At 61.2% G+C, this 54,830-nt stretch carries 59 protein-coding genes and 2 pseudogenes (2 of these 61 only partly in view); 20 read left to right on the forward strand and 41 right to left on the reverse strand.

The genetic code is table 11. The features are described 5' to 3' along the window. From K3555_RS06925 to K3555_RS06935, 3 genes and pseudogenes are all read left to right on the forward strand, one after another. Window positions 1-462, forward strand: the 3' portion of a protein-coding gene (locus K3555_RS06925) for a thymidylate synthase (protein ID WP_259991383.1). The gene continues 435 nt to the left of window position 1, outside the view; the window shows 462 of its 897 coding nt (coding positions 436-897); the start codon falls outside the window, past its left edge; it ends in the stop codon at window positions 460-462. A 198-nt stretch (window positions 463-660) separates the two neighbouring features. Then, window positions 661-1,074, forward strand: a pseudogene (locus K3555_RS06930) (hypothetical protein); the annotation flags it as partial. 90 nt (window positions 1,075-1,164) lie between these two features. After that, a pseudogene (locus K3555_RS06935) lies at window positions 1,165-1,845 on the forward strand (transposase). A gap of 338 nt (window positions 1,846-2,183) precedes the next feature. Here K3555_RS06935 and K3555_RS06940 read toward each other — a convergent pair. The 3 genes from K3555_RS06940 to K3555_RS06950 are packed head-to-tail and all read right to left on the reverse strand — an operon-like array spanning window position 2,184 to window position 4,336. Beyond that, entirely contained in the window at window positions 2,184-2,624 is a 441-nt protein-coding gene (locus K3555_RS06940) for an ATP-binding cassette domain-containing protein (RefSeq protein WP_260007906.1), read from the reverse strand. A gap of 3 nt (window positions 2,625-2,627) precedes the next feature. After that, window positions 2,628-3,503, reverse strand: coding sequence for an ABC transporter permease (locus tag K3555_RS06945; RefSeq protein ID WP_260007907.1), 876 nt, complete (start codon window positions 3,501-3,503; stop codon window positions 2,628-2,630). Next, on the reverse strand, window positions 3,500-4,336 hold the full coding sequence (locus tag K3555_RS06950; RefSeq protein WP_259991386.1) for an ABC transporter permease: 837 nt from the start codon (window positions 4,334-4,336) through the stop codon (window positions 3,500-3,502). Before K3555_RS06950 ends, K3555_RS06945 begins: the two co-directional genes overlap by 4 nt. Window positions 4,337-4,486: 150 nt before the next feature. Here K3555_RS06950 and K3555_RS06955 point away from each other — a divergent pair, with 150 nt between their 5' ends. Together K3555_RS06955 and K3555_RS06960 are read left to right on the forward strand one after the other, a co-directional pair. Next, window positions 4,487-4,699 carry a hypothetical protein gene (locus K3555_RS06955; RefSeq protein ID WP_259991388.1) on the forward strand — a complete coding sequence of 71 codons (213 nt, stop codon included), beginning with the start codon at window positions 4,487-4,489 and terminating at the stop codon, window positions 4,697-4,699. A 693-nt stretch (window positions 4,700-5,392) separates the two neighbouring features. After that, a complete protein-coding gene (locus K3555_RS06960) occupies window positions 5,393-5,872 on the forward strand; it encodes a dihydrofolate reductase (protein WP_260007908.1) in 480 nt (159 codons plus the stop codon). A gap of 55 nt (window positions 5,873-5,927) precedes the next feature. Here the strand turns inward: K3555_RS06960 and K3555_RS06965 are convergent, their stop codons facing one another. After that, the gene (locus K3555_RS06965) at window positions 5,928-6,134 is read right to left on the reverse strand and encodes a cold-shock protein (protein WP_027259410.1); all 207 of its coding nucleotides are present in this window, start codon (window positions 6,132-6,134) and stop codon (window positions 5,928-5,930) included. A gap of 188 nt (window positions 6,135-6,322) precedes the next feature. On the opposite strand from K3555_RS06965, the gene K3555_RS06970 reads away from it, so the two are divergent. Continuing rightward, window positions 6,323-6,640, forward strand: coding sequence for an ArsC/Spx/MgsR family protein (locus K3555_RS06970; protein ID WP_260007909.1), 318 nt, complete (start codon window positions 6,323-6,325; stop codon window positions 6,638-6,640). 42 nt (window positions 6,641-6,682) lie between these two features. After that, window positions 6,683-7,042 (forward strand): hypothetical protein, encoded by a 360-nt coding sequence (locus tag K3555_RS06975; protein WP_260007910.1) that lies wholly within the window; start codon window positions 6,683-6,685, stop codon window positions 7,040-7,042. Window positions 7,043-7,116: 74 nt separating this feature from the next. Here K3555_RS06975 and K3555_RS06980 read toward each other — a convergent pair whose 3' ends face one another. The 5 genes from K3555_RS06980 to thrS form a co-directional block, all read right to left on the reverse strand. Continuing rightward, window positions 7,117-7,680: a DoxX family protein gene (locus K3555_RS06980; RefSeq protein ID WP_260007912.1), complete on the reverse strand. Its 564-nt coding sequence runs from the start codon at window positions 7,678-7,680 to the stop codon at window positions 7,117-7,119. Between the two features lie 4 nt (window positions 7,681-7,684). Beyond that, on the reverse strand, window positions 7,685-8,440 hold the full coding sequence (locus tag K3555_RS06985) for a DUF2063 domain-containing protein (RefSeq protein ID WP_260007913.1): 756 nt from the start codon (window positions 8,438-8,440) through the stop codon (window positions 7,685-7,687). Then, a complete protein-coding gene (locus tag K3555_RS06990; protein ID WP_260007914.1) occupies window positions 8,437-9,291 on the reverse strand; it encodes a DUF692 family multinuclear iron-containing protein in 855 nt (284 codons plus the stop codon). Before K3555_RS06990 ends, K3555_RS06985 begins: the two co-directional genes overlap by 4 nt. Window positions 9,292-9,360: 69 nt before the next feature. After that, window positions 9,361-9,666 carry a DUF2282 domain-containing protein gene (locus tag K3555_RS06995; protein ID WP_259991403.1) on the reverse strand — a complete coding sequence of 102 codons (306 nt, stop codon included), beginning with the start codon at window positions 9,664-9,666 and terminating at the stop codon, window positions 9,361-9,363. A 221-nt stretch (window positions 9,667-9,887) separates the two neighbouring features. Next, complete coding sequence (gene thrS / locus K3555_RS07000) at window positions 9,888-11,834, reverse strand: threonine--tRNA ligase (protein WP_260007915.1); 1,947 nt, start codon at window positions 11,832-11,834, stop codon at window positions 9,888-9,890. Window positions 11,835-12,114: 280 nt separating this feature from the next. Here thrS and K3555_RS07005 point away from each other — a divergent pair, with 280 nt between their 5' ends. Continuing rightward, window positions 12,115-12,363, forward strand: coding sequence for a hypothetical protein (locus K3555_RS07005; protein ID WP_260007917.1), 249 nt, complete (start codon window positions 12,115-12,117; stop codon window positions 12,361-12,363). Between the two features lie 100 nt (window positions 12,364-12,463). Here the strand turns inward: K3555_RS07005 and K3555_RS07010 are convergent, their stop codons facing one another. Next, a complete protein-coding gene (locus K3555_RS07010) occupies window positions 12,464-13,471 on the reverse strand; it encodes a DUF4105 domain-containing protein (RefSeq protein WP_260007918.1) in 1,008 nt (335 codons plus the stop codon). 132 nt (window positions 13,472-13,603) lie between these two features. Between K3555_RS07010 and K3555_RS07015 the strand changes: the two genes are divergently transcribed. The 3 genes from K3555_RS07015 to K3555_RS07025 all read left to right on the forward strand — a co-directional run bounded on the left by K3555_RS07015 (window position 13,604) and on the right by K3555_RS07025 (window position 15,712). Then, a complete protein-coding gene (locus K3555_RS07015; RefSeq protein ID WP_260007919.1) occupies window positions 13,604-14,353 on the forward strand; it encodes a carboxylesterase in 750 nt (249 codons plus the stop codon). A gap of 85 nt (window positions 14,354-14,438) precedes the next feature. Beyond that, window positions 14,439-14,864 carry a VOC family protein gene (locus tag K3555_RS07020; protein WP_260007920.1) on the forward strand — a complete coding sequence of 142 codons (426 nt, stop codon included), beginning with the start codon at window positions 14,439-14,441 and terminating at the stop codon, window positions 14,862-14,864. Between the two features lie 122 nt (window positions 14,865-14,986). After that, window positions 14,987-15,712, forward strand: a complete 726-nt coding sequence (locus K3555_RS07025) for an alpha/beta fold hydrolase (RefSeq protein WP_259998369.1) — start codon at window positions 14,987-14,989, stop codon at window positions 15,710-15,712. On the opposite strand, the gene K3555_RS07030 is transcribed toward K3555_RS07025, so the two are convergent. Beyond that, the gene (locus K3555_RS07030) at window positions 15,709-16,281 is read right to left on the reverse strand and encodes a DUF6151 family protein (RefSeq protein ID WP_259998370.1); all 573 of its coding nucleotides are present in this window, start codon (window positions 16,279-16,281) and stop codon (window positions 15,709-15,711) included. The two genes, K3555_RS07025 and K3555_RS07030, sit on opposite strands and share 4 nt — an antisense overlap. Before the next feature lie 4 nt (window positions 16,282-16,285). After that, a complete protein-coding gene (phaZ, locus tag K3555_RS07035) occupies window positions 16,286-17,560 on the reverse strand; it encodes a polyhydroxyalkanoate depolymerase (protein WP_260007921.1) in 1,275 nt (424 codons plus the stop codon). Window positions 17,561-17,693: 133 nt separating this feature from the next. On the opposite strand from phaZ, the gene K3555_RS07040 reads away from it, so the two are divergent. Together K3555_RS07040 and K3555_RS07045 are read left to right on the forward strand one after the other, a co-directional pair. Next, window positions 17,694-19,496, forward strand: a complete 1,803-nt coding sequence (locus tag K3555_RS07040; RefSeq protein WP_260007926.1) for an alpha/beta hydrolase — start codon at window positions 17,694-17,696, stop codon at window positions 19,494-19,496. Between the two features lie 132 nt (window positions 19,497-19,628). After that, on the forward strand, window positions 19,629-20,078 hold the full coding sequence (locus tag K3555_RS07045) for a phasin family protein (RefSeq protein WP_129371274.1): 450 nt from the start codon (window positions 19,629-19,631) through the stop codon (window positions 20,076-20,078). 94 nt (window positions 20,079-20,172) lie between these two features. Here the strand turns inward: K3555_RS07045 and K3555_RS07050 are convergent, their stop codons facing one another. Both K3555_RS07050 and K3555_RS07055 read right to left on the reverse strand, forming a co-directional pair. Beyond that, window positions 20,173-21,924, reverse strand: a complete 1,752-nt coding sequence (locus tag K3555_RS07050) for an adenylate/guanylate cyclase domain-containing protein (protein WP_260007927.1) — start codon at window positions 21,922-21,924, stop codon at window positions 20,173-20,175. Window positions 21,925-22,038: 114 nt separating this feature from the next. Further along, window positions 22,039-22,908, reverse strand: a complete 870-nt coding sequence (locus K3555_RS07055; protein WP_260007928.1) for an NAD-dependent epimerase/dehydratase family protein — start codon at window positions 22,906-22,908, stop codon at window positions 22,039-22,041. Window positions 22,909-23,104: 196 nt separating this feature from the next. Here K3555_RS07055 and phaR point away from each other — a divergent pair, with 196 nt between their 5' ends. Continuing rightward, window positions 23,105-23,659, forward strand: a complete 555-nt coding sequence (phaR, locus tag K3555_RS07060) for a polyhydroxyalkanoate synthesis repressor PhaR (RefSeq protein WP_129371271.1) — start codon at window positions 23,105-23,107, stop codon at window positions 23,657-23,659. Between the two features lie 183 nt (window positions 23,660-23,842). Here the strand turns inward: phaR and K3555_RS07065 are convergent, their stop codons facing one another. The 19 genes from K3555_RS07065 to K3555_RS07155 all read right to left on the reverse strand — a co-directional run bounded on the left by K3555_RS07065 (window position 23,843) and on the right by K3555_RS07155 (window position 41,840). Then, window positions 23,843-24,037 (reverse strand): hypothetical protein, encoded by a 195-nt coding sequence (locus K3555_RS07065; protein ID WP_260007929.1) that lies wholly within the window; start codon window positions 24,035-24,037, stop codon window positions 23,843-23,845. 53 nt (window positions 24,038-24,090) lie between these two features. Further along, a complete protein-coding gene (locus K3555_RS07070) occupies window positions 24,091-24,612 on the reverse strand; it encodes a hypothetical protein (protein WP_260007930.1) in 522 nt (173 codons plus the stop codon). Window positions 24,613-24,704: 92 nt separating this feature from the next. Continuing rightward, window positions 24,705-25,910 (reverse strand): DegT/DnrJ/EryC1/StrS aminotransferase family protein, encoded by a 1,206-nt coding sequence (locus K3555_RS07075; RefSeq protein WP_260007931.1) that lies wholly within the window; start codon window positions 25,908-25,910, stop codon window positions 24,705-24,707. A 138-nt stretch (window positions 25,911-26,048) separates the two neighbouring features. Next, window positions 26,049-27,359, reverse strand: a complete 1,311-nt coding sequence (locus tag K3555_RS07080) for an FAD-binding oxidoreductase (RefSeq protein ID WP_260007932.1) — start codon at window positions 27,357-27,359, stop codon at window positions 26,049-26,051. 105 nt (window positions 27,360-27,464) lie between these two features. After that, entirely contained in the window at window positions 27,465-28,823 is a 1,359-nt protein-coding gene (locus tag K3555_RS07085; RefSeq protein WP_259998376.1) for a glutamine synthetase family protein, read from the reverse strand. Continuing rightward, window positions 28,823-29,503 (reverse strand): type 1 glutamine amidotransferase, encoded by a 681-nt coding sequence (locus tag K3555_RS07090; RefSeq protein WP_260007933.1) that lies wholly within the window; start codon window positions 29,501-29,503, stop codon window positions 28,823-28,825. The genes K3555_RS07085 and K3555_RS07090 overlap by 1 nt, the downstream gene beginning before the upstream one ends. A gap of 86 nt (window positions 29,504-29,589) precedes the next feature. Further along, window positions 29,590-30,909 (reverse strand): glutamine synthetase family protein, encoded by a 1,320-nt coding sequence (locus tag K3555_RS07095; protein ID WP_260007935.1) that lies wholly within the window; start codon window positions 30,907-30,909, stop codon window positions 29,590-29,592. Window positions 30,910-31,105: 196 nt separating this feature from the next. Beyond that, window positions 31,106-31,912, reverse strand: coding sequence for an ABC transporter permease (locus tag K3555_RS07100; protein WP_259991443.1), 807 nt, complete (start codon window positions 31,910-31,912; stop codon window positions 31,106-31,108). Next, complete coding sequence (locus tag K3555_RS07105; protein WP_259998378.1) at window positions 31,909-32,793, reverse strand: ABC transporter permease; 885 nt, start codon at window positions 32,791-32,793, stop codon at window positions 31,909-31,911. Before K3555_RS07105 ends, K3555_RS07100 begins: the two co-directional genes overlap by 4 nt. A 108-nt stretch (window positions 32,794-32,901) precedes the next feature. Continuing rightward, a complete protein-coding gene (locus K3555_RS07110) occupies window positions 32,902-33,609 on the reverse strand; it encodes a transporter substrate-binding domain-containing protein (protein WP_260007936.1) in 708 nt (235 codons plus the stop codon). A gap of 45 nt (window positions 33,610-33,654) precedes the next feature. Further along, a complete protein-coding gene (locus tag K3555_RS07115; protein WP_259998380.1) occupies window positions 33,655-34,434 on the reverse strand; it encodes an ABC transporter ATP-binding protein in 780 nt (259 codons plus the stop codon). Between the two features lie 143 nt (window positions 34,435-34,577). Further along, a complete protein-coding gene (locus tag K3555_RS07120) occupies window positions 34,578-35,342 on the reverse strand; it encodes a phosphate/phosphite/phosphonate ABC transporter substrate-binding protein (RefSeq protein WP_260007937.1) in 765 nt (254 codons plus the stop codon). Then, entirely contained in the window at window positions 35,339-35,779 is a 441-nt protein-coding gene (locus K3555_RS07125; protein WP_259991453.1) for a TerB family tellurite resistance protein, read from the reverse strand. Before K3555_RS07125 ends, K3555_RS07120 begins: the two co-directional genes overlap by 4 nt. Continuing rightward, window positions 35,779-36,240 carry a TerB family tellurite resistance protein gene (locus K3555_RS07130; RefSeq protein WP_134831307.1) on the reverse strand — a complete coding sequence of 154 codons (462 nt, stop codon included), beginning with the start codon at window positions 36,238-36,240 and terminating at the stop codon, window positions 35,779-35,781. The genes K3555_RS07125 and K3555_RS07130 overlap by 1 nt, the downstream gene beginning before the upstream one ends. Window positions 36,241-36,281: 41 nt before the next feature. After that, window positions 36,282-36,575: a DUF1330 domain-containing protein gene (locus K3555_RS07135; RefSeq protein ID WP_260007938.1), complete on the reverse strand. Its 294-nt coding sequence runs from the start codon at window positions 36,573-36,575 to the stop codon at window positions 36,282-36,284. A gap of 185 nt (window positions 36,576-36,760) precedes the next feature. Further along, complete coding sequence (locus K3555_RS07140) at window positions 36,761-39,817, reverse strand: valine--tRNA ligase (protein WP_260007939.1); 3,057 nt, start codon at window positions 39,815-39,817, stop codon at window positions 36,761-36,763. Between the two features lie 435 nt (window positions 39,818-40,252). Next, on the reverse strand, window positions 40,253-40,420 hold the full coding sequence (locus K3555_RS07145) for a hypothetical protein (protein ID WP_260007940.1): 168 nt from the start codon (window positions 40,418-40,420) through the stop codon (window positions 40,253-40,255). A gap of 5 nt (window positions 40,421-40,425) precedes the next feature. Further along, a complete protein-coding gene (locus K3555_RS07150; RefSeq protein WP_260007941.1) occupies window positions 40,426-40,686 on the reverse strand; it encodes a hypothetical protein in 261 nt (86 codons plus the stop codon). A gap of 152 nt (window positions 40,687-40,838) precedes the next feature. Continuing rightward, window positions 40,839-41,840, reverse strand: coding sequence for a sterol desaturase family protein (locus tag K3555_RS07155; protein ID WP_260007942.1), 1,002 nt, complete (start codon window positions 41,838-41,840; stop codon window positions 40,839-40,841). Window positions 41,841-41,976: 136 nt separating this feature from the next. On the opposite strand from K3555_RS07155, the gene K3555_RS07160 reads away from it, so the two are divergent. After that, window positions 41,977-42,858, forward strand: coding sequence for a LysR family transcriptional regulator (locus tag K3555_RS07160; protein WP_260007944.1), 882 nt, complete (start codon window positions 41,977-41,979; stop codon window positions 42,856-42,858). Window positions 42,859-42,861: 3 nt separating this feature from the next. Here K3555_RS07160 and K3555_RS07165 read toward each other — a convergent pair whose 3' ends face one another. Then, window positions 42,862-43,299 (reverse strand): Lrp/AsnC family transcriptional regulator, encoded by a 438-nt coding sequence (locus K3555_RS07165; protein WP_027259373.1) that lies wholly within the window; start codon window positions 43,297-43,299, stop codon window positions 42,862-42,864. Window positions 43,300-43,405: 106 nt separating this feature from the next. On the opposite strand from K3555_RS07165, the gene K3555_RS07170 reads away from it, so the two are divergent. Genes K3555_RS07170 through K3555_RS07180 form a run of 3 tightly spaced genes read left to right on the forward strand, consistent with a single transcriptional unit; the run spans window position 43,406 to window position 47,958 of the window. Beyond that, the gene (locus K3555_RS07170) at window positions 43,406-44,557 is read left to right on the forward strand and encodes a type III PLP-dependent enzyme (protein ID WP_260007945.1); all 1,152 of its coding nucleotides are present in this window, start codon (window positions 43,406-43,408) and stop codon (window positions 44,555-44,557) included. Window positions 44,558-44,606: 49 nt separating this feature from the next. Next, window positions 44,607-46,904 carry a xanthine dehydrogenase family protein molybdopterin-binding subunit gene (locus K3555_RS07175; RefSeq protein WP_260007946.1) on the forward strand — a complete coding sequence of 766 codons (2,298 nt, stop codon included), beginning with the start codon at window positions 44,607-44,609 and terminating at the stop codon, window positions 46,902-46,904. Further along, window positions 46,882-47,958 (forward strand): DUF2235 domain-containing protein, encoded by a 1,077-nt coding sequence (locus K3555_RS07180; protein ID WP_260007948.1) that lies wholly within the window; start codon window positions 46,882-46,884, stop codon window positions 47,956-47,958. The genes K3555_RS07175 and K3555_RS07180 overlap by 23 nt, the downstream gene beginning before the upstream one ends. 95 nt (window positions 47,959-48,053) lie before the next feature. Here the strand turns inward: K3555_RS07180 and K3555_RS07185 are convergent, their stop codons facing one another. The 3 genes from K3555_RS07185 to metF all read right to left on the reverse strand — a co-directional run bounded on the left by K3555_RS07185 (window position 48,054) and on the right by metF (window position 50,081). Next, entirely contained in the window at window positions 48,054-48,569 is a 516-nt protein-coding gene (locus K3555_RS07185; RefSeq protein WP_259991471.1) for a DUF2867 domain-containing protein, read from the reverse strand. Window positions 48,570-48,661: 92 nt separating this feature from the next. Continuing rightward, window positions 48,662-49,147 carry a PaaI family thioesterase gene (locus K3555_RS07190; protein ID WP_259998398.1) on the reverse strand — a complete coding sequence of 162 codons (486 nt, stop codon included), beginning with the start codon at window positions 49,145-49,147 and terminating at the stop codon, window positions 48,662-48,664. 64 nt (window positions 49,148-49,211) lie between these two features. Then, window positions 49,212-50,081 (reverse strand): methylenetetrahydrofolate reductase [NAD(P)H], encoded by an 870-nt coding sequence (metF, locus tag K3555_RS07195; protein ID WP_259998400.1) that lies wholly within the window; start codon window positions 50,079-50,081, stop codon window positions 49,212-49,214. Window positions 50,082-50,179: 98 nt separating this feature from the next. Here metF and K3555_RS07200 point away from each other — a divergent pair, with 98 nt between their 5' ends. Beyond that, complete coding sequence (locus tag K3555_RS07200) at window positions 50,180-51,085, forward strand: LysR family transcriptional regulator (RefSeq protein ID WP_259991475.1); 906 nt, start codon at window positions 50,180-50,182, stop codon at window positions 51,083-51,085. A gap of 84 nt (window positions 51,086-51,169) precedes the next feature. Here K3555_RS07200 and K3555_RS07205 read toward each other — a convergent pair whose 3' ends face one another. Continuing rightward, the gene (locus K3555_RS07205; protein WP_260007950.1) at window positions 51,170-52,189 is read right to left on the reverse strand and encodes an NADP-dependent oxidoreductase; all 1,020 of its coding nucleotides are present in this window, start codon (window positions 52,187-52,189) and stop codon (window positions 51,170-51,172) included. Window positions 52,190-52,379: 190 nt separating this feature from the next. Between K3555_RS07205 and K3555_RS07210 the strand changes: the two genes are divergently transcribed. After that, window positions 52,380-53,165, forward strand: coding sequence for an inositol monophosphatase family protein (locus K3555_RS07210; RefSeq protein ID WP_129371244.1), 786 nt, complete (start codon window positions 52,380-52,382; stop codon window positions 53,163-53,165). Between the two features lie 93 nt (window positions 53,166-53,258). On the opposite strand, the gene K3555_RS07215 is transcribed toward K3555_RS07210, so the two are convergent. The 3 genes from K3555_RS07215 to putA form a co-directional block, all read right to left on the reverse strand. Further along, on the reverse strand, window positions 53,259-53,636 hold the full coding sequence (locus K3555_RS07215) for a GFA family protein (RefSeq protein WP_259991479.1): 378 nt from the start codon (window positions 53,634-53,636) through the stop codon (window positions 53,259-53,261). A 335-nt stretch (window positions 53,637-53,971) separates the two neighbouring features. After that, window positions 53,972-54,742: a rhomboid family intramembrane serine protease gene (locus tag K3555_RS07220; RefSeq protein ID WP_260007952.1), complete on the reverse strand. Its 771-nt coding sequence runs from the start codon at window positions 54,740-54,742 to the stop codon at window positions 53,972-53,974. A 53-nt stretch (window positions 54,743-54,795) separates the two neighbouring features. Further along, a protein-coding gene (gene putA / locus K3555_RS07225; protein ID WP_260007954.1) for a bifunctional proline dehydrogenase/L-glutamate gamma-semialdehyde dehydrogenase PutA crosses the window boundary here: on the reverse strand, window positions 54,796-54,830 show its final stretch. It continues 3,379 nt past the right edge of the window; only the last 35 of its 3,414 coding nucleotides appear in the window; the start codon falls outside the window, past its right edge; the stop codon is at window positions 54,796-54,798.

Genomic DNA, 54,830 nt, shown 5'->3' on the forward strand with positions numbered 1-54,830 from the left:
GGGACGCTGATCCGCTCGCTGCGCGAAACCCCTGCGAGCCGGCGTCTGCTGTTCCACGGCTGGAACGTTGCAGAACTGGGAGAGATGGCGCTGCCGCCCTGCCATATGGTCTATCAGTATCACGTGACCTCTGACGGGCGCCTGAATTGCCTTCTGTTCCAGAGATCGGTCGATTTGCTGCTGGGGGCGGCCTTCAACTATGTGGGGGCTTCCGCGCTGCAGCTGATGCTAGCGCAGCAAGCGGGGCTTCGCCCCGGTGAATTGGTTTGGGTCGGCGGGGATGTGCACCTTTATCGCAATCATTTCGATCAAGCGCGCGAGCAGCTGGCACGTGAGCCCCGTCCTTTGCCGAAAATTTCGCTGACCAAACGTGCTGAGAGTATCGACGACTACCGGATTGAGGACTTTGAAGTCGAAGGTTACGACCCTCATCCTCACATCAAGGCCGACGTCGCGGTGTAAAGTTGAACCGGCTGAAAGGGCTGGTTCCCCGCGGGGCAGCCACGGGCTGCCGCAGCCGGATCCAAGCCTGCCAGGAAGGGCAGGGGGATACGTCCCGGCTTTCCCGGTGGCTTTGTGTCTGCCGGCGGCCGGTCAAATCCTGACGGGCCACTGCGCCTTGGATGGTTGGCATCACATCCACCGGGACAACCGGCCAAACGCTTGTGCCATGTTGCTGGTTTCAGCACGCGCGGATTGCGGGCCTTTCGCAACCGCCCGGCCAGCCGCAGGCCGCGGGTTGAAATGGTGACGCCGGCGCCCATCCGCTGCCTGGCAGTACATTGAAAATGCACGTGAGGGGAAGAACAGCCGCGTCTCGGCCTGGGCAGCTATGGCAGGCCAAGAATGATTGAAGAGCTGAAGGAGACCGGTTTGGATGCCGGCCACCGCCGTGTGGGTAGCCGCCTCCCGGCAGATTGGGCTTTGCCAGATCACCTGCCGGGCAATGGATGCGCCACAACGGCATATCCGTGGTGCAAAGGCGGCAAGCACAAGGTCACGACGGTCAGCGGCTACAAGTTTAACATCGCGCCCAACCTGCCGGACCGGAACTTCATGGCAGACGCGCCGAACTATCAATGATGGAGTGGATGCCCCACCCGGCGGCATCGCGATGTGCCAGAATGACTGAGGTTTGAACTGTCAAGCAAGGGGAGAGTGCCCGTGGAGAATGTTAGCATAATCGGAATTGATTTGGGGAAACGAAGCTACCAGCTTCACGGTGCTGCACATGACGGCACTGTGATTCTCCGCAAGAAGCTTTCACGTCCATAGCGCCTAGCATTTCTGGCTGGACAGTCTGGGTGTATCGTTGCGATGGAAGCCTGCGCCACTCCGCATCATTGGGGCCGCGGGATTGGCCGGCTGGGCCATGAGGTGCGGCTCATTCCTCCGATCTGCGTCAAACCGTTTGTGACGCGGTAAAAGAACGATGCAATTGATGCGAAAGTAATTGCTGAAGCAGCTTCATGTCCAAAGATGCCCCATGTGTGCGCCAACCATTCAGGCCTTTGCGCCTGCGATGGAAGAGTTTGCAAACGGCGGGGAATTTGCTGCTTGGTGCGGGCTGGTGTCACGACAAAAACCGGCCGGCGGCCGACACATCCTTGGGCGAAGCTCGAAAACAGGTCAGCGGGACATTCGAAGACTGTTGATTACCGGTGCAATGGCGGTAATTCGGCGGGCTATCCGGAAAGGCCGCCCGTTGGATCGTGGCTGGCCAGAATGCTCGCCCGAAAACTACGCATGCTGGCGGCTACAGCTCTGGCCAATAAATTGGCCCGGATCGTTTGGGCCCTAACAACCAAAAACGAAACCTATAGAATTCCGGCACTGGCAGCATAGTCATCAAGCCGAGTGCTGGAAGGGCCGGGGATGTGAGAAAGTCGAAGGAGAGTAAGGAACAACGGTCATATGACGGGGGCGGGGAAACCAGGTGGAAGCCAGGAGCCTCGTGCCTGCATCAACGATTTGGACCCAATCCACGGTCACCATACAGGCCAGCGGCGTGTCAAAAGCTGTAATCAAAGGCCGGACACACGACTGCAACTGATCATAGGTTCCATACCCCTCTGAAAAACTTCTTGCATCAAACCGGGCATCCACACACGGCTTCTATAATCCGCGACGCTGCCACTCAGCATTGAGCTGGAAAAGCCCAGTCGCTTTTGAACGGAAGGTGGCTAAAACGAGCACTTGGGGAGCACAAAACCGCGACAGGTCCAATCCAGCGCGTCTATGGCGCGCTGCCATTTCTCACGCTTGGACCAAGGCTCGCGGTACAGGAGATCGATCATCTGCTGGCCGATGGTCAGACCCGGCGCCAGCGATGTCATCGGGTCCTGCGAGATGTATGAAATCCGGGTGCCGCGCAGCGCCCGCATCCGGTCCGGCGGCTGGCGCAGCAGGTCCATACCGTCAAACCAGACCTCGCCTGAATTCAGCGTGGCGGCATCCGGCAGCAGCCGGGTCAGCGCCCACAGCAGGGTGGATTTTCCGGAACCGCTTTCACCGACAATGCCCAGGGTGCGGCCCTTCTGCAGCGTGAAAGACACCCATTTCACCGCCTGAATGGGACCAAAGCGCACGGCGAGGCCGTCAACTTTCAGAAGCATATCCGCCATGGTTCAGCCCTTTCCGCCAAGTTTCGGGTCAAAGGCATCGCGCAGCGCTTCGCCCAGGAAGGTGAAGCCAAGGGTCGCCAGCACCAAGGGGATCCCCCCCGCCACCACCAGCCAGGGCGTGTGGCCGACAAAATCAAACCCGTCCTGCAGCATCAAACCCCAGCTTGAGGCGGGCGGCTTAACACCCACGCCAAGGAAGCTGAGGCCCGCCTCGGCGGCGATGAAGGTGGGAATATCCATTGAGGCGACGATCAGAACCGGGCCGATCACATTGGGCAGAATGTGGCGGGCCACGATGCGGATGCGGCCGGCGCCTATAGCGCGCAGCGCTTCAACATATTCGGCATTGGCCTGCGCCATGACCGAAGCCCGCATGATCCGCCCGTAATAGGGCACCGAAGTTGCGACCAGCAGCCCGACCAGCACAACCATACCGCCGCCAAAGATCGGCCCGATGGCCAGCGCCAGGATGATCACCGGATAGGCGCGCACGGTGTCAAACCCCAGCGTCAGCACATAGTCCAGCCAGCGCGGCCCCATCGCCGCCATCATGCCCAGAATGCCACCCAGGATGACCGACAGCGCGGTGGAAATCAGCGCCACGCTCAGCGCGATCCGCCCGCCATAGATCGCCCGGGACAGCACATCGCGGCCCAGCTGATCCGTGCCCAGCCAATGCGCCGCACTTGGCCCCTGCAGCTTGGAGGGGATGTCCATTGCGTTTGGTCCATAGGGCGCAATCCAGGGGGCCAGCAGCGCCGACAGGATCAGCAGCAGCGCCAGCAGCAGCCCCAGCATACCCATCGGATCGCGGGCCAGATGGGTGAACCCGCCGGGGCGCACCGGCTTGGAGACGGGTTGAATATCTACCGCAGTCATTGCTCCTGGCCTTCCTTGAAACGGGGATCGATGATGGCGTTGAGGATGTCCGCGGCGGTGGTGGCGGCGATCAGCAGCGCGCTGGAGGCCAGCACCGCACCAAGTGTCACCGGGTAGTTGCGCAGGATCACCGCGTCATACATCAGCTTGCCGATGCCGGGCCGGGCAAAGACGATCTCGGCAAAGACCGCGCTGCCCAGCATGTAGCCGACCCCGACCCCCAGCACGGTAATGGTCGGTGCCACCGCCACCCGCAGCGCATAGCGGGAGATGATGCGTGGCTCGGTCAGGCCAAAAGAGCGGGCGTTGCGGATGTAATTTGCCGACAGCACCTCGATCATCGAGGCGCGCACCAGCCGCGCCAGGTAGCCGACCCAGCCGATGCCAACTGCGACGGCTGGCATGATCAGGTGGTGCAGCGTAGAACCAAAGCCGCCTTCGCCCGCGCCGATGGCAGGCAGCCAGCCCAGCCGGGCGGAAAACAGCAGCATGCCGTAGATTGCAATGATCACCGAAGGCACCGCGATGACGCTGACCGACAGCAATCCGATCAGCCGGTCAAACAGCCCGTTGCGGCGCACCGCCGCCAGGCAGCCCAGCGGGATGCCCAGGCCTGCTGCCAGCAGCATCGCTGCCGTGATCAGCTGCACAGTATGCGGAAGATGCGCCATCAGCACTTCGCTGACAGGGCGGCGGCTGCGCAGATCGGTGCCCAGATCGCCCTGGGCCACTGACCCCAGATACTTCACGATCTGCACTGGCATTGGCTGATCCAGCCCCAGCCGCTCGGCAAACTCGGCCTTGATGGCTGGCGTCGCCCGTGGGCCCAGCATCGCGCTGGCAGGATCGCCCCATGACAGGTGCGGCGGAGAATATAACCAAGCACGCCGGCGGCTCCTTGGAAGAAAAATCCGGGCGGGCAGGTCCGGGACAAATTACTGCATCGTGCAGATCCCGTTGGGATTGCCGGTTCAGAATTTCTGATGCAATTGCAGGTCGGCAGTGTGGATTTCATCGCTGTTCCGGAAGGTCCCCTTGTCCTGGCCGATCAGTTCGGCAATCAAGCTGGTTTCACAAAGCACTGCGTGAATGTCCTGCGCGGTGATACCCGGTTGGCGGTGTTGGCAAAATCCAGCCGGACGACCGTGCCGCCTCAAAATACCTGTCCGAAGCTTCCGCCGCGGCCTTGGGAATGATGGTGCTGGAGGTGCCGGCTAAAATTACAGACTAATACGACGGAGACGGTGCGCTCAGCTGGAGGGTCCTGGTGTTAGGCCCGGTAACCTTGGCATCTTCGAGCCGCGCAAATTCGGTGGCAATGCCCGGATCCAGCTCCGGATTCAGGTGATGGTTTTTATGCGGGATGCAGGCTGCTTGCAAAAATGAGCGCGAAACTGTGCCAGCATCCGGCCTCCCCGCCAACTTGCATCTGTTATGCAGCTGCAGCCGCCCGGCCCCGGATGCATTCCGCCGAACCGGCATCAACCGGCAGCAATCCCGCACAGGCCGCACCAGCCAATCCGCCCTCTCTCTCTCCAGCCGCGCTTGCTCATGCACAAACCGGCGGCTATGAAACGCAAACACGCAAAAGTCCGGTTTGATCAGATCGAGGCGGCCGGGGCGCTGGAAGGGCTGACAGACAGGGTGCGGGCTGTGGCAGGCATTCTTCAGAGGAAGAGCGGACCAGCGCAGACGCGGGATGGGGCCATGGCGGCAATCGCCAATTCGAAGGAGACCGGAAAACCGTTCAGAATATGCGTCATTTGCCGATCAAGCGGCAGGCCGGCGCATTCTTCGATTTCACCTACGGTGATTTCTGGATTCTGAATTATGATCCCGGTCCGGACGTCAAGGCACCGGTTGCACTTTGAACAGCAAGGAAGACACTTATGATTACTCTGATCGCTGCGCGGGCGCGCAACGGGGCCATTGGCAAGGACAATGATATCCCGTGGTTTGCGCCTGAGGATTTAAAAGCGTTTCAGCGCGAGACCCTGGGCGGCGCCATCATTATGGGCCGCAATACCTGGGACAGCCTGCCGGTGAAACCGCTGAAGAACCGGCTCAATCTGGTGGTGTCGTCCAACCCGCAGGCGGCAGAGAATGTGCTGCCGTCGATCGGGGCGGCGGTGCAGGAGGCCTATGCGCAGGGCTACCGCCGGGTCTATGGCATTGGCGGCGAAGGTATTTACCGCGGCATGCTGGAAATGGCCGACCGGCTGCTTGTCACCGAAGTGGATCTGACCATCGAGGATGCAGATGCCTTTTTTCCGGAGTTTCAGGCAGACGAGTGGGCCAAGGTCGGGGAAACGGTTCTGCGCGGCAGCGATCCGGCTTGTGTGATGGCTGAGTATCTGCGGCGGGCCTGACGGGCGGTCTTTGCCTGCGCCCAGTCTGATCCCGGGCGCAGTGCAGATTAATCGGTCAAAGCTCTTTCAGCTCTGCGGCCATTTGGCGGCCATCGCGGCCTTCGGACAGCTCGTAGCCGACCTTCATATTGTCCGCGAGGCCGGCCATGCCCGACCGTTCCACCGCGGAAATGTGCACAAACACATCCTTGCCGCCTTGATCAGGTTCAATAAACCCATACCCTTTGGTGGTGTTGAACCACTTCACGGTGCCACTTGGCATTTCCCGCGTCTCCTTCTACTTTGCACGTCGCCTTGAGGCTTCCCAAGACATCCGGCCCGTCCCGTTGTCTGAAGCGAGTGAGGCAAGGCCGGACAACTTTAAGTTTTACACGGGCTGCTCGAAAATCAAGAGAAACCGGCGCATTCTACCATAAATTGTGTGAGGTTCCCGCGGAGGATGGAGGATTTATGAAAATCTACGGGCTGAAAAACTGCGATACCTGCCGTAAGGCTTTGAAGAGTATTGAAAACTCAACTCTGATCGATATCCGCACAAGCGGCATGCCAGAAGGGCTGCTGGAGGCGGCTTATGCACAATTTGGTGCGAAACTGGTCAATACGCGGTCTGCCACGTGGCGTGGTTTGAGCGAGCAGGATCGGGCAAGCGAACCGCTGGCCCTGTTGCGGGAACATCCTGCATTGATGAAGCGGCCGCTGATCGACCGGGACGGGGAATTATTCCTGGGCTGGGATCAGAACGTGCAGGTGGCACTTGGCGGATCTTAAACCGCTGCCTATGTCGTTACCGTCAATTTAGGGAGAGGCATTATGCGCAACGCAGCCCTGGTATTGGGGGTCATCGCCGGTGTTTTCGGCATGATCGTGGGCTTTTTCGGCTATGGCTACACTGCGGCGGTGGAGCATTTCGGCGAGATCGAAGGGCTGGCTGAACAAGTCGTTAACGTGGAGCAGCTGCGGCTGCTGTCGCCGCTTCTGGCGATTGCCGGCGGTGCGATGGCGCGGGCGCGGGCGTTGTGGGGCGGGGTCCTGCTGCTGGGATCAGCTGCGGGGATATATGCAGGGTTCGGCCTTAACGTCTTTACCATCTTCCCGCTTAGCTTTGCCGCGGCGGCCGGGCTGATGGCGCTGGCAGCCGGGAAGCCCGATGAACCCAAGGCGCATTTCTAAGGTACGCCGCTGTCAAATGAAAAAGGGCGCCGCTGCCGGGGCAGGGCGCCTTTATTCTGTCAGGGCGGGCGGGGTCAGGCGATTGCGGGCTCCATCCGGCGGCGCAGCAGCGCATCCACCGACAGGGCGCCTGCGCCTTTCACCACCAGATAGGTCAGCACGAAGATCCAGAACAGCCGCTGATCCAGGATCACGGCATCCGGGAAGCGGTCGAACAGCGCGCCAAGTGTCTTGTCATCGGTGGCACCGTGGCCGACGACGTCGGTCAAGGACTGAACGATGATAAAACCGATCATGCCGAAAGACGCCAGGCGCGTGGCCAGGCCGATCACGATCATCAGCGGCAGGATAAACTCGGCGTAGGTGCCTGCAAGCACCACCAGTTTCTGGAACAGGCCGAATTGCGAGACGTCATAGCCCGCAGCCTCCAGCTGTTTCGGAAAGATCTGGCTGTAGGCACCGATCGAGGGGCTGAACAAGCCAAGGATGCCATCGCCCAGCTTGGTCAGGCCGGAATTCCAGTAATACAGCAGCAGTGTGGAGGCGAAGACAAAACGCGCCGCGAGCGGCATCAGCCAGTCGCCGGCCTTTTCCACCAGGTCGAAAACTGCGTTGTGAATGGAGACAAGTGCGTGCATGGTCTTACCCTTTGCTGTCCAGTCCTGTGATCGCGCCGCCCTGCAACAGCAGAGTCAGCGTGGCACCCAGGTCGAATGTTTCGTCTTCGGCGGCGGCCTGTTCCAAGGCTTCGCCGATGCTGGCGCCCTTTGTCAGGGCGCGGATCCAGTGTGCGCCCGCGGGCGGCAGGAGCTGGGGAATGGGATCGAATTCGGGGCGGGTGATCAGCACATCCTGCGCCTGGGCTTGCGGCTTGGGCGCGCTGTCTTCGGTATTGTAAAGCCAGAGGCCATGAATGGGCCAGGGCGAGCGCAGGAGCTGCACCGCGGGCGCCAGGGCCACGCGCGTGTTCATCAGGTCCCCGGGCGTCAAGGCGCCAAGGTCCTCGGGTGGAACGGGCGCGGCATCTGCGGCGTGGTAGGCGCGGCGCAGGGCCAGTTCCAGCCGGGCCACATCACCCAGATAACCAAGGTGCTTGAGTTGCTCCATACCCTCCAGGAAGGCGGGGAAGTGGTCGCCATAGAACATCATCAGCGGCGACGACGGCGGATGCTGGCGCAAGTAGATACCGGCCAGCCCGTCCATGTTCTGTTTGCCCAAAAGCTTGGCAATCACCGGGAAGGCGCTGTGCATGGCTTCGGTCAGGGAGACGGCCACATTGTTGCGGTAGACGCTGAAGCGGCGCCCGGCGGGCTGGTCCTGATGATCCACCAGCCCATCCGGCACCGGTTGGCCCGCATCCATCATGGCACGGGTGAAATCTGCCTGGGATACACTCATGCCGGGATGCGCTCCAGCGCGGTTGCGGCGCGGGCGGCCTCGGCTGCCAGCACCGGCCAGTCCGGCACGTCGTTGTCCCATTCGATCAGCACCGGCTTGGGGCCGGATTTGGCGAGGGTGTAATCCAGCAGCGCCCAGACCGGATCCACCACCGCGGCACCATGGCTGTCAATCAGCAGGGGATGGCCGTGCTCATCCTGATCCTCGTCATGGCCTCCGAGGTGGATTTCACCCACCTTGCCCAGCGGAAAGGCGTCGATATAGCCCTGCGGAGAGAAGTCGAGGTTGGTGGCCGAGACAAAGACATTGTTCACGTCCAGCAGCAGCCCGCAGCCAGTGCGGCGGGATATCTCAGCCAGGAACTCAGGCTCGGACCAGGTGCTCTCAGTAAAGGCGAGATAGCTGGAGGGGTTTTCCAGCAGCATCCGCCGCCCGATGGTGTCCTGCACTTGGCCGATGTGATCGCAGATCCGCTGCAGGCTGGCGTCCGTATAGGGCAGCGGCAGCAGGTCGTTGTAGAAATGGCTGTCGTGTGTGGACCAGGCCAGATGCTCGGAGAAGCTGGCGGGGTTCAGCCAGGACACCAGATGCTTGAGCCGGGCCAGATGGTCTGCGTCCAGCGGTCCTTCGCCGCCGATGGAAAGGCCCACGCCATGCACCGACATGGCAAAATCTTCGGCAAGGTGGCGTAGCTGCGCAATCGGGCGGCCGCCGTCCCCCATGTAGTTTTCCGCGTGGATTTCCAGCCATTTGACAGCGCCCGGATCCGTTGTGATCTGGGCGAAATGCTGCGGCTTGTAGCCAACGCCAGGGGCGGCGGGCAGCCTGTTTTGTGCAGCGGCGTCAAGCATGGGAAGTCCTGTTTCCGGGTGCAAAAAAGGGCGGGAATTCACACTCCCGCCCCCGAATTCAAGCGGCGCTTATGCCGGCAGGTCGCGTTCCAGCGGCTCCAGCGAGCCGCTGCGTGCGGTGCCGTCGGCCATGGCCGGCAGCTCAAGACCGGCGCAGGTACCGGCGTCAACCAATGTCCAGGCGTTGCCCTGATAGTCGGTGGTCGAGGTGCCGGCGCAGGTGGTGCCGGGACCGGCGGCGCAGTCATTCTGGCCGGCCAGCGAAACGCCGTAGCACTTTTCCTTGGTGGCGGCGGCAGCGGGCATGGTCGAAGCGGCGGTCAGAGCGGCAGCAACGGCGCCTGCAACGGCCAGGGATTTTGCGGTGTTCGACATCTCGTGAATTCCTTTCGGTTTAACATGCGGTGTCGTGATGACAGGCAAACACTAACCTGAGGTTTCCGGGATTTTAAGTCACGAGGCCGTGTCTCACGCCTGCGTCAGCGTATGTGAGAGCGGAACGCCGGGTAAAGAGCTGATTTCAAGCCTTTTTGCCTGCGTTTGAAACAAAACGGCCCCCGATTGGGGGCCGCTGATGCTGTTCTGCGCGTGAAATGTTACAGAAGGTCCGGCGGGGTGGCTTCCGCCGCCAGCGCGTTTGTAACATTTTCCAGGGAGTCGACCCTGGTCTGCTTTTCGCCAAGACGGCGCACCGAGACGGTGCGCTCCTCCACTTCGCGGTGGCCGATGGCGAGAATGACCGGCACCTTGCCCACCGAATGTTCGCGGACCTTGTAGTTGATCTTCTCGTTGCGGATGTCGGCCTCGGCGCGCACACCGGCCTTTTGCAGGTTGGCAACAACCTCCTGCACATAGTCATCCGCGTCCGAGGTGATCGAGGCCACGACAACCTGGCGCGGGGCCAGCCAGAACGGCAGTTTGCCCGCGTGCTCTTCGATCAGGATGCCGATGAAGCGTTCAAACGAACCAAGGGTTGCACGGTGCAGCATGACCGGGCGGTGCTTGGCGCCGTCGGCGCCGATATAGGTGGCATCCAGACGTTCGGGCAGAACAAAGTCCACCTGATGGGTGCCGCACTGCCAGTCACGACCGATGGCGTCAGTCAGCACAAACTCCAGCTTGGGGCCATAAAAGGCGCCTTCGCCCGGGTTCAGTTCCGGTTCGATTCCGGCGGCGCGGGTAGCGGACAGCAGGGCAGCCTCGGCCTTGTCCCAGACCTCATCCGAGCCGGAGCGCTTTTCCGGGCGGTCTGAGAATTTGACCGAGAACTTCTCGAAGCCAAGATCGGTGTAGACCTTCGACAGGAAGGTGATGAATTCCGCGGTCTCGGATTCGATCTGGTCTTCGGCACAGAAGATGTGGCCGTCATCCTGGGTAAATCCGCGCACCCGCATGATGCCGTGCAGCGCGCCCGAGGGCTCATAGCGGTTGCAGGAGCCGAATTCAGCCATGCGCAGGGGCAAATCGCGGTAGGATTTGAGGCCCTGGTTGAAGATCTGCACGTGGCAGGGGCAGTTCATCGGCTTCAGCGCGTTCACCGCTTTTTCGCGGGCGTGCTCCTCGTCGACTTCGACGATGAACATGTTTTCCTGGTATTTTTCCCAGTGGCCTGAGGCCTCCCACAGCTTGCGGTCGACGACCTGCGGAGTGTTCACCTCGACATAGCCGCCCTTTTCCTGCTGGCGGCGCATGTAATCCTGCAGCTGGGTGTAGATCTTCCAGCCGTTGGGGTGCCAGAAGATCTGGCCGGGGGCCTCTTCCTGCATGTGGAACAGGTCCATCTCGCGGCCCAGCTTGCGGTGGTCGCGCTTGGCGGCCTCTTCCAGCATGTGCAGGTGGGCCTTCAGCTTCTCCTTGCCGGTGAAGGCAACGCCGTAGATCCGCTGCAGCATCTGGCGCGACGAGTCACCGCGCCAGTAGGCGCCTGCAATCGACATCAGCTTGAAGGCATCGCCGGGCAGCTGGCCGGTGTGCTGCAGGTGCGGGCCGCGGCACAGATCCTGCCAGCCGCCGTGCCAGTACATCCGCAGCGGCTCGTCGCCGGGGATGCTCTCGATCAGCTCGACCTTATAGGGCTCACCCAGGTCGGTGTAATACTGGATCGCGCGGGGGCGGTCCCAGACTTCGGTGCGGACCTCATCACGCTTGTTGATGATGTCCTTCATCTTCTTCTCGATGGTGCCGAGGTCTTCGGGGGTGAAGGGCTCGGCGCGGTCAAAGTCGTAGTACCAGCCGTTTTCAATGACCGGGCCGATGGTGACCTTGGTGTCGGGCCAGATCTCCTGCACCGCGCGGGCCATGACGTGCGCCAGATCGTGGCGGATCAGCTCGTTCGCCTGAACCTCGTCCTTCATGGTGTGGATGGCGATGGCGGCGTCAGCATCAATCGGCCACTGCAGGTCCCAGTGCTGGCCGTCGACGGTGGCGGAGATGGCCTTTTTGGCCAGCGAGGTGGAAATGCTGGAAGCCACCTGCGCAGGGGTTACGCCTGCGTCATAAGATCGTGCATTGCCATCGGGGAATGTGAGAGAGATTTGGGCCATTGTCTGGCTGCTCCTCGTCGGTTTGGCGCCCACTGAACGCCCGGTTGCGGGTATGTGTTTGGTCTGTGCGTATTGCTGTCAATGCAGGGGCAAGTCAAGACAGGTTTGCATGTGTCTGTTTTTGCCCTGGAAAATTCCTTTGTGTGCCAATGCATGCGATTGCACATATATGTATACCGGTAAGCATTTGAAAAACAACAAGAAAAATGTTGTCATGGGAGCGAATCCGGGGCAGTGTGGCTGAAATCTTAGGCCCAATGGACATACCAGGAGTGTTCCGATGACCCGCCCGAACCCGAACTTTGACCTGACAGTTGAAGATGTGGACCTGATTGAAACCGCGCTGTGCCAGTCACGGGAGATCCTGTCGCAGCGCCGTCTATCCTATGAGCATTGCGCGCATGTCGAAGGCGGGCCGAGCCGGGAAAAGGCACGGCTGACAGGAGAGGCATTGACCCGGATACAGGATTTGCTGGGGCGCTTAAGTATGCAGAAAACCGTTTCCAGCCCGGCTGCTGCAGCTTTGTGACTATGCCAATTGGCGCTTGCTGATTCACCTGCCGCAGAAAAGATGCGAGGGGCCGGCCCCTCGCGCTCCCCGGGGTGTTTTTGACCAGAAAGAAGCTGGATCAGTTCGATGTAAAAGCAGGGATGCCTTCGCGGATCACCGCGGAAAAGTCCGGGGTCACGCCGTGGGCCTGGGCGATCGGGGTAATGCTGCCCAAGGCACGCAGTTCATTGACTGTGCGGGTCTGGTCCAGCACGCCCTGTTCCCACGCATAATCCGGCAGATAGCCGTTGGCCAGCACCCGCCAGTCCAGCGGTACCTCATCAGCAAAGGCGCGGATCATTGTCATCACCACAGTGGTGCAATTGGTGGTGAGCGAGTTGTACCACTCTGGCCGGGCGGCAAGGCTGTTGGCGGCGCCGACATATTGCATCAGCAAGGCGCGGGCGGTCTCGGGGCTGACGTCAATGCGGAACAGCTGTACGTTTTCGCCGCGGGCGTTGGTGCGGGTGCCGACCACGTCGCGTTCATCAGCGGCCAGGATCACCAGGGTGTTGGATTTGAACAGGTCGGCAATGGGTGAGAAGCCGCCGCCGAGCTGGCGCCGCACCTCGACCGACCAGGCGATATGATCGCCGTTTTCAAAGCCGAAGCTGACGATCATATGCGCCATTTGCGGACCGGCCCAATAGGACATGAACAGATCAACGGTGTTGAGCGTGGTCAGGTCATAGCTGCGGGTCTCCCAGCTTTCGTTGAAGTCGCCAGGGGATTGCCAGGCGAAATTGCGCACATCGGTGAGCGTGAGAGTGTCGCCCTCCACCCGGCCGGTGACCTGACGGGCCACGTCGGGGGACCAGTTGCGCGCGTCCGGCGGTGTGAGGGTGGACCACCACAAGATCACTGCGGCCAGCGCCAGCGTGAAGGTGGTCAGCGCGCGCAAGGCACGCCTGCGGAACAGGCCGGCAGTAACGGTGAGGCCCAGGAAGGCAAACCCGCCTGCCAGCAGGCCGCGCGGCAGTGTGCCAAAAGGCAGCCGGTACCACAGCGCCAGGGCGGCCCAGGCGGTGGCCAGTGCCACGGCCAGAATGGCGGTGGCGATCGCAATGCCCTTAATGAGTCTGAACATGCCCAAGGTCCCTTGAAAATTTTCGCGGACCATAAGGAGGCAGGCGGGGGGCTTGCAAGCAGGGAGTGCCGGCGCTTGCGGGGCAGGCGCTGCCATGCCACATCTTAGGGAAAAGGACAGGAGACCAAAGACATGCCCGCCACATCTTTCCTCGAGACCGCCCAGGGCCGCCGGATTGCCTATCACAAGAGCGAAGGGCAGGGGCCGTGCGTGGTGTTTCTGGGCGGGCTGAAATCCGACATGGAAGGCACCAAGGCGGTGCACCTGGAAGCCTGGGCCAAGGCGCGCGGGCTGGCGTTTCTGCGGTTCGATTACTCCGGCCACGGCGAAAGCTCGGGCAGGTTTGAGGAAGGCTGTATCGGTGACTGGCATGAAGACACGCTGGAGGCGGTGGCGCAGCTTACCGAAGGGGACATCGTGCCGGTGGGCTCGTCGATGGGCGGCTGGCAGGCACTGCTGCTGGCGCGCGAAATGCCGGAACGGATCAAGGGTTTGGTGACCATCGCTGCGGCGCCGGATTTCACCGAGGATGGGTATTGGGCCAATTTCTCGGATGCGCAGAAGGCTGAGCTGGAGGCCCAAGGCTATGTGGAGCTGCCCAGTGATTACATGGAGCCTTATCATATCTCCAAGCGGATGATCGAAGATGGCCGCAAGCGGCTGGTTCTGCGCACGCCGCTGTTCCTGCCCTTCAAAGTCCGCTGCCTGCAGGGGACCGCGGATACGGCTGTTTCGACGGAAACCGCGCTGCGGCTGATGGATCACGCGACCTGCCCGGATATGCGGCTCAGCCTGGTGAAAGATGCCGACCACCGGTTTTCGGACGAGGTTTGCCTGAAGATGATGGAAGACGCGGTGCTGGATGTTCTGGGCGGCACCTGATGCGGCGGTTTGGGCGCGCGCTGGAGCGGCCTGACGGCTGATGCAGCGGGCATAGCAGAGTGGTTGAAAGTGCAAGGATTGGTTCATGGAACAGAGAGTTAGCCTGATTACGCTGGGTGTGCCGGACATGGAAAGGGCTGCTGCCTTTTACGAAGCTTTGGGGTGGCAGCGTGCTGAAAGCCCAGACGGGGTGATTGCCTTTGATCTGATCTCGCAGACCTTGGGGCTGTATCCGCTGGCAGCGCTGGCAGCCGAAATAGGCCTGCCGGAAGCGGAGCTGGGCACCGGTGCGGTGACGCTGAGCCATAATACCCGCAGCAAGGAGGACGTGGCTGTGCTGCTGACGGCAGCGGAGGCGGCTGGCGCAGAGGTTCTGAAACCTGCGCAGGATGTGTTCTGGGGCGGGCATCACGGCTATTTCCGCAGCCCGGACGGGCATATTTGGGAAATCGCGTTCAACCCGTTTTCAGAACTGGCCGGGAATGGCGCTTTTTGCTGGAATGGCTACTAGACGTGGCACCGCGGCGGCAGCAGCTTTCTAAATCCCTGCCGCCGGGAGGTTTGTCTTGATCCCGGGGGCGGTTCTCCGCAGAGTTGAAACATCGGGTGGAAGGCAAACCGCGAGGGCAGGATATGCCTTATGACCAGCAACCGTGCCGCGAACCATTGGTTCTGCTGCCGGGGATGATGTGCGACGGCCGGATTTTTGATGCTCAGGTCCGGAGTTTTTCCGGCAGTATGCCTGTTATGGTGCTGCCGCTGGCGGGCGGCGACACAGTGGAAAAGATCGCCGTCCGGATGCTGGCACACCTGCCGCCGCGGTTTTCCCTGGCAGGGGTGTCGATGGGCGGAATCCTGGCGATGGAGCTGCTGCGCCGCGCACCGGAACGGATCAGCCGGTTGTGCATCATGGGGGCCAGCCCGCTGGCGGAGACGCCGGAGCAGGCTGCCGACCGGGAACCGCATATCATAGCAGCCCGGACCGGACGGCTGGAGGATGTGCTGCGCGAGACCCTGCCGATGGAGGCGCTGGCGCCGGGGCCGGGACGGCTGGAGGTCCACAATCTGTTCTGCCGCATGGGGATGGAGCTGGGGCCGGAAATGTATGTGGCGCAGGCCCGCGCGCTGCAGCGGCGGCCGGATCAGCAGGCAACGCTGCGGCGGGCGCATGTTCCCACTCTGGTTTTGGGGGGAGAGCATGACACGATCACCCCGGTTGCCAAGCACCAGTTGCTGGCGCAGCTGATCCCGGATGCGCAGCTGCAGGTGATCCCCGAAGCCGGGCACATGCCGGTGCTGGAACAGCCGGATGCTGTGAACCGGGCGCTGCTGCACTGGCTGGCGGTGCCTGTTTCTTAAGGGGAGAGTTTTGCGCGCTGGTCTTTGCTGAGCAATTCGGGTTCAGCCACCGGTTTGCCTGTTTGTGCATTAAAGAACGGCGTTTCCCGCCACTTGCCGGACAGCCGAGAGGTGATCATCCGGCTAAGGATGCCCCAGGCCATAACTCCGCCGCCCTTGGTCCGGGACTGTTTTCCCGTGACTGGGAGGAAAGCCTTGGCGCGGATTTTGCCAAGTGCGGATTTATCTTCGAACAAGTCCGAGCGCATCCCGGCGAAGGGCAGCGTGGGTTTGGCCAGCGTGTTGGCAAAAGGGGTGCCGCAGCAGGCGGCGTACCAGCGCAGCGGGCCGCGGGGGCCAAGGCGCAGCGCTTTCAGATGCGTCGCGCCTTGGGTGATGGAAATGCTGTCCGGTGCCAGCTGAAACAGGTCCACCGGATCCGGTGCCGGATCCGGCTGGCCGTGGTACAGCTCATTGGCGCGGCAATCGGGGCAGTAGCAGACCACGCGGGTGCCGCTTTTTACACCCTGTGCGGAAACTTCGCCGCACAGGGCCCCGCACTTACAGGAAAACGCCAGCCCGCCGCCCATGCCGTCAGGCAGCCGTGTTCTTGTTGGCCGGTTTGCGGCCAGGTTTTTTGCGGCAGTTTGCGTTCATGAAATCAATCACCAGCGGACGGATGTTGTCGCGCCAGCTGCGGCCGGCAAAGATGCCATAGTGGCCGGCACCCGGCTCCAGGTGGCTGGCCTTCATGCTTTCGGGCAGGCCGGTGCAAAGATCCAGCGCCGCGACGCATTGGCCGGGGGCAGAGATATCGTCCTTGGCGCCTTCGACAGTTTTCACCGCAACATTGGTGATCTTGCCGATATCGACCTTGTGGCCGTTGACCACAAATTCGTTGCGGGCGATCTCGCGTCTTTTGAAGACACGCTCGACGGTGGACAGGTAGAACTCGGCTGTCATGTCCATGACGGCAAGATATTCGTCGTAGAAACGGTTGTGGGCGTCGTGATCCGAAGCCTCGCCGCGGGAAACGCGATGGATCTGGTCCATGAAGGCCTTGGAGTGGCGCTCGCCGTTCATCGACATGAAGGAGGACAGCTGCAGCAGGCCCGGATAGACCTTGCGCCCGACACCTTTGTTTTTGTAGCCGACACGCTGGATCATGGTTTCCTCCAGCTGGCCCATGGTGACGCGCCGGCCAAAGTCTGTGACCTCGGTCGGGGTGGCGTCCGGGTCCACCGGGCCGCCGATCAGGGTCAGCGACGACGGCTGCGCCTTGGGGTCCTGTTCGGCCAGATAAGCGGTCGCGGCCAGGGTCAGCGGCACTGGCTGGCAGACCGCGACAACATGGGTGTCGGGGCCCATTTCGCGCATGAAATCGACGAGGTAGAGCGTGTAATCCTCGACGTCGAATTTCCCAGCGGAAACAGGTATATCGCGGGCATTGTGCCAGTCCGTCACATAGACTTCACAATTGACGATCAAGCTTTGGACGGTGGACCGCAGGAGAGTGGCGTAATGACCGGACATCGGCGCAACCAGCAGCACCTTGCGCGGCTGTTCCTCGCGTCCGTTGACCTTGAAATGGATCAGATCGCCGAACGGGCGTTCGACAACAGTGGTGATGTCCACCAGATGGTCCTTGCCGTCTTCGCAGGTGAAAGTGCGGATGCCCCAGTCCGGTTTCACCACCATCCGCTGGTAAGTACGTTCCGTCACTTCACCCCAGGCGGCCATCCAGCTGAGCGCAGGGTTTGGCAAGGCGGAAAAGACCGGGTAAGATGCCATGGAAAGGGCGGTTGCGCCCAACCATTGGTTGGTGTTCCGGACGGTCTCCATCAGATCGTAGGTCATCATGTATCGCATGCGTGTCTCCTTCGGGTTCTGCCCCTGCGTCATCGGATCGTCAAATCCGGAACATTGGACCAATCGCCGCTTTGCCCTGAAAAATGCAGAAGAGTATTCTGCATAGCAGAAAGCCTATGAGGGATTCTTTTATATGACAACTAGTGACGAATTATCCGCAGCGCCCAATTCTGAGAGCATTGAAAAGCTTAAGGAAAACATGAGCCGTGTTGAGGAGCTGACTAAGCGTCTGGCCGATGTCATGTCCCGGAAGACCCCGCATAACGCCGCTTTGGACGGTCCGAATCAAGAGCTTTATGCGCGTGCAGCAACTGCGTATTGGACCGAAGCGATGCAGAACCCTGCCAAGATCCTGGAGCAGCAGGTGGCATACTGGAGCAAATCGGTGCTGAATTTCGCCGAAGCGCAGAAGGCCCTGGCCGGACAGATGGACAGTCCGAACGATGGCAGCCCCAAGGACCGCCGGTTTTCGAATCCGCTGTGGGAGAGCAGTCCGTATTTCCACTTTGTGAAACAGCAATACATGACCAACGCCGATGCGATCCGCAATGCGGTGCAGGATGCGGACGAATTGGACAGCAAGGACAAGCAGCGCCTGACGTATTTTGCCGACCAGATCATCGAGATGATGTCGCCGACCAATTTTCTGCCCACCAACCCGGATGCGCTGGAAAAGGCCGTTGCGACCGAAGGCCAGTCGCTGATCGACGGGCTGGAGAACCTGGTCACCGACCTTGAAGCCAACAATGGCGAGTTGGTGGTGCGGCTGGCAGATGAGAGCGCCTTTGAGCTGGGCGGCAATATCGCCACCACCCCGGGGGATGTGGTTTACCGCAACCGGATGATGGAGCTGATCCAGTACAAGCCAGCGACGGAAACCGTCCATGAGACCCCGATTGTCCTGTTCCCGCCCTGGATCAACAAGTTCTACATCCTGGATTTGAAGGCACAGAACAGCATGATCAAATGGGTGACCGAGCAGGGCTATACCCTGTTTGTCGTCTCCTGGGTTAATGCGGATGCCAGTCATGCCGAGGTGGGGATGGAGGATTACATCCAAGAAGGCATCCTGACCGCGATTGAGACCGCCAAGGAGATCTGCAAGGTCAAGCAGGTGAACGCTGTGGGTTACTGCATCGCCGGCAGCACGCTGAGCCTGACATTGTCTTTGCTGAAGCAGCGCGGCGACACTTCGGTGAAATCGGCGACTTTCTTTACCACGCTGACCGACTTCGGCGATCAGGGCGAATTCACCCCGTTCCTGCAGAATGACTTTGTTGACGGGATCGAGGCGCAGGTGGAAGAGGAAGGGCTGCTGCGCTCCTGGGTGATTGCACGCACCATGTCATTCCTGCGGTCCAAGGATCTGATCTATGGTCCCGCCGTCAAAAGCTACATGATGGGCGAGACGCCGCCGGCCTTTGATCTGCTCTATTGGAACGGTGATGGCGCCAACCTGCCGGGCCGGATGGCGGTGCAGTATCTGCGGGGCCTGTGCCAGAACAATGAATTTGTTCGCGACGGGTTTGAGCTGATGGGCCACAAGCTGCACATCAAGGACGTGGATGTGCCGCTGATGTCGATCACCTGCGAGACCGACCATATCGCCCGCTGGAAAGACTGTTACCGCGGCGTGCAGCAGATGGGATCGCGCAGCAAAAGCTTCATTGTGTCGGAGTCCGGCCATATCGCCGGCATCGTCAACCCGCCCAGCAAAAAGAAGTACGGCCATTACACCAATGCTGATCTGAAAGGCGATAGCGAGGCCTGGATGGCAGGGGCGGAATACCACGAAGGCTCCTGGTGGCCGCGCTGGAATGAGTGGCTGAAAAAGCGGTCCGGCAAGCAGGTTCCTGCCCGCGAAGCAGGGGATTCGGGTTATCCTTCTTTGATGCCTGCTCCTGGGTCTTATGTAAGGGTCAAGGCAAACCGTTGATTTGACGGGATTTACGATTTTTTTCTGCACTGCAGCATTAAAAACCTTGAAATGCTGCAGTGCGGCACGCATATTCCTCTCATGCTAAGAGCGCAGGATGGTCCTGCTGCAGCTTTCTGAGGAATTAGAACTATGGCAAAGACCCAAGACTTCACCGCGATGATGAAAGACTTCATGGGCGCATTCCCGGTCGACACCAAAGCGATGGAAGACGTTTTCAAAAACACCGCAGCCCTGAACGAGAAGCTGTCCGCCGTTGCGCTGGACGCTGCCGGCAAATCCGCTGAGCTGTCGAACAAGTGGACCAAAGAAACCATCTCCAAGCTGGGCGATGTGTCCAAAGTCAAAGCCGACCCGGCCGACTATGCCAAAGCCGCAACCGATTTCGCCTCTGCTTCCGCTGAAGTGGCTGCTGAAAATATGGCTGCCTTTGCTGAGATCGCCAAGAAGGTCCAGATGGAAACCGTTGAACTGGTGATGGCTGCCGGCAAAGACATGGGCGAAGAAGCCACCGCAGCTGTGAAAAAGGCCACCGACGAAGTGACCTCCGCTGCGAAAAAAGCTTCGGCTACTGCAAAGTAAGATCGACCACAGACCGGCCCTGGCTCTCCTCCCTGACGGAGCCGGACTGTAAGAAAGGGCAGGCCGCAAGGCCTGCCCTTTTGCCGTTCAGGGGTCAGTCCGGCAATCCGGCCCGCCGCAGACCGTCGCAGTAATGCTCCAGATCTTCTGCTCTGACAAAGGGCAGGGTCTTGCTGATACGGGCGAGCGAAAACTCCGGCTCCAGGCCAAGGATACGCCCGCATTCCCGTGCTGCAGCAGCCCTGTCTCCCAGTTGTGCGTAGCAGGCAGCCAGATGGCGGTGCGGGGCCGGAAAGCCGGGAAACAGCCCGACAGCCTTGTTCACTTCAGATATGCCGGGGCGGTATTCCCGGCACATATACAGCGCCAGCCCCCTGAACCAGTGGAAGTAGGTTGGATGGAACGGGTTGCGGCCAGAGGCTTGATCCAATTCGGCAAGGGCCTTTTCAGGCTGGCCCCGGTACACATATGACAGGCCGCGGAAAGCCATTGCGTCAGTGTCGTTCGGGTTCAGGGCAAGGGCGCGCTGGAAATGGTCTTCCGCCAGAGAAAATTCTCCCTTGAACAGATGCATGACGGCCAGGCGGCGCTGCACGACGCTGTCCAGCGGGTCGATACGGGCGGCGCGGCGCAGATACGGGAAGGCCTGATCCAGGGTGTCTTCAGGGGACAGGCCCCAGCCGCTCATCCATTCGACCAGAAATGTGAGCGCCAATCCGGAATAGGCCGAGGGATTCCCAGGATCGCTGTCACAGGCATTATGGTACAATTCCCGGCACTGATACAGAGTGTCCCGGGTGTCTAGGATCAGAGCTTTGGCTTGCAGGACCAGTTCCTTGGATGTCCAAGGGCCGCCGCTGGCCAGAACTTCGGCTGATATGCGTTTTGCGGTGGCCTGCAACTGTCCGGCCAGGGTTTGGGTGATTTGCCGTGCCAAAGCATCCTGAAGGCTGAACCCGGCCTGATTTTCCAGATCGTATTGTTCACTAAGCAGCGTTGTGCCGCTGTAGCCATCAGCCAGCGAAACAGCGACACGCAATTGTCCGGACCGTTGCCGCACCGTGCCCTCAACCAGGTAACGGACGCCCAATTCCACTGCAGCCAGGGATGTTTCAGATGCGCTGCCGGCAAAGCGGAGTGCAGTGGTGCGGGAAATGACACGCAGCTCACGGAACCGGGAAAGACCGATGGTTATGTCTTCGGTCAGGGTTTCAGAGAGACTGTCTGCGCCGGGTGCACCAGGTGATTTGTTCAGGAAAGGCAGAACGGCAACGGATACTTCGTAGGCGGGGCCTTCGGCCTCAAAGCGCGGCATCGGGTTTTCGGCTATGCGGAAGATCCGCACCGGGTCTGAGATGTTGCGGATCACCTGCAGGCCGAGGTCGTCAAAGGCTGCATTGATCCTGCCGCGGACCTGTTCTTGAACCGTGCCGGAAACACAGATTTCACCGGGTCCTGCAAGGCTTTCGAGGCGGGCGGCGATATTGACGCAATTGCCGAACAGATCGTCCCCGGCAGCAATGACGGTTCCTGTGTGAATTCCCATTCTCAGGTGCAGATGCGGCGGAGGATGGCTGGCAGCCGCGGCAGCGGCCCGCTTGGCAATCAGCAAGGCGGCTTTCACCGCTTGCACAGAAGTTTGGAACTCCAGCAGAAAGCCGTCGCCCTGTGATTTGACAAGCCGGCCTGAATACTGCTGTGCGGCTGGCACGACGATATCGTCCGCAAGAGTGCGAACGGCAGCGACCGCTTCTGCCTCCCCGGTCTCAACCAGTGCGGAAAACCCAGCCACATCAGCGATTAAAACAGCAGCTTGTCTTTGTCTGTCCCCTTGGTCAGCCATCATTCCCGCTACCACAGACTCGAAAAGACTCTGTCTGAATTGTAACACATCAAGCCCTGTTTGCTGCACCTCAATTGCAAAATGTTCGATTTTTGTTCATGCAAAGCTGTCTTGAGGTCAAAACTGCGCATTGCGGAAACTGGTGTATTGCGGCTCCCAGCCAGTCATTTGGCGCAGTTTTGCAGAGCCCATCTGCTGGTCCAATGCAGGCCCCTCGGCCCAATCGCCGTATTTGATCAGCACGTGCTTGAGGCTGCGCACAACATAGCTGGCGTCATGGCCATGGCGCCGGGCAATCTCGCGGGTGATCTCTGCCACTGGCACGCCGGTTTCCGCACTGGCATTGAAGTGGCCTGTTAGCTTGGGGCGCTCCATCAGCAGACGGTAGGCGCGGGCAAGATCCGCACGTTCGACCAAGGGCCAGCGGGTTGCGATACTGCCCCAGATCTCAAACGGTATCCTATGACGGGCAGCCTCCAAGTAGCGGGAAAAAACGCCGCCATCCGGGTGATAGACCATCGCCGGGTGGATCACCGCAGTTGAAACCGCAGGGGCTGCAAGGGCGGCGCAGGCATTCTTTTGCATCCAGGCGAAGGCTTTGATCGGCCTTAAGGGGCTGGCCTCATCGGCGATCCGGTTGCCGGTCGCGCCGTACAGCCAGCAGCCGCCAGTATAGATCAGCCGCAGAGGTTCAGGGCGCAGGGCCGCTTGGCGCAGGATGGCGGCCATGGCGGCGGCGTCCGTCTCTGCCATGTGCGGGCCAAAGGTGGCCGCCAGCTGGATTAGCCCGTCCACGCGGGACACTTCGCGGACCCAGCTGCCGGGGTGGCGCAGATCGCCGCGCAAGGGGCGTGCACCCAGTGCGGTCAGTTTGCGGTCCGAGGCGTCCGAGCGGCTGAGGCCGGTAACGTCATGCCCGTGCCGGACCAGGTCTTGGGTGACGGCGGTGCCGATGGATCCGGTGCCGCCGAGGATCAGGATTTTCATGTCCCGCGCTTTCCTGCTGCAGATTCTATTGCGGGATCCTCTCTAAAATCTCAAGCCGGGTTGAGGTCAAGCGTCTTGAAGACCGCCGCAGCAGGGCTGTCCGGAACAAATGTTGCGGAAAACATGCGAAGGCTTCCCTTTTGTTCTGCGCTGGCATAGGCTTTGCTGCGATGCGTCATGACCGGGGAGGGAATACATGGCAGAGCAGGACAAACCCTTGCTGATCAAGCGGTACGCGAGCCGCAGGCTTTATAACACCGAGACCAGCGATTACGTCACGCTGGAGGATATCGCGGGGTTCATCCGGGAAGGGCGCGAGGTGCAGATCGTCGACCTGAAAACGGGCGATGACCTGACACGGCAGTACCTGTTGCAGATCATTGCAGAGCATGAAAGCCGCGGCGAGAATGTGCTGCCGGTGAATGTTCTGAATGATCTGGTGCGCAGCTACATGGTGCCCGGCGGCGGGGTAATGCCGCAGTTTCTGCAGTCTTCCTTTGATATGCTGCGCGAAAGCCAGTCCAAGATGATGGAAAACATGAGCGCGATGAATCCGATGGCCAAGATGCCGGGATTTGAGGCGATGAAGGCGCAGCAGGAAGCGTTTCTGAAGGCGATGACCGGCGGCCTTGGCGGGGCCGGCTGGACCGGCGGCGCGCCCGGGGAAGAGAAATCCGAAGGCGGCGAGGACCTGGACGACATCAAGAAGCAGCTGGCTGAGCTGCAGGAAAAACTGTCCAGGATGAAGTGAGGCGATTGGCGGCAGCGGGGGCCTGATCAACAGGGGCTCCCGCCTGTTCGCAAACAGTCTGCGACTGTTCCTTACAGTTGGGCGTGGCACCGCGGTGCGGTGCCATTCTCTTTTTGTGCGGTTTCTGCGTAAGATTTGCAGCGCCCCTGCGCTGCGCCGGGGTCCAGACGCCGGGGTCGGCGGTCAGGCGCTGGGTTTGATTTTCAGGATATTGTGCAGCCGGTGGTACGGCGCATTCCTGACGATTTCGTCCAAATCGCTGGTTTCCGGTTGCGGTTTGGAGCGATAGAACAAATAGACGCTTGCAGCAAAAGACAGGCTGCAGGCCCCGGCAATTGCGCTGACGATGACAGTTTCCATTCCCATAGCTTCAAACATGCTGTTCTCCGGTTTGAGGACCAATATAGGCATGGAGAGTTGAAATTTCCATATCACTTTGTACTGCCCGTGTTCTTTGCTGCTTCCAGAACATGGCGGGCCAGTGTTTCCGCGGCTTCGCGTTCTTGCGTTTTGATCCGCCGCCGCGCCCGTCCGCCGAGGCGGGACGCGGTGGCGAAGATGAACCCTGAAAAAGACAAAAGGGTCAGGCCAAAGGCCAGCCCGCCCGTTACTGTGCCTGCAATAGCAGCGCCGAAGCTGGCCAGCAGCGCGCCTGCTGCCAGGCGTTGCGACCATTGGCCGATCACCTGATCGGCATCCTGCGCCTGGGCTTCCGCATCTCCGGCCCGGGTGGCGAAGGCAGTCAGCAGATCCGCCACGGTGAGGCCGGTTTCCGGGTCGTTCGCGGCCCCGATGGCGGCCAAAAGCGCAGCCCGTTCACTGCTGCTGGTGGAAACCGCGCGGATGATTTGCGTCAGCGCGTCTTCGCTGACCGGATCGCCCATGCTGAGCGCATTGGCCATCGCAACCAGAGCCGTGGCCGGGCGCCGTTCGAATTCGGGAAGCGGAGTCATGGCGGCAAACTGTACGGCGCAAGCCAGGATTGCAATCAGGAAAACCCCGGCATAATGCCGGGGCAGTATCTTCTTTAAATCACCTGTGGCGTTCAGGCTGCGGCCTTGGCCATGGTCTCCTCAACCGCGGACAGCAGAATGTCTGCAATCACATCCAACTCGGCATGGGTCAGGCGCACTGGCAGGCGCACGTCGCAGGCCTTCATCAGCATGGCGCGGGTTTGCGGCAGATCGGGCTGATCGCGCAAGAACTGCCAGTTCCAGAAGGCGCGGGCGTTGTCGATAGAGAGGCCGAAGACCTGCACCTTGACGCCCTTGGCTTCTGCCGCGCTGGCAAAGGCGCGGGTCTGCGCCTCGCTGAGGCCTGCCAGATTGAACTGGATCGAATCCGGCGCGCGGCGTTCAGGGGCCAGCGGTGCGGGCACGTCAAAGAAAGGGGAGGCATTCAGCCGTTCGGCCACATAGTCATGGTTGGCCAGCCCGTCGCGCACCCGGCGCGCCAGTTCCGGCAGCTGCGGGCGGATCACCGCGGCGGACAGGTTGTTCATCCGCAGGTTATACAGCGGCAGCTGGTTCTGCCACTTGGCAAAGGCCTGCTCCAGATCGGGGGTGTTTTCCCCATGCGGACCTTTATGCTTTTTCCAGTTGTGCTCATAGGCGCCGGACATGATCACGGCGCGGGCGATCAGGTCAGCGTCGTCGGTGATCAGGATACCGCCTTCGCCGGCGTTGACCATCTTGTAGGACTGGAACGAGAAGCAGCCGGCCTTACCGATGGTGCCAATATTCCGGCCGTTCCAGGTGGTGCCAAGCGAATGGGCCGCGTCCTCAACCACCGGGATGCCGCGGGCATCGCACAGCGCCATGATCGCATCCATATCAGAGGTATGGCCGCGCATGTGGCTGATGATGACCGCCTGCACGCTGTCCAGCCTGGCCTCAAAGTCACCCATGTCGATGCGGTAGTTGTCGCCGACCTCACACAGGACCGGCACGCAGTCGGCATGAACCACCGATGACGGCACGGCGGCAAAGGTGAAAGCGGGGATCAGCACGCGCGCGTCGCGCGGCAGGCCAAGCGCTTTCAATGACAGGAACAAGGCGGCGGAGCAGGAGGAGACTGCCAGTGCGTATTTGCTGCCCAGCAGTTCAGCATATTCCTGTTCCAGCAGCGTAACGGGCGCGTTTTCGGGCGCGGTGTAGCGAAACAGATCGCCCGACTGCATCAGGGCCTCGATTGCCTCAAGGGCGGCTGCGGGAATGGGTTCAGCGTCATGAACGTTGGGCGGCAGAGCCATATTTCAAAATCCTGAATTGTTGCTTCGGGAAATGTAAATCTAGATGCCGAAAATGCCAAGAGGCGACGCGGCGGAAAATGCCGGCGCAGGCGGGATTTCACAGAAATGTTGCGGAGTTGCGCGGAAACCGGCCTGGGATCAGACCCCCAGCCGGTCACGCAAGGCAAACCAAGTCATAGCCAGCACCAAGAGCGGCGAGCGCATCCGCGGCCCGCCCGGGAAACGCGGGGCGGGGACGCGGGCCAGGGTGTCGAACCCTTCTGCCTGCCCCTGTATCGCCTGCGCCATCAACTGACCTGCATGGGTGGCGGTGCCGACACCATGGCCGGAATAGCCGGAGGCCGTCAGCACATTGGGCGCCAGCCGCGCCAGATAGGGCATCCGCTTCATGGTGATGCCTAGGGTGCCGCCCCAGGCATAGTCGACCCGGACGTCCTTGGTGTGCGGGAAAACCTGCTGCATCGGTTTGCGCACTGTGGCCTCGATATCGGCGGGAAAGCGGTAGCCATAGCTTTCGCCGCCGCCGAACAGCAGCCGCTTGTCATGGCTGAGGCGGAAGTAATTGACCACAAATTTGCTGTCTGCCACCGCGACGTCACGGGCAAGTACCCGGGCGGCGTCTTCGCCCAGCGGTTCAGTTGCCACGATGAAGTTGTTGATCGGCATCACTCGCGACGCGACCTGATGGTTCAGCCCGCCCAGATAGCCGTTGCAGGCCAGGATCAAATGGCCGGCTGACACGGTTCCGCCTGCAGTCTGCACACGGACTTGCGCGCCTTCCTGGATGTCCAGCACCTCGCTTTGCTCAAATATCTGCGCCCCGGCGTTCGCAGCTGCCCGGGCCAGGCCCAGGGCATAGTTCAGCGGGTGCAAATGGGCGGCACCCATGTCCAGCGATCCGCCCTGATAGGCGGGTGAGGGGCAGATGGCGTGCAAACCAGCCTCATCCAGCGGCTGGATCTGATCGTAGCCGTAACGGCTTTGCAGATGTTCGGCATAGGCGTGTTCATGGGCTGCTTCGCTTTTGGAAAAACAGGCATGGGCAATGCCGGGGGTCAGATGGCAGTCGATGCTGTGACGGGCAATCAGGGATTTCACCAGATCCTTGGCGTCTTCGCCCAACTGCCAGAGCTTTTGCGCCTCCGGCTCACCCATCAGCGCTTCCAGCCCGTCCTGTTCCATCCGCTGGCCGCTGCCAAGCTGGCCGCCATTACGGCCCGAGGCGCCAAAGCCTGCGCGGTGCGCTTCCAGCAGCACAACACGCTGCCCGGCCTCAGCCAGATGCAGCGCGGCGGACAGGCCGGTATAGCCGCCGCCGACGATACAAACATCGGCCGTCACGTCGCCATCAAGAGCCGCGAAGCGATCCATCGGCGTGGCTGTTGCCGCGTACCAGCTGTTTGGATATTCGCCCTTCCGGTCATTGGAATAGAGCAGGTTCATGCCCATAGCACACCTCTTTCCGGCGCAGTCGTCCGCCGGGACAGCCTGCGCTTCATCTTTCTGTAAATACTCAATTGCGCTGGCGCTGCACCGGGGCGCAGCGCCGGAGGTTTACACGTTCATCAGCAGATGTTCGCGCTCCCAGGGGGAGATCACCTGAAGGAATTCGTCATATTCCGCGCGTTTCACGATAGAATAGACGCGGGCGAATTCCGGGCCAAGAACCTCATGCAGTTCGGTGGCCTCGTCAAAAAGATCCAGCGCCTGACCCATCACTTGCGGGATATCGCCTTCGCCCTCATAGGCGTCGCCCTTGAACTGCTTGCGCGGGCGCTCCTCGTTGATCAGGCCAAGATAGCCGCAGGCCAGCGACAGTGCGATGCCCAGGTACGGGTTACAGTCCATGCCGGCGATGCGGTTTTCCACCCGCCGCGCCGCAGGGCCCGACAGCGGGATCCGGATGCCCGTGGTACGGTTGTCACGCGCCCATTCCAGATTGATTGGGGCTGCGTGGTCCTTCACATACCGGCGGTAGGAGTTCACATATGGCGCCATCACTGCCAGCCCCGCCGGCAGATGGTTCTGGAACCCTGCAATGTAGTTGTAAAACGCGTCCGTCTCGCCGCCCTGCGGGCCGGAAAAGATATTCTCGCCGGTTTCCATATCCAGAACCGAATGGTGGATGTGCATGGCTGAACCCGGCTCATCCTCGATCGGCTTGGCCATGAAGGTGGCAAAACAGTCGTGGCGCAGCGCCGCTTCGCGGATCAGCCGTTTGAAGTAGAAGACTTCATCCGCCAGTTTGACCGGGTCGCCGTGCAGCAGGTTGATCTCCAACTGGCCGGCGCCGCCTTCCTGGGTGATGCCGTCGATTTCAAAACCCTGGGCCTCGGCGAAATCATAGATATCGTCGATCACCGGGCCGAATTCATCCACGGCAGTCATCGAATAGGCCTGGCGCGCTGCCGCCGGACGGCCGGAGCGGCCCATCATCGGTTTGATCTCATGCGCGGGATCAATGTTGCGGGCAACCAGGAAGAACTCCATTTCCGGTGCCACAACCGGCTTCCAGCCCCTGTCATGATAAAGCTGCACCACCCGTTTCAGCACGTTGCGGGGGCTGTAAGGGATCGGTTTGTCGTGCCTGTCATAGGCGTCGTGGATCACCTGCAGCGTCCAGTCGCCGGTCCAGGGCGCCGCTGTGGCCGTGGACATGTCCGGCTTCAGCGTCATGTCCTTTTCGATCCAGCCGTCCTCGTCCGCGGCATCGGCCCAGTCGCCGGTGATGGTCTGGTAGAAGATGCTGTCGGGCAGGTGGAAATAGTCGGTTTTTGCGAATTTGGATGCCGGTACCGCCTTGCCACGGGCGATACCGGGAAGGTCCGAGATAACGCATTCAACTTCGTCGAGACGACGGCCCTCCAGATAGGTTTTTGCTGCTTCGGGAAGGGCGTCGAGCCAGGCTGACATTACGTCCTCTCTTTCCTGTAAAATTCTGCGAGGAGGGTTGCGATTTCTTGGTTGTCCACGGGGGCGTCCAGCTCAGCGGCTGCACGGTCCAGCAGGTCGTCCGGCACCACGCCGCGGCCGCGTTTTTCGATCAGGCCGCCGACAAAGGCGCTGGGGAATTCAGGGTGCGGCTGCCAGGAGATGATGTGATCGCCATAGGCCAGAATGCCGTTCTGGCAAAAGTCGTTGCCGCCCAGCACGCGGGCACCTTGGGGCCGTTCCACCACCTGATCCTGATGCCAGGCATTGAGGGTCAAGTCCTGGCCGTCCACCTGATATGTGACACGGCCCACGGCCCAACCGCCCTCGAACTTCCTGACCTTGCCGCCAAGCGCCTGGGCGATGATCTGGTGGCCGAAACAGATGCCGGCCAGCGGCTGTTTCCTGGCGTTGATCTCGCGGATCAGATCCTCCAGCGGCGGGATCCAGGCGTGATCTTCATAGGCGCCATGCTTGGAGCCGGTGATCAGCCAGGCGTCTGCCGCATCGGCGCTGTCCGGCAGCACCCCGTCCACCACGGCCCAGGTTTGAAATTCAAAGCCGTTACCGTCCAGCATGTCGCGGAACATGCCGTCGTAATCTCCGAAAGGGCCGAACAGATCTTCGGGGGAGTGGCCGGTTTGCAGGATGCCGATTTTCATAAGTCACCAGATTTGATCAAATTGAGCCTAGCTGAGGGGGCTGGAGCAGGCAAGCGCCTTGCCAATCCCCTTTAGGCAAGGCGGCCCTATACCGCTTCCAGCCAGGACAGCCAATGGCTCTCCCGGGGGCGTTCGGCAAAGCCTATCAGCTCTTGCCGCTTGGTCATCACCAGGTTCCGGATGGCAAGGTCCGGCAGCACACGGGCGATCAGCGGGGCGGTCTCAAACCAGTTGATCGCGGTCTCCCAGTCGGCGGCCAGCTGCGGCAGGCCCTGGATCTCGTAGATGTTGCCCTCGGACGGAGCGGGCGGCTGCATCTGATCTTCGATCCCGGCCAGGGCAGAGCCAAGCACGGTTGCGAGCATCAGGTAGGGGTTGATGTCGCCGCCGGCGACGCGGTGTTCAATGCGGCGCGCCTTGTGGCTGCCGCCGGGGATACGGATGGCGGCGGTGCGGTTCTCGTAGGCCCAGGCGGCGCTGACGGGCGCATGGGCGCCAGGCACCAGCCGGTCATATGAATTACCGTGCGGGGCAAAAATCAGCGAGCTGGCGGGCATCGCCGCCAGACAGCCCGCCACCGCGTGCATCAGCAGGTCCGACCCCTTTTCGCCGCCGTCGTCAAAGACGTTGCTGCCGTCCTGATCCTCGACCGAGAAATGCACATGCATACCATTGCCGGCTTCTTCAGCATAAGGCTTCGCCATAAAGGTCGCGGCAAAGCCGTGTTTGCGTGCAAGCCCTTTTACCAAGGCCTTGAACAGCCAGGCATCATCTGCTGCGCGCATCGCCTCCTGATGGTTCAGGTTGATCTCAAACTGACCCAGTCCCGCCTCGGAAATTGCCGATTGGGCAGGAATGCCCATCATCTCGGCACCGTCATAAAGATCCGTGAAGAAGTCATCGAATGCGTCCAGCTCTGCCACCGACAGCACCGATTGCTGATCCAGCTCACGGCCGGTCTGCGGGTCGATTGGCGGGGCAGGGCGGGGACCGCTGTCATCCAGCAGGCTGAACTCCATCTCAGTGGCGGCCACAACGCTCCAGCCGCGTGCCGCATACCGCGACAGCACATCGGCCAGCACATGGCGGGGATCGCCAAGGAAGGCAGAGCCATCTTCCCAGTACATTGCCATCGGCACCAGCGCCGAGGCGCTTTTGAGCCAAGGCATCGGCACCGCACCGCGTTCGGTCGGCAGCATCACCCCGTCGGCGTCGCCGGTTTCAAACACCAGCGGATTGTCTTCAACGTCGCGGCCCCAGAGATCGACATTAAGGGTGGAGATCGGCATCCGCGCCGCGCCGCTGTCCAGCTTGGCGGCCATGCCCGCAGGCAGGCGCTTGCCGCGCATCTGGCCGTTCATGTCACAGGCGGCAATGCGGATGGTCTTCAGTCCGGACAGGTCCATAGGGGGCTCCATGAATGCGTTGCGCCAACCCTAGCGCAGAGAATTGCATTCGCCAAGATAATTTGATCAAAAGTTTGAAGCGACACCCCGGCGGCCCCGTCTTGCGGGAGAATCCCCTGCGGTGTGAGGTACTAAGTGCGCCCGGTATGATCCAGCGATCGCCAAAAAAATGGCTCCCGAAGGAGCCATTCTGCATTCAGCGGATCAGGTTGATCTTCAGCCTGGTGCGGCTGCGCCGCTCTTGCGGCAGGTGCCGGTTCAGCTGCTTGTTCACAAAACCGAACACCGAGATAACAACCAGTGTCAGCAGAATGAAGTAGAAGGCCAGGATCGGGTAGGGGACAAAGGGGTTAAAGGTCTTGTCCGCGAAATAGCTGGCGTAGTACAGCGCATCGCCCTTTTGCTGCCAGGCCGGAAAGCCCGAAAAGAACACCAGCGTGGTGGCGTGGAAAAGGAAGATCGCCTCGTTGGTGTAGGCAGGCCAGGCCAGCCGCATCATGGTCGGGAAGGTGATGCGGCGGAACCGGGTCCAGCCGGTCATGCCATAGGCGTCCGCAGCCTCGATATCGCCCTTGGGGATCGACAAAAGCGCGCCATAGAAGATCTCGCCTGAATAAGCCGCGGTGTTGAAGAAAAGCACAACCAGCGCGCCCAACCAGGCCGAGGTGAACGGATCAAAGAAGCTGGAGACGCCTTTGAGGCTGAGGAAGCAGGCGTAGGCAAAGAAGAACTGGATGAACAGCGGGCTGCCGCGGAACACAAAGATGAACCACTCCGCCGGTTTGCGCCACGCCGGGTTGGGGCTGGATTTTCCAACCGCCAGGGCGACGGCCAGGAAAAAGCCGGTCGTCAGGGCGATGATGCCAAAGTAGATATTCCAGATCAGGCCGGATCCGATCAGGGTGAAGTGCTCGCACAGGGTGTATTCGCCCTTGGGCAGCAGCCGTTCGCCAAAGCCCAAAGAACGGAAGGCATAGGCCTGAATGGTTTCTACGCAACTCATGCCGCGGCCTTTCTTTGTGCTTCGCCTGCTGCGGTGGCCTGGCCTCTGGTCAGACGCTTCATGATCCGGTCCAGGGCGACTTCGGACAATTTGGTAAAGCACAGGTAGAACACCAGCAGCGCGGCGAAATACCAGACATGCCAATTCGGATGCGGGTAGTCGGTGAATCTGGCGGTCTTGGTGCCGCCCAGCTCCCGCGCCCAATAAACGATGTCCTCGACCCCCAGCAGGAACAAAAGCGGCGTGGCCTTGATCAGCACCATCCACAGGTTCGACAGGCCCGGCAGCGCATAGACCCACATCTGCGGCACCAGAATGCGCCAGAAGGCCTGGCGGCTGGTCATGCCATAGGCCTCGGCGGTTTCGATCTGGGCGCGCGGCACGGCGCGCATGGCGCCAAACAGGACGTTGGCGGCAAAGGCGCCGAAAACGATCGAGAAGGTCAGAACCGCCAGGAAGAAGCCGTAGGTTTCATGCACCCATTGCGGTGCGGTGGACAGCGGCAGTTTCGCCGCATCGCAGACCACAAAATCAATGCCGCGGCGGACCGGTTCGTCCCAGTCCGGGCATTTCACCTTGTGGCGCATCCACTCGAACGCCTGGTCAAGCGCGATGACGAAAAACAGGAAGAAGGCAATATCGGGCACGCCGCGTACAATGCTGGTATAGCCCATGCCGAACCAGCGCAGCGGCAGGAATTTGGAGCGGGCGGCACTGGCAGCGCCAAATCCGAACATCAGCGCAACCGGAGCGGTGATGGCCAGCAGGGTCAGGACCACAAAGACCGAGATATAAAGGTTCAAATGCTTGCCGGTGGTCAGGTAGCAGCTGAGCCAGCTCAGCCCCTCAAGCGTCGATGGGTCCGTGCAATAGGAAAACATAAGTGAGCCTGTCTTTCTCTGTTCACGCCCGGCGCGCGGCACCGGATGAGAATGAATGAGGCCCGCGCACCGCAGCGGCGGGCCTGCAGATCCTGTAACAGGATCAGATTACCACTGGGAGGAAACTTCCCATTTGGCGATCAGTTCGTTCAGCGTGCCATCGTCTTTCATGGTCTGGATCGCCGCGTCGAACGTGCCGCGCAGGTCTCCGTCAGATTCCCGGAAGCCCATGCCAACGCCGCCGCCAAGTGCTTCGGATTTCTCCAGCATCACCAGGCCGTCGCCCACAACCGTGTCGAGGAAGCTTTTGTCGGCCAGAACCGCGTCAGCTTCGCCGTTGCGTACTGCTGCGACAGTTTCTTCGGGGGTGGCGAATTCGACCAGGGTCCAGCCCTGTTCGGCCACAAAGGCGGCCTGAATGGTGGTCGCCTGGGCCGCAATCACGCCGCTTGCCAGGTCAACTTCTGCCGACTGGGCAACATAGGCGGACGGATCCGGCGGGGTGTAGGGCTGGGTGAAATCAATGACTTCGTCGCGCTCGTCGGTGATCGACATGCCGGCGATGATGGTGTCGTAGTTGCCGGAAACCAGGTTCGGAATGATCGAATCCCAGTCGTTTTTCACCCACTCGCAGGTCAGTTCGGCACGCTTGCACAGCTCATCGCCCAATTCGCGCTCAAAGCCGTCGATCTCGCCTGCGTCATTAACGAAGTTCCACGGCGCATAGGCGCCTTCGGTGCCCAGGCGCACGGTGTCCGCCAGGCCCATGCCTGCGGTCAGCGCCAGGGCGGCGGTGCCAAGGATCAGTGATTTCATGTATTTACTCCCGTTCTGTTTGGTTTTGGGTCTGTTTGTTATTGCTTATTGGCCGTGCCGGGTCGAGGACAGGAATGCCCTCAGCCGCGGTGAGCGGGTGTTGCCGAACAATTCGTCCGGCGAACCTTCTTCTTCGATCAGCCCCTGGTGCAGGAACACGATGTGGCTGGAAACATCCGCCGCCATGTTCATGTCATGGGTCACGATCAGCATGGTGCGGCCCTCGGCGGCGAGGTCCTTGATCACCTTGACAACTTCCTGTTCCAGCTCGGGATCAAGCGCAGACGTGGGCTCGTCGAACAGCAGTGCTTCGGGTTCCATGCACAGCCCGCGGGCAATTGCGGCGCGCTGCTGCTGGCCGCCCGACAGCTGCGCCGGGTAGACATCGCATTTGTCGCCGATGCCGACCTTTGCCAGATAGTGGCGGGCTTTTTCTTCGACCTCTGCCCTGTCGCGGCCCAGCACGGTGACCGGCGCCTCCATCACATTCTGCAGGATGGTCATATGGGCCCACAGGTTGAACTGCTGGAACACCATCGACAGATTGGTGCGGATGCGCAGGACCTGTTTGGCGTCCGCCGGGCGGCGGTTCAATCCCTGGCCCGACCAGGTGATCGGCTCATCCTTGAACCGGATTTCGCCTTGCTGGCTGTCTTCCAGCAGGTTGCAGCAGCGCAGCAGGGTAGACTTGCCTGATCCCGAAGACCCGATCAGCGAGACCACGTCGCCCTTGTGGGCGGTGATATCAACGCCTTTGATCACTTCCAGCTCGCCATAGGATTTATGCAGGCCGCGGATTTGCAGAACGGGCGAAGTATCGGTCAAGGTGTCTTTGTCCCTGTAAGTGGAAATTCGTTCTTATTGGACCGAAAAAAAGACCGAATGCAACGTTCAAACCGCACAAGCCGGAACCGCAGGCGCCGAAATGACCGGATGAGCCGCCATTTCGGAAGGGGGCGCTGCGTCAGTTACGCAGCACGGATGCGCTGTTCGGTCAGCACCGGGCCGGGCGGTGTCGGCACCGCCAGGTAGTCGCTGGGGGCAAACCGCACCAGCCCTTTCAAATGCAAAAGGGTTTTGCTGTCTTCGTCCAGCGCGCGGATTGCAGCTTCGATGGCAGCAAACAGCGCCTGCGGGTCCTGGTCCAGGGCGGTGATGTAGGGCAGGGTCGGGGTTGGCTCAGTGCGTTCAATTTCGGTCAGCCCTTCGGCGAACCCGTCGTGCGTCTTGACCAGTTCCCAGGTCAGCGCGTCCAGGGCCGCAAAATCGGCCCGGCCCTCGGCAACGGCTTGCGCCGACAGGCTGTGGCCGCCGGTTTCCAGCAGCGCACCTGGCAGGATGCTGCGGTCGTGCAGATGCACCATCGGTGCGGCCCAACCGGATTGCGACAACCCTTCATTGTAAGCAAAGCGGCGCCCGGCAAAGGCAGACAGCGGCCGGCCCGCGTCCGCGCTGCGGGCAATAAAGACGCTGTTGTAATAACCTGCCGGGCAGCCCGGCAGGCCGTAGTCCGGGGTGCCCACCAGCTCCACCTCGCCATATAGCCGGGTGCGGTACGGGCAGCCGCAGGTCTGTGACAGCAGCAGCTCCGGCGATTTCCAGACCTCCCAGAAATCGGCGCCACGGGTCAGCTGTTCCGGCCCGCGGCCCAGTTGCGCGCGGATCAATGCCCAGAACCGGTCGTTGGCCGCAGCCGTTTCCGGACGGTCGTACATTCCAAGATGAGCAATCATAAAGCAGCCTCTGCCCGTTTGCGCGCCATTGCGCTATCCACATCCGAAACTCCCAGCAGACTGGCGGACAGCCGCAGCAGAGCATCTTCATTTGCATCGCGGTGGCCATCGGCCAGGGCCACCTGCCACAGCGCCTCAATCACACCCGTGCGGTCCTCATAAGCCACGGCGTCCTTGATCGCGCGGGTGAAGCGCACGGTGTCAGGCGCCTCGGCCTCCATCGCTTCAGCCTGTTCGCGCAGGATCAGCGCCCCGCCGGTGTCCAGCCGGTAGCGGGTGGACAGAATCCGGTCAATCCGGTCCTTCTCGACTTCAGAGTAATTGTGGTCCGAGCGGGCAATCCGCACCAGCAGCGCGGTCAGGGCAAGCCGCGCACCCTCATCATCCAGCGGCGCGGGCGCAGGTTCCAGCAATCGCTGCAGAAGCTCCTTGAACATCAGGTTTCCTCCGCTGTGCCGCTGAATTTCCCGACCGCGCGAGCGCGGGCTTTTTGGCTGTCGGCATAAGACAGGCCCATCGCTTTGCGGGCCTCTTCGACGATGGTGACTTCGCCCGCGTGCTCGTTGCCGTCGGCCAGCACCACCTCCCACAGCGCGTCCATCGCGGCCAGCCGTTCCTCCAGCCCGGTGGTCTCGCGGATCAGCCGCCCGAAGGTGTCGGTTTCCGGCGCCGCAGCATGCAGCTTTTCGCAGGTGGCGCGCACCTTGGCGGCCTCGATCGCGTTGTGCTGGTAGAGCCGGGCCAGGATCCGGTCGATCAGGCTGATTTCCTCCAGCTGGTAATCGCGGTCGGACTGCGCCACCCGCACCAGCAGGGCACCCAGGGCCAATTCGGCATCCGGGTCCGGCAATCCGGGGCGCTCAGTCGGGCGGAACGCTTGGAAGAATTTCTTAAGCAGCGGCATCAGCAGACCTCGGTCAAAGCGGCTGGGCGGGCGGGTTAACCGCCGTACCCTTCGATGATTTGCATATCACCCGACGAGACCAGATCGCGAAAGGCCTTGGCGTCCTGATAAGCCATGGAAACATAGCAGGCTTTTGCAGTTTCGAAATCCTTGAATTCAAGGACAACAGTGCGCGAGCGGAACGCGCCTTCGTGCACCTCGCGCTCGCCGCCGCGTATCAGGAACTTTGCACCGAACTCGGCCAGCACCGGTTTGGCTGCATTCTTGTAGTCCTCATAGCGTTCCATGTCCTGCACATCCACATGGGCCACCCAGTATCCTTTGGGCATGGGCTGCAGCCTCCCTTCTTTTTATGGTTGAGTGCAGGCTGATACAAAAGCGCGGCAATGACAATGGGGCGGTTGTTAAGAATTTCCCCGTTCCGCGGGAATTTGCGCCCGGTTCAAGGGTTTGCCACGGAATGCAAAACGCCCGCCGGAGAGGGCGGGCGTTTGAAACATGCTTAACAGGCGGCTCAGCCGATCTCAGCCAGGCGCGCCAGGGCTTCCTTGACCTTGGCTTCCTCTTCCTCGCGCAGGCTCAGGTTCTCGCGGGCTTCGGCAACCACATCTTCCGGGGCCGAGGCCGCGAATTTCGGGTTGTTCAGCCGCCCGCGCAGCCCCCCCAGCTCTTTGGCGAGCTTACCCAGCGTTTTCTCCAGCCGCGCCTTTTCAGCATCGACGTCGATCACATCCGCCAGCGGCAGGCCAAAGGCGGCACCGGGTGCAGCAACAGACGCGCAGCCCTTGGGGAAACTCTCGACCTGCTCCAGCGAAGTGATGCGGGCCAGTTTCTGGATCATCGCCTCGTTCTTCTGCCAGGCATTGCGCGCCTGATCAGAGAATTCGGTCACCACCATCGGGATCTTGGCGCCCGCCGGCACATGCATCTGCGCGCGGGTGGAGCGGATGTTTTCAATCGCGGTGATCACCCAGTTCATCTCGGCGTCGGCCTCGGCGTTGACCAGCTCGGTGCCGTAGGCCGGCCAGTCTTCATGCACCAGCATGTTGCCGCGTTTGGCGGTGTTGCCCCATAGCTCCTCGGTGATGAAGGGCATGATCGGGTGCAGCAGGATCATGCATTGATCCAGCACCCAGCCGAGCGTCTGGCGGGTCTCGGCGATCACCGCCTCATCTTCCGAGCCGAACAGCGGTTTCGACAGCTCGATATACCAGTCGCAGACCTTGCCCCAGGTAAAGGCATAAAGCGCATTGGCCGCGTCGTTAAAGCGGTAGGCCTCCAGTGCTGCGTCGACTTCGACACGCACCTTGGCGGTCTCACCAATGATCCACTGGTTTACGGCTGCCGATGCATCCGGGCAGTCAAAGGCCGGGGTGTTCTCGTCATAGACGTTGTTGAAATGGGCAAAGTTCACCGCATTCCACAGTTTGGTGCCAAAGTTCCGGTAGCCCTTGAGGCGCTCCATATCCAGCTTCAGCACGCCGCCAAGCGCGGCCATCGCAGCCGAGGAAAAGCGCAGCGCGTCGGCGCCGAATTCGTCGATGATCTCCAGCGGGTCCACCACGTTTCCGGTGGATTTCGACATCTTCTTGCCCTTGGCGTCGCGCACCAGCCCGTGCAGGTAGACGGTGTCAAACGGGATCTGATCGACCACCGCCAGCTGCATCATCATCATCCGGGCAACCCAGAAGAACAGGATGTCCTGACCGGTGACAAGGGTCGAGGTCGGGAAGTATTTCTGCATCTCCGCCGTGTCTTCCGGCCAGCCCAGCGTGCCAATCGGCCAGAGACCGGAGGAGAACCAGGTGTCGAGGACGTCGGGGTCGCGTCGAAGAATGATGTGTGGAGCAGAGGAAAGGTCAGCCTGCGCGGAAAGGCCTCCACCAATTGCGCCTAAATCAACAGGCTTACCCGAGTCCTTCATTGCTTCTGTGACGATGAGTTTCTTGAAACCCAGCTTCTGATAAGCAGCTTGTAGGGCTTCTTCTTCTGTCGCCGCACAAAACATCTCTTCGAGGTCTTCCTCGGCGCCGTCGTCAACGGCGACCGCGAACCAAACCGGGATCTGATGGCCCCACCACAACTGGCGCGAGATGCACCAGGGTTCGATGTTTTCCAGCCAGTGGTAATAGGTCTTCTCGCCCGATTCCGGCAGGATCTTCACATCGCCATTGCGCACGGCGTCCAGCGCCGGACCGACAACCTTTTCCGCGTCCACAAACCACTGGTCGGTCAGCATCGGCTCGATCACAACCTTGGAGCGGTCGCCAAAGGGCTGCATGATCGGCTTGTTCTCGACGTAAGGCTCCAGCACCTGAACGTCTTCACCGCTTTCCGGATCGGTCTTGGCGACGGTCTGCATCACCGCCAGGCCTTCGCTGGTGATCTGCTCCACCACCAGTTTGCGCGCCTCGAACCGGTCCAGCCCGCGCAGGTCGTCAGGAACGAGGTTGACGGCATCAGCCTCGTTCTCGGTCAGGGTCTGCTCGTCCTTGGCCACGGCCATGGCGATGCCTGCGGCCTCGTCATAGGGCGCGCCGTCGGCCCGCATCTGGCCCTTGGTGTCCATCAGGCGGTACATCGGAATCCGTGCGCGCTTGGCAACCTGATAGTCGTTAAAGTCATGCGCGCCGGTGATCTTCACCGCACCCGAGCCAAAGTCCTTGTCCGGGTACTCATCAGTGATGATCGGGATCAGGCGGCGCTGCCCCTTGGGCCCCACCGGGATTTCACACAGCATGCCAACGATGGGCGCATACCGCTCGTCTGAGGGATGCACGGCGACCGCACCGTCGCCCAGCATGGTCTCGGGCCGGGTGGTGGCGATGGAGATGTAATTGCGTTCCTCGCGGAAGGTCACATTGCCGTCTTCATCTTTCTCCAAGTACTCATATGTCGCACCATTTGCGAGCAGGTATTTGAAGTGCCACATATGGCCCGCGACTTCCAGGTTTTCGACTTCAAGGTCCGAGATTGCGGTCTCGAAATGCGGGTCCCAGTTGACCAGCCGCTTGCCGCGGTAGATCAGCCCCTTGTTGTACATCTCCACAAAGACCTTGATCACGGCGTCGTGGAAGTTGGGGGAGTTTTCGTGCCCCGTCCGCGTGTCGCCATGGGCGCCCGCCATGGTGAAGGCCGTGCGGGAGAAATCGCAGGACGCGCCGAGGCGTTTCAGCTGCTCAACAATGGTGCCGCCGGACTTCTCTTTCCATTCCCAGACCTTCTCCAGGAATTTCTCGCGGCCCAATTCGCGGCGCGAGGGCTGTTGGGTCTTGGCCAGTTCCCGCTCAACAACCATTTGGGTGGCGATACCCGCATGGTCGGTGCCGGGCTGCCAAAGGGTGTCGAACCCCTGCATACGCTTCCAGCGGATCAGGATATCCTGCAGGGTGTTGTTGAAGGCATGGCCCATGTGCAGAACACCGGTCACATTCGGCGGCGGGATCATGATGCAATAGGCGGAGGCCTCTGGCTTGGCATTGGCGCCGGCCTTGAAACAGCCCGCTTCTTCCCAGGCCTTGTAAAGGCGGCTTTCGGCTTCCGCCGCGTTGAACGTCTTTTCCATCGCCATCGCTTTGATCCCTCATGCAAGTGGCCGATCAATTACCCAATGGCGGCAGGAAGGGGAAGGCGGATTTTGCCGCAAGTGTCCCGTCTGCGGCTGGCAGAGCGCCATTGGGTATTTAAGACCAGAAAGAAGCGGTAAGATTCCGTTAACTGGAATCACGGCACTCTCCTTATGCGGTACAGGCTGGGGAGCCGATGACCGCACCAGGAAGAAGCTGCCCTCGCTCCTGGCAGGATTATCCCTTGGCGGACGGACGGCCAGCGGGTTAGGGCGCTTCGATCGCTGCTTCTTTCTGGTCCCAAATACCCAAATTCCGCGCCGGAGGCGCTAAAGCCTGCGCGCGCCCATTGGGTGCGCTCCGCTTTGCTCCGGTTACAGCTTGTCCTGTGCTTCGTGCAGTTTCTCCAGTTCGCCTTCGTGCATGAAGATCGCCTGCGCCTAAAATGGGAACTTCCTGGCGCGAACTTCCGACTGGAATTCCTGCCGCGCTTCCACCTTCTCCAGGTACATCTGGTTATGCGGCCGGCCCAGGCTGCCGCACCAATGGCTGAGCGACGGCACCAGACCCATATGCACCTGCACCGGGATGCCTCTCTTGGCGGGCATTTCGGCTACGCCTTAGGAGCAGTTGGTGAAATACATTTCGGCGCCGTTTCCATACAGGTGATGGCGTGGCGCATGATCTCGTTCTTGGTGGTGAATTGCCTCCAATTCATCGCGGCGCCGGCAAAGCGGCCGGGTGCGGTTTCGCGCGCCATGTCCAGATGCACGTCCCACAGAGTCTGAAGATTGATACCCGCATTAACGCAGGTCTGGATTCCGGTCTCGTTGGCCGGGTTGCACATGGTCGAAGGTTCACCGGTTTTCTTCAAGCCGATCAGATCCTTGACGATGTATTTGCGCTGCGCCGGGCGGTGGCTGAAGATGTAGATGTTCTTTATCGTTTTTCCCTGTCTTCAAATAGGGGAGCCGGGCCGCCCGTTTTGAATTCTGAGTGCCCGGTGGTGTGTGCCGTGGTGCGGAGTTACTCTGACGCCCAGATCTTGCGCCGGCGTTCCTTTACCATTTCGTTGCCTTCATCGGTGCCGTCGTGGAAAGTGTCGAACCACTCGTCCCATGGTGTCTCCCAGGTGCCGTAGTTGCAGTCGAAGAACCGGTGGTGCAGCTGGTGGAAGAAATCGCCAACCAGGAACTTGGCCTTGTTGCCGAATTTCACATGCTCAAACCCGGCGTGCGAGGTCGGGGCGCCGATGCCGTGGTGGAACAAGAGGAAGATCGCCAGAACCGGGTGCGAGGGCAGCAGGAAGAAAATCATCGTGTCGAACATCAGAAAGAAGCTTTCGACCGGGTGCATCGCCAGGCCGGACCACGGGCCGGTGTTGATGTTGCGGTGATGCCAGGCGTGCACCCTGGTATAAAGCACGCCCACGTGCAGCAGCCGGTGCAGCCAGTAAAAATGAAAGCCTGCCCAGACCGGGATGAAGATGGTCATCAGGATCATGGTGACGGGGTTGCTCTCCAGTGTGATCATCGTGATCCAGCCGCTTGCATAGGCATAAAGGATGAAGCTCTCCCAGAAGGTCCAGAAGGCAAGCGCCGGGCCAAGGGTCCAGAACATATTGTCCCAGACCTGGTTCTTGAAGGTGAACACCTTGGCGCCTTTCATCATCGGGCGCATGTCATAACGGTAGTCGTCGTTTTGCGTGCGGAACCTCCACAGCGCCAAGTGCAGCCCGCCGGCCACCACCATGAGGATGCAGAAATTGCGCAGCCAGATCTCAAACACCCAATCCCAGCTGAGCGTGGCAATCCGGTCCAGTGACGGGGTGAAGAATGTCCAGGTGACAATGGCAAAGACAAGAAGAAATGCCCGCAGTGCCAGAGGGTTCCAGCTTTGCAGCAGGTATTTGATCGCGGCCAGCGGCCTCAATGGCCAGTCCCAATAGGGGGAGGTCTGGATCGGCAGCTGGGGGGTGAAGTTCCAAATCTTGCGTTTGGGGCGCGGTGTGCTGGCGGGACGTGTCATGTCTCGTCTCTCATGTGGCTTGTGGAGGAGCGGCCGGAGCCGCGGCTGTTCGCTGCTGAAAACCCTAGTCCGGGCCAAGGCAATCCCAGCACGGTATGTCTTGCCGGTCAGGATAAGTTCTGCTTAGCCTGTGCGCATGACGGCCCGGATACCCTCTCTCAACTGGCTGCGCGTGTTTGAAGCGGCGGCGCGCACCGAAAGCTTTGCCCGTGCGGCAGCGCAGCTGAACATGTCGGCGGCTGCAGTCAGCCAGCAAGTGAAAGCGCTGGAGGCGCAGCTGGGCACGCCGCTGTTTCACCGCCATGCCCATGCGGTGACATTGACCGAGGCCGGGCGGGCGTATCTGCCCTCGGTTCAGCAGTCGCTGCTTATGCTGGAAACAGCCACGACCGGCCTGTTTGGCGAAAGCCGCGAGCAGCGGCTGTTTGTGCAGTCGGTGCTGCTGTTTGCCCATGGGGTGCTGGCGCGGGGCCTGCCGCAGTTCCAGGCGGTGCACAGCCAAATCAACCTGGCGCTCAGCACCGGCAATATGGCGGCGGATTTTGCCAACCGGTTCACCGATTTGCAGATCGTATTCGGCAATCCGTCGCTGTTCGGCACCGAAGGGGACGAGCTATTGCGCGAGGTGCTGTATCCGGTGGCTCCGCCAGAGATTGCGGCTCAGGTCCGGACCCCGCAGGATCTGTTCCGCTTTCCGCTGATTGAAGTCTCGACCCATCGGGCCAGCTGGGTGCAGCTGTTCGGGGCCTTGCGGCTCTCGCACGGGCAGGCGCGCTATTTCTTTGCCGACAACTCCCTGATGGCGGCAGAGCTGTCGGCGCAGGGTATGGGGATTGCGCTGGCGCGCGCACCTGCGTCGGACGCGGCGGTCAGCGCAGGCGGACTGGTGCGCTGCCTGCCGGACGTCGCGGTGCCGGGGCAGGAGGCCTACCACCTGATCTATCCCGACCGCGGCGCCCTGCGCCCGGCAGCACGGCTGTTCCGGGACTGGCTGCTGGAGTACGTGCGCACCGTCTGACCCTTACTGCCCGGTCCGGTCCAGTTTTGTCGCCAGATGGATCAGGCTCTCAGAGGAACGCACGCCACGGGCCTCGGCGATGTGGTCGATGGTGTTGTCAAGCTCGGTCGTGCTTTGCGCCACCACCTGAGCCAGAAGATCAAACCGTCCTGAGGTTGTATGCACGACCTCAACTCCAGGCAGGCTGCGCAGGCGGGCGAGCACCTCAGGCCCCGAGCGCGGCTCAATCGACATCAGCACCGTGGCTTGCAGCGGCGGGCGGGAGGCGGCGGAGGATTTAAGCGTATAGCCTGTAATCACCCCGGTTGTTTCCAGCCGTTCGATCCGCGCCTGTACCGTGGTGCGGGCCAGCCCCAGATGCCGGGCAAGCTCCGCCACCGGACGGCGGGCGTTTTCCCGCAACAGGGTGACAAGACGCTGATCAGTATCGTCGGTTTGCATGTTGTTCCTGCGATTTGACGTCAATTCTCGTCACTATAGGAAAAGTGACGAGCGGAATCGACGGAAATTTGTCGGAAAATATGCAAAACAAACGAGGCTTTTCCTGATGCAGCAAATTCCACCGCTTTGGCTTTCCCCTGAATCCCACCTGGCCCGCAGTGCACCGGATCACCCGATCCTGTATTTCTCGCCGCGGGTATTGCACGAGGTTGCGGGGCGTTTTCAGCGGGGGTTTCCAGGGCTGGTGACCTATGCGGTGAAGGCCAACCCGCACCCTGCCGTGCTGTCCAATCTGGTGGCGGCGGGGATCACTGCATTTGATGTCGCTTCGCCTGCGGAAATGGCAGCTGTGCGTGCCGCCAGCCCTGATGCGGTGATGCATTACAACAACCCGATGCGCTCCACTGCCGAAGTCGCGGCGGGGATCGAACATGGTGTCGCCAGCTGGTCGGTGGATGAGCTGAGCGAGTTGGAAAAACTGGCCGCAGTGCCGCGCTCTTGCGAGATTGCGGTGCGCTTTGCCTTGCCGGTGGCCGGTGCGGCCTATGATTTTGGCAGCAAGTTCGGCGCAGCCCCGCAAGAAGCGATAGAGCTGTTGAAACAGGTGGCGGCGGATGGCTGGACGCCGGCGCTGTGTTTCCATCCGGGCACCCAGTGCGAGGATGAAAGCGCATGGGTGGAATATGTTCACGCTGCCAAGCGGATTGTGGATGCGGCAGGTGTGAAGATCGCTCGTCTCAATGCGGGCGGCGGTTTTGCAGCCAACCGGGATGGTGTGGCGCCGGATCTGGAGAAGGTCTTTGCCGCTATCAGTCAGGCCGCGGACACGGCATTTGGCACAGACAAGCCCACGCTGATCTGCGAGCCGGGCCGGGCGATGGTCTCCGAAAGCTTCACATTGGCGGCCCGTATCAAGGGGATGCGCAAAGGCGGCGAGGTGGTGTTCCTGAATGACGGAATCTATGGCGGGTTGGTGGATATCCGCGACATGGGGCTGCCGGGCCGGGTGGAAGTTGTCGGGGGGGATGGCGCCCATCGCACAGGCGCGCGTAAACCGCGTGTGGTGTTCGGGCCCACTTGTGACAGCCTGGACCGTTTGCCGGACGGGCTGCCGCTGCCCGGTGATGCCGCAACCGGCGACTATGTGCTGTTCCCGGGGCTGGGCGCCTATTCTTCCGCCATGAGCACGCAATTCAACGGCTACGGCCTGTCTGACGTGGCGACGGTGATCGAGCTGTCTGGACAAGCCGCCCGCTGAGGTTAGTCTCGCCCCCGGAACGCCAGCCAGCGCGAACAAGGGGGCAAGCATGGACAAATTCGGTAAAAGCCAGCCGGTAAAACGGGTTGAGGATCTGCGGTTTCTGACCGGTCAGGGGCAGTACATCGAGGATGCGGCCCCGGCGGATGCCCTGCGCGCCTGGGTATTGCGCAGCCCGGTGGCGCATGGCGTGATCACGGCGCTGAACGTTGAGGACGCGCGCGCAGCTGAGGGCGTCCATGCGGTGATCACCCTGGCGGATCTTGAGGCGGCCGGCCTTGATGTCTCCATGGATGGCACCACTGTGAAGAACCGGGATGGCTCCAGCGGCGCCGCACCGGAACGGCCGATGCTGGCGCGGGACCGCGTGCGCTATGTGGGGGAACCGGTGGCGGTGGTCATTGCCGAAACGCTGGACCAGGCCCGCGATGCAGGAGAGCTGATCGAGCTGGATATCGACGATCTGCCTGCGAAGATGGACGTCTTGCCGGGCGGTCAGACGCTGCATTCGGAGGCACCGGACAATCGCGCCTTTGATTGGGGTTTGGGGGATGAGGCGGCAACGGCTGAGGCGTTCCGCACTGCGGCGCATACCGTTGCACTGCAGGTCGATGACAACCGGATCATCGTCAACTCGATGGAGCCGCGCGGCTGCTTTGCCGAATGGCATGGCGGGCGGCTGCATTTCACCTTTGGCGGGCAAGGGGTTTGGGCGATCAAATCACAGCTGGCGGCCAAGATGCGGCTGGATGAGGCCGACGTCAAAGTCACGATCCCGGATGTGGGCGGCGGCTTTGGCATGAAGGCTTTTCCCTACCCGGAATACTTCGTCATTTCCCAGGCCGCCCGCGCGCTGGGCCGCCCGGTGTTCTGGATCGCCGACCGGACCGAGTCGATGCTGAGCGACAACGGCGGGCGCGATCTGACCTCTCTGGCGGAACTGGCCTTTGATGCGGATCTGAAAATCACCGCATACAGGGTCAGCACCCGGTGCAACCTCGGCGCCTATAACTCCCACTTCGGTCAGCCAATCCAGACCCAGCTGTTCAGCCGGGTGCTGGCGGGCGTCTATGACATCCAGACTGCTTGGCTGCAGGTAGAGGGGATATACACCAACACCACCCAGGTGGATGCATATCGCGGCGCCGGGCGGCCCGAGGCGATCTATGTGCTGGAACGGGCGATGGACCGCGCCGCGCGGGAACTGGGTGTGGACCCGCTGGAGCTGCGGCGGCGCAATTTCATCAAACCGGCGGCCTTCCCCTATGGCACCGTGACCGGAGAGACCTATGACGTCGGCGACTTCGACAAAGTTCTGAGCCGGGCTGCGGATGAGGCGGATCTGAAGGGATTCGCCGCCCGCCGCGCCGCAGATGGTAAACGCGGCAAGTACCGGGGCGTTGGGGTCTGTTACTATATTGAAAGCATTTTGGGCGATCCTTCAGAAGGCGCGGAAGTGGAGTTTCTGGAGGGTGGCCGGGTGAATATATATGTCGGCACGCAAAGCAACGGGCAGGGGCATGAAACCGTCTATGCCCGGTTCCTGGCCGACCAAAGCGGTATCCCGGCGGAAAACATCCATGTCATCCAAGGCGACAGTGACCGCATCGCCACGGGCGGCGGCACCGGCGGGTCGCGGTCTGTGACAACACAGGCAAACGCCACGCTGGCCGCAGTGGATACGATGATTGCCGCCTTCATCCCCTTCCTGGCGGAGGAAATGGGGGTGAAGGAAGACAAAGTGGAGTTTGACGGCGAAACCTTCCGGGCTCCGGGATCGAACCTGACCCCGACGATGCTGGAAGCGGCAGAGATGGCCCGCGCGCAAGGCCGGCTTGATCTGCAGCGTCACGCCGCGCGGGCCCGGCTGCCGGGGCGCTCGTTTCCGAACGGCGCACATATTGCCGAAATTGTTATTGATCCGGAGACTGGGCAATCCGACGTCGTGCGCTACACTGTAGTTGACGATTTTGGTAATTTGATCAACCCGATGCTGGCCGAAGGGCAGGTGCATGGCGGGGTGGCGCAGGGGCTGGGACAGGCCATGCTGGAACGTGTTGTCTATGATTCTGACGGACAACTGCTCACAGCTTCGTTCATGGACTATGCCTTGCCGCGGGCCAACGGCGTCCCCATGATTGGTTTTACCTCCGAGCCTGTGCCGTCGACACAGAACCCGATGGGGATGAAGGGCTGCGGCGAGGCAGGCACCGTTGGCGCGCTGGCCGCTGTTGCAAATGCGGTGCAGGACGCGGTCTGGGACTGTGGCGTGCGGCAAGTGGACATGCCGTTCACCCCGCTGAGAGTTTGGGAAGTGCTTAGGGATGTTTCTGACGCAGCTGAGTAAGAAGGTTCTAGGGTGGCTTGGACGGCCGCTGCGCTCGGAACACTCCGGCGAAACCAAGCTGCGCGGGCCGCATGCCCATGTGATCATCCTGGACGGCACCATGTCGACGCTGGAAGAAGGGCATGAAACCCATGCCGGCCAGCTGTTCCGTCTGTGCCGCGAAATGGGCGGACAGGTCTCGGTCTTTTATGAATCCGGTGTTCAGTGGAAAGGCTGGGGCAGCGCCCCCGATGTGATGATGGGGCGCGGCATCAACCGTCAGATCCGCCGGGCCTATGGCTATCTTGCCTCGCGTTACCGGCCCGGCGACCGGATTTATCTGTTCGGCTATTCGCGCGGCGCCTATGCGGTGCGCTCGCTTGCCGGGGTGATCGACCGGATCGGCCTGCTGAAGGCGGAACATGCGACCGTGCGCAATATCCGCACCGCGTACCGGCATTACCGGCTGAACGGGCGGTCGAAGACGTCGAGTGCATTTACGGCAGCGCATTGCCACGAAGACATCGAGATTGAAATGGTCGGCGCGTGGGATACGGTCAAGGCTTTGGGGCTGCGCCTGCCGCTGCTGTGGCGCTGGGCGGAGAACCGGCATAACTTCCACAACCACCACCTGGGCCACCATGTCAAAAGCGGTTACCACGCGCTGGCGCTGGACGAGACACGCGATGTTTTCAAACCAGTGTTGTGGGATTGCCCCAAGGACTGGGGCGGGCATGTGGAGCAGGTCTGGTTCCGCGGCGCCCATGGTGACGTCGGCGGCCAGCTTGGCGGCTATGAGGAAGCCCGGCCCAAGGCCAACGTCTCTTTGGTGTGGATGCTGGAAAAGGCCGAAGACCGCGGTTTGCCGCTGCCGCTGGATTGGCGGATGCGGTTTCCGGTCGATCCCAAGGCGCCGTCTGTCGGCACCTGGCGCGGCTGGGGCAAGATTTTCCTGCTGCGCAGCCGCCGCCGGGTTGGTTTGGACGGCAGCGAGCGTTTGCACAGCAGTGTCGATGGCGGCAAACAGGAAGCTGCCGCAGCTGGCGGCTGGCTGGCTATGTTTTCGAAGACCTGACACCTCGGCGCAGCGGGGGAACACCTGAGCCAGTCATCCGGGCCCCTGTGCAAAGCCGGTCCGGGATGAATACCGGGCCTAGGCGGCAATAACTATCAGCCGGCAGCTGCCCGCCGGTCAAACTCCCGGCGCAGCCGTTTCAGTGACAGCCACACAATCAGTTTGTGGGCCGGCCGGACCGGGATCATGTAAACCCGGCCAAACAGATTATGTGTTTTGACGGAGGACGTCACTGACACAACTCCGCTGCTGGAGGAAACACAGGTCATGACATCCAAATGCCGGTCCCGGACCGTGAGGGTCATCACTTCATCCGACAGGGCCTCTACCAGAAAGAAATCCAGCTTGTCGCCCGTTTGCACTGCCGCTTTTGGTGCCCGGGAAATGCCGCCGATGCGTTTAACCCCGAAGCATGCGGAAATGGCGTCGCGCAGCCGGAAGGCCAGCTTGATGCCCGGCAAAGGCTTTGCGTGCATGATGTTCCAGGCCTCCAGCGGCGTGACAGGCGCCGGCAGAACAACGGATTGGGTATCCAGAAAATCCAGCTCCTTGGCGGGGGCAAGGATTTGAATGCGGGCTGTGGCGGCCCGGCCGAGACTGTTTGGCGGCATGATCAGCCCTCTATTGGGTTTTCCGGGTGGCCTGCTGGAGCATAGACGGATGAAGGCGGCGGGCAAGCCCGGAAGGCGTTTACGCCAATAGGTCAGCCCGCGGCGATCTTCATCACAATGCAGGTGGTGGAGCCGGTGGCATAGAGGCGTCCGTCTTCAATTCCTCGGATTTCGCCATGCGCCACTCCGGTGGACCGTCCCACGTGGTCGATGCTGCCGCTGCAGTCGATGGCGGTGCCCAGCGGGATCGCCCGCAGGATGTTGATCTTGTATTCCAGCGTTGTGTAGACCGACCCGGCAGGCACCTTGGTCATCACCGCACAGGCCATGGCGCTGTCCAGAAGTGTGCCGTACCAGCCGCCGTGCACAGTGCCCATCGGGTTGCAGACGGGGAATTCCGGCGTGCCGCGAAACACAATCCGGCCGTCTTCGACGCTGTGCAGATGATACCCCAGCGTTTCGGCAATCGGGGGGCCGGGCAGGCGGCCGTCCAGGATACCCTGCATGAAGTCCAGACCGGAAATCCGGGTGATCTGCTCCACTGTCAGCAGGTCGGCGGGTTTTTCAGCATAATACATAGCGCGCGGGTCCTTGGCGGGGATGTACCCTCCATTTGAAACCGCGCGCCGGAGCCCGCAAGGCTTACGCCACGTTCTGAAGCGAGACCTTGGGGGTGACGCCCAGGGCAAAGCAGACATCCCGGGTCAGTTCAGGGCGGTTCAGCGTGTAGAAATGCAGCTTGTCGACGCCGCCCTCCAGCAGGTCCGAACACAGTTCGGTGCAAATCGCCGTGGCCAGCAATTCCTCGCGGTCATCGCGCAGCGCCTTTTCAAAAGCGTTCTCAACCCAATCGGGGATGATGGTGCCGCAGCGCTTGGCAAAGTTGCGCGCCCCTTTCCAGTTCTCGATCGGCAGGATGCCGGGGGTCAGCTTGCTGCCATCGATCCCGGCCTTTTCGCAGGCATCGCGGAAGCGGAAGAAAGTCTCGGCCTCGAAGAAGAACTGGGTCAGCGCTTCATTCGCGCCGGCGTCCAGCTTGCGCTTCAGCCACTCCACGTCCGCCGCCTGATCCGCAGCTTCCGGGTGGCGGTCCGGGTAGGCGCCGACCTTGATGTTGAAATTGCCGCGCAACGCCAGCCCTTTGATCAGCTCCACCGAATTGGCAAAACCGTCGGGATGCGGGATGAACTTGCCTTCGCCCTTGGGCGCATCGCCGCGCAGGGCGACGATCTCGGTCACGCCGGCTTCGGCAAACTGGTCGGCGATCTCCAGCGTTTCGGCCTTGGAAGCATTCACGCAGGTCAGATGCGCCGCCACGTTCAGGCCGGAGGATTTGTGCAAAGTCGCAACTGCGTCGCGGGTCAGGGTGCGGGTGGTGCCGCCTGCGCCATAGGTCACGGACACAAACCGCGGGTCCATCGGGGCGAGGACTTGCACGGTGTCCCAAAGCCGGAAGGAGGCTTCGAGATTTTGCGGCGGAAAGAATTCAAAGGAAATCTTGGGCGTCGTCATCTCAGGTCTCTCGCTAGGTTGATTTCAGCTCTTGTTGCATGTGCAGCATTGTGAGACAATTTCATAATCCTCAAGAACAACATGAGCACAATTGAAGAATGCATATTGAGTTCCGTCACCTCCGCACCATCAAGGCCATTCACGAGGCTGGCGGGCTGGCCCGCGCCGCGGATCAGCTGAACATCACCCAAAGCGCGCTGAGCCATCAGGTGAAGGGTCTGGAGGAACAGGCGGGGGTCGAGCTGTTTATCCGCCGGTCCAAGCCGATGAAACTGTCACCGGCGGGTCTGCGTCTGTTGCGGCTGGCCGAGCAGGTTTTGCCGCAACTTGCGGCAGCACAAGCGGAATTTTCCTCTTTGCGGGATGGCAATACCGGACGGATGCACATCGCCATCGAATGCCACGCTTGTTTTGAATGGCTGTTTCCGGTGCTGGAGGGGTTCCGCAAGAACTGGGGCGATGTGGATGTGGATATCCGCCCCGGCCTGGCCTTTGATGCCTTGCCCGCGCTGCAAAAGGAGGAGGTGGATCTGGTGGTCTCCTCCGATCCCGAGGACATCGCCGGCGTCGAATTTATTGAGTTGTTTGATTACAATGCTGTGTTTGTTGCCTCGGCCCAGCACCCTCTCGCGGAGAAACCGTTTGTCGAGGCTGCGGATTTCATCGGTCAGAACCTGATCACCTACCCGGTGGAGAAGACCCGGCTGGATGTGTTCAGCCAGCTGCTGATCCCGGCGGGAGTGGAACCTGCGTCGATCCGCCAGGTTGAGCTGACAGCGGTGATCCTGCTGCTGGTGGCGTCAAACCGCGGTGTGTCGGTGCTGCCGGACTGGGTGGTGCGGGAGGTGAAGTACTCGTCGGATTATGTGACCCGGCCGCTGACCAAATCGGGGATCACCCGCAGGCTGTATGCGGCGATCCGGGCGGAGGACCGCGGGAAACCTTACATGCAGGAGCTGATCCGCCTGGCCAAGGTCGAGGCGCGTAAGCTGCAGCATGTTTGACAAGGCGCGGAGCGGCCGGGCGCCGTTCCGGCTTCCGTGCCCGCTCCGCGCGGTTGCGTGATACTGTCAGCGCTGCGCCTGGCCTTAGACCAGTTTAACGATCTGCTTGCCGGTATTGCCGCCCTGCATCATCGACAGGAAGGTTTTGGGCGCGTTCTCCAACCCCTCGGCGATGTCTTCCAGATACTTGATCCCGCCGCTGGCGATCTTGGGCGCGACCTCTTGCAGGAATTCCGGATAGCGGTCGTAGTGGTTGAAGATGATGAAACCATTCACCGACAGGAACCTGGTCAGCACCGAGCGCCAGATAGCGGGGGCGGTCAGATCGGTTTCGGCGCTGTTGTACCAGGCGATCATGCCGCAGACCGGGATCCGGCCATGGGGGTTCATCAAGGGCAGCACGGCCTCCAGCACCTTGCCGCCAACGTTCTCATAGTAGATGTCGATGCCGTCCGGGCATTCAGCGGCCAGTGCCGCGTTCAGCGCTCCGGCATCCGCATAGGCACGGTGGTCCAGGCAGGCATCAAAGCCGAAGGTTTCAACCGCCAGCTTGCACTTGTCTGCACCACCCGCAACGCCAACCACGCGCAGGCCTACCTGTTTCGCCAGCTGACCAACCATTGACCCCACCGGGCCGGTGGCAGCCGCGACCACCAAGGTTTCACCCGCCTGCGGGCGGCCATAGGCGTCCAAGCCATGCCAAGCGGTAAACCCCGGCATGCCGAGAGCGCCGAGCGCGGTGGTGAGCGGCGCCATCTGCGGGTCCAGCTTGCGGAGCTCTGAGGCGCGGGCGCAGGCATGGCTGGCCCAGCCGAACATGCCCAGGGCAAAGTCGCCGGGAGCAAACTCCGGACTGTTTGAGGTAATCACTTCGCCAACACCGCCCGCGGTCATGGTTTCCCCGATTTCGACCGGCGGGGCATAGGATTTGCCCGCGTTCATGCGGCCGCGCATATAGGGGTCCAGCGACATATAATGAACTTTTACAACCACTTCACCTTCGCCGGGTTGGGGCATGTCTGCAGCCTCAAGGCGGAAATTGTCTTCACTGGCCTGGCCTTCGGGGCGGCTGGCCAGCACGATACGCTGCATCTGGTCGGGCATGGGATTGTTCCTTGATCTGATTGCGTTGGAGTTTGGGCGCCGCAACACAGGAATTCAACCGCTCAGGCAGCTGTAACCGGGCGTCAGGCCCGTAACCCTCAATGCGGCAAAGCCCCTTGGCAACTGCGGGCAGGGGGCGTATAGGCACGGTTTGACCGGCATCTCCCCGACGTGACAGGATACTGCAGACATGATTGGCAGCGCAAACCTCAATGTGATGATCAAGGCCGCCCGCAAGGCCGGCCGTTCCCTGGTGAAAGACTTCCGCGAGGTGGAGAACCTGCAGGTGTCGATGAAAGGTGCCGGCGATTTTGTCTCCAAGGCCGACATCGCCGCTGAAAAGATCATCAAGGACGATCTGCGCAATGCGCGCCCGACCTATGGCTGGCTGGCCGAAGAGGGTGGCGAGGAAGACGGCGAGGATCCGACCCGCCGCTGGATCGTCGACCCGCTGGACGGCACCACCAACTTTCTGCACGGGCTGCCGCATTGGGCGATCTCGATCGCGCTGGAGCATAAGGGCAAGATCGTTGCGGGCGTTGTTTATGACGCCGCCAAGGACGAGATGTTCTTTGCTGAAAAGGGTGCTGGCGCCTGGATGAACGACACCCGTATCCGCGTGTCGGGCCGTCACCGGATGATTGAGTCCATTTTCGCAACCGGTGTGCCGTTCGGCGGCCGTGCCGACCTGCCGCTGACTCTGCAGGACCTGGCCCGCCTGATGCCTGCCTGCGCTGGTGTGCGCCGCTGGGGTTCTGCCGCGCTGGACATGGCATATGTGGCTGCGGGCCGTTACGAGGGCTTCTGGGAACGCCGCCTGAACGCCTGGGATCTGGCCGCAGGCATCATCATCGTGAAAGAAGCCGGCGGCTTTGCCGAGGCAATCGACCCCGAGGCAGGTATTATCGACAGCGGTTCTGTGGTGTGCTCGAACGAGCCGATCTTTGATAGCTTCGCCAAGGTGATCCGCGGCTGAACCACCGCGGAGCTTTGAGTACCGGAAACGCGGCCTTTGGGCCGCGTTTTCTGTTTCGCCTGGCCGATCGGGCGCTGCCCTCAGCGTGTTAAACTACTGATCCGACGGATGGTTCACCCCGTCGTTCCAGGGGATCTCTCCATAGGTTTCCGGATGGGTCCGTGGGTTTGCTCCCTCGATACAGCCCAGATTGACGCCGCATTCCTTGGGATCTGAACGGCGCTGGTGATGGGTGTAGATGCCGCAAGTCTTGCAGAAATAGTGTTTCGCCGTGTGGCTGCCCCAGGTGTAAAGGCTGAGGTTCCCGGCCCCTTTCAGCACCTTCAGGCTGGCGGCAATGGCGGTCACGGCAGCCGCCCCGCGGCGGCGGCAAAATGAACAGTCGCAGCGCGCAGCCGAGGCGAGGCCTTCAGGAAACTCTGCCTCGATCTCAATAGCGCCGCAGTGGCAGGTGGCTTTCAGGTGTTCCATATCACTTCCTGTACTGGACACAGCTTTTCGCGGCCCTACATCCCTGACATCCCGGTCTTCTTCAGGGGGGAGGAGAATCGGGTTAGAGCGGCCTGTATTACTTTTAGATTATTATCACAGCAGGCCGCTCGACGACCAAATGCCCTGCTTTTTTTACTGGATACAGCAAACCAGCCATTTTCGCAGGTCTGCGATGCGGTTCAATTTCGGGCTGGTCAAGCCGGTCGCTGAAAGTGCCAGCGATTCATTGCAGATCGCTGGCGGCTTATCTGGCCGCGCCGATGCAGCAGGTCAGCTGTTGCTTCTTAAGGACTGGCTAAACTGCCGCCCTCCTTCTATTTTCCCCAAGGCCCCGGATTGCGCTTCTTGCGCGGCAGCTTGGGGATGCGGCTGGCGGCATATTCATACTCGTTCTCCGGATGCGGCGGCTGGCCATGGGTCTTGTTCCAGAACGCCGGGCCACCGCGCCGCAGCCACAGGGGCAGGCACAGGACCAGACCCACCGCAAAACCGCCGGCATGGGCCCAATAGGCAACGCCGCCCTGATCGGGATCAGCGCCGAGCCCGCCGAAGAACTGCATCGCCAGCCAGACGCCCAGCATCACAAAAGCGGGGATCGTGAAGATGCGGAAATAGATGATCAGCACCAGCAGGATATCGACGCGGGCCTTGGGGAACATCAACAGGTAGCCGCCCATGACGCCCGCAATGGCGCCGGAAGCCCCCACCGTGGGCACCATGGACCCGGGCGCCGAATAGACATGTATCAGCCCGGCGCCGATACCGCTGGCAAGGTAGAAGACAAGGAAGGGGAGGTGGCCCATCTCATCCTCCAGATTATCACCGAAGATCCACAGGAACAGCATGTTGCCGCCCAGATGCATCAGCCCTGCGTGGATGAACATTGAGGTGAACAGGGTCTCGAACCCGTAGCCGTGGCTGATCTCGGCCGGCACCACCGCGTAGGCGTCATAGAAAAAGGCCAACGCGCGGGGGCTGGCATAGCTCACCGTGTAGTAGACATAGGCCAGGATATTCGCCGCCATCAGCGCATAGACGACATAGGGCCTGCGGCCGGACGGGTTGTGGTCGCGGATCGGAAACATGGGGGAACGCTGGGCCGGAAACGGCCCAGCGTCAAGCACTTATCGGGCGCAGTTCAGGCGTTTCCGCCGAGCAGATCCGCGTTGCCGC

This window comes from Leisingera sp. M527 (assembly GCF_025141525.1).
GTDB lineage: Bacteria > Pseudomonadota > Alphaproteobacteria > Rhodobacterales > Rhodobacteraceae > Leisingera.

Coding starts and splice junctions, on each gene's coding strand:
- K3555_RS06940 (WP_260007906.1), bottom strand. CDS start 2,624: ATGGCGGATATGCTTCTGAAAGTTGACGGCCTCGCCGTGCGCTTTGGT.
- K3555_RS06945 (WP_260007907.1), bottom strand. CDS start 3,503: ATGACTGCGGTAGATATTCAACCCGTCTCCAAGCCGGTGCGCCCCGGC.
- K3555_RS06950 (WP_259991386.1), bottom strand. CDS start 4,336: ATGCTGGGCCCACGGGCGACGCCAGCCATCAAGGCCGAGTTTGCCGAG.
- K3555_RS06955 (WP_259991388.1), top strand. CDS start 4,487: ATGCAATTGCAGGTCGGCAGTGTGGATTTCATCGCTGTTCCGGAAGGT.
- K3555_RS06960 (WP_260007908.1), top strand. CDS start 5,393: ATGATTACTCTGATCGCTGCGCGGGCGCGCAACGGGGCCATTGGCAAG.
- K3555_RS06965 (WP_027259410.1), bottom strand. CDS start 6,134: ATGCCAAGTGGCACCGTGAAGTGGTTCAACACCACCAAAGGGTATGGG.
- K3555_RS06970 (WP_260007909.1), top strand. CDS start 6,323: ATGAAAATCTACGGGCTGAAAAACTGCGATACCTGCCGTAAGGCTTTG.
- K3555_RS06975 (WP_260007910.1), top strand. CDS start 6,683: ATGCGCAACGCAGCCCTGGTATTGGGGGTCATCGCCGGTGTTTTCGGC.
- K3555_RS06980 (WP_260007912.1), bottom strand. CDS start 7,680: ATGCACGCACTTGTCTCCATTCACAACGCAGTTTTCGACCTGGTGGAA.
- K3555_RS06985 (WP_260007913.1), bottom strand. CDS start 8,440: ATGAGTGTATCCCAGGCAGATTTCACCCGTGCCATGATGGATGCGGGC.
- K3555_RS06990 (WP_260007914.1), bottom strand. CDS start 9,291: ATGCTTGACGCCGCTGCACAAAACAGGCTGCCCGCCGCCCCTGGCGTT.
- K3555_RS06995 (WP_259991403.1), bottom strand. CDS start 9,666: ATGTCGAACACCGCAAAATCCCTGGCCGTTGCAGGCGCCGTTGCTGCC.
- thrS (WP_260007915.1), bottom strand. CDS start 11,834: ATGGCCCAAATCTCTCTCACATTCCCCGATGGCAATGCACGATCTTAT.
- K3555_RS07005 (WP_260007917.1), top strand. CDS start 12,115: ATGACCCGCCCGAACCCGAACTTTGACCTGACAGTTGAAGATGTGGAC.
- K3555_RS07010 (WP_260007918.1), bottom strand. CDS start 13,471: ATGTTCAGACTCATTAAGGGCATTGCGATCGCCACCGCCATTCTGGCC.
- K3555_RS07015 (WP_260007919.1), top strand. CDS start 13,604: ATGCCCGCCACATCTTTCCTCGAGACCGCCCAGGGCCGCCGGATTGCC.
- K3555_RS07020 (WP_260007920.1), top strand. CDS start 14,439: ATGGAACAGAGAGTTAGCCTGATTACGCTGGGTGTGCCGGACATGGAA.
- K3555_RS07025 (WP_259998369.1), top strand. CDS start 14,987: ATGCCTTATGACCAGCAACCGTGCCGCGAACCATTGGTTCTGCTGCCG.
- K3555_RS07030 (WP_259998370.1), bottom strand. CDS start 16,281: ATGGGCGGCGGGCTGGCGTTTTCCTGTAAGTGCGGGGCCCTGTGCGGC.
- phaZ (WP_260007921.1), bottom strand. CDS start 17,560: ATGCGATACATGATGACCTACGATCTGATGGAGACCGTCCGGAACACC.
- K3555_RS07040 (WP_260007926.1), top strand. CDS start 17,694: ATGACAACTAGTGACGAATTATCCGCAGCGCCCAATTCTGAGAGCATT.
- K3555_RS07045 (WP_129371274.1), top strand. CDS start 19,629: ATGGCAAAGACCCAAGACTTCACCGCGATGATGAAAGACTTCATGGGC.
- K3555_RS07050 (WP_260007927.1), bottom strand. CDS start 21,924: ATGATGGCTGACCAAGGGGACAGACAAAGACAAGCTGCTGTTTTAATC.
- K3555_RS07055 (WP_260007928.1), bottom strand. CDS start 22,908: ATGAAAATCCTGATCCTCGGCGGCACCGGATCCATCGGCACCGCCGTC.
- phaR (WP_129371271.1), top strand. CDS start 23,105: ATGGCAGAGCAGGACAAACCCTTGCTGATCAAGCGGTACGCGAGCCGC.
- K3555_RS07065 (WP_260007929.1), bottom strand. CDS start 24,037: ATGTTTGAAGCTATGGGAATGGAAACTGTCATCGTCAGCGCAATTGCC.
- K3555_RS07070 (WP_260007930.1), bottom strand. CDS start 24,612: ATGACTCCGCTTCCCGAATTCGAACGGCGCCCGGCCACGGCTCTGGTT.
- K3555_RS07075 (WP_260007931.1), bottom strand. CDS start 25,910: ATGGCTCTGCCGCCCAACGTTCATGACGCTGAACCCATTCCCGCAGCC.
- K3555_RS07080 (WP_260007932.1), bottom strand. CDS start 27,359: ATGGGCATGAACCTGCTCTATTCCAATGACCGGAAGGGCGAATATCCA.
- K3555_RS07085 (WP_259998376.1), bottom strand. CDS start 28,823: ATGTCAGCCTGGCTCGACGCCCTTCCCGAAGCAGCAAAAACCTATCTG.
- K3555_RS07090 (WP_260007933.1), bottom strand. CDS start 29,503: ATGAAAATCGGCATCCTGCAAACCGGCCACTCCCCCGAAGATCTGTTC.
- K3555_RS07095 (WP_260007935.1), bottom strand. CDS start 30,909: ATGGACCTGTCCGGACTGAAGACCATCCGCATTGCCGCCTGTGACATG.
- K3555_RS07100 (WP_259991443.1), bottom strand. CDS start 31,912: ATGAGTTGCGTAGAAACCATTCAGGCCTATGCCTTCCGTTCTTTGGGC.
- K3555_RS07105 (WP_259998378.1), bottom strand. CDS start 32,793: ATGTTTTCCTATTGCACGGACCCATCGACGCTTGAGGGGCTGAGCTGG.
- K3555_RS07110 (WP_260007936.1), bottom strand. CDS start 33,609: ATGAAATCACTGATCCTTGGCACCGCCGCCCTGGCGCTGACCGCAGGC.
- K3555_RS07120 (WP_260007937.1), bottom strand. CDS start 35,342: ATGATTGCTCATCTTGGAATGTACGACCGTCCGGAAACGGCTGCGGCC.
- K3555_RS07125 (WP_259991453.1), bottom strand. CDS start 35,779: ATGTTCAAGGAGCTTCTGCAGCGATTGCTGGAACCTGCGCCCGCGCCG.
- K3555_RS07135 (WP_260007938.1), bottom strand. CDS start 36,575: ATGCCCAAAGGATACTGGGTGGCCCATGTGGATGTGCAGGACATGGAA.
- K3555_RS07140 (WP_260007939.1), bottom strand. CDS start 39,817: ATGGCGATGGAAAAGACGTTCAACGCGGCGGAAGCCGAAAGCCGCCTT.
- K3555_RS07145 (WP_260007940.1), bottom strand. CDS start 40,420: ATGCCCGCCAAGAGAGGCATCCCGGTGCAGGTGCATATGGGTCTGGTG.
- K3555_RS07155 (WP_260007942.1), bottom strand. CDS start 41,840: ATGACACGTCCCGCCAGCACACCGCGCCCCAAACGCAAGATTTGGAAC.
- K3555_RS07160 (WP_260007944.1), top strand. CDS start 41,977: ATGACGGCCCGGATACCCTCTCTCAACTGGCTGCGCGTGTTTGAAGCG.
- K3555_RS07165 (WP_027259373.1), bottom strand. CDS start 43,299: ATGCAAACCGACGATACTGATCAGCGTCTTGTCACCCTGTTGCGGGAA.
- K3555_RS07170 (WP_260007945.1), top strand. CDS start 43,406: ATGCAGCAAATTCCACCGCTTTGGCTTTCCCCTGAATCCCACCTGGCC.
- K3555_RS07175 (WP_260007946.1), top strand. CDS start 44,607: ATGGACAAATTCGGTAAAAGCCAGCCGGTAAAACGGGTTGAGGATCTG.
- K3555_RS07180 (WP_260007948.1), top strand. CDS start 46,882: ATGTTTCTGACGCAGCTGAGTAAGAAGGTTCTAGGGTGGCTTGGACGG.
- K3555_RS07185 (WP_259991471.1), bottom strand. CDS start 48,569: ATGCCGCCAAACAGTCTCGGCCGGGCCGCCACAGCCCGCATTCAAATC.
- K3555_RS07190 (WP_259998398.1), bottom strand. CDS start 49,147: ATGTATTATGCTGAAAAACCCGCCGACCTGCTGACAGTGGAGCAGATC.
- metF (WP_259998400.1), bottom strand. CDS start 50,081: ATGACGACGCCCAAGATTTCCTTTGAATTCTTTCCGCCGCAAAATCTC.
- K3555_RS07200 (WP_259991475.1), top strand. CDS start 50,180: ATGCATATTGAGTTCCGTCACCTCCGCACCATCAAGGCCATTCACGAG.
- K3555_RS07205 (WP_260007950.1), bottom strand. CDS start 52,189: ATGCCCGACCAGATGCAGCGTATCGTGCTGGCCAGCCGCCCCGAAGGC.
- K3555_RS07210 (WP_129371244.1), top strand. CDS start 52,380: ATGATTGGCAGCGCAAACCTCAATGTGATGATCAAGGCCGCCCGCAAG.
- K3555_RS07215 (WP_259991479.1), bottom strand. CDS start 53,636: ATGGAACACCTGAAAGCCACCTGCCACTGCGGCGCTATTGAGATCGAG.
- K3555_RS07220 (WP_260007952.1), bottom strand. CDS start 54,742: ATGTTTCCGATCCGCGACCACAACCCGTCCGGCCGCAGGCCCTATGTC.